The sequence below is a fragment of the Amycolatopsis sp. NPDC051045 genome (assembly GCF_040682955.1).
Taxonomy (GTDB): Bacteria; Actinomycetota; Actinomycetes; order Mycobacteriales; family Pseudonocardiaceae; genus Amycolatopsis.
This window is the reverse complement of the sequence record NZ_JBFBCC010000008.1, coordinates 211,533-269,203: the sequence shown is the minus strand read 5'-3', so window position 1 is coordinate 269,203 and position 57,671 is coordinate 211,533. Positions and strand designations below refer to the sequence as shown.

Sequence of the window (57,671 nt, the reverse complement as noted above, 5' to 3'; positions counted from 1 at the left end):
GTGACGTCCAAGGTCTCGGGGTCGACGCCGGCGCCGCAGGACTCCAGGACCACCTCCAGCCGGTTGAGCGGGGTGGGCGAGACGCCCTCGACGGTGACGTCGACGCGGCTGCCGGCGCGGGTGAGGACGACCCGGCGGTCGGGCAGCAGCGGCACCCGGTCGGTGCGGACGACACGGGACAGTTCCAGTCCGGAGATGCTGTTGGGCTGGTAGCGCACGACGGCCAGCTCGAGGAACGGGTTGTACGACGCGGCCGCCGCCGGAACGGTCAGCCCGATGTCGACGTACCAGCGATCCCCCGCGGGCACGACGTCACAGGGGATGACGGTGACGGGCGCGCCGAGTTCGGGCAGCGGCACCTGGCGCGCGGCCGCGGCACCGGCGAACCACGCCGGCAGCGGCCGGGGTGGCGTGGCCGGGGTCGCGAACAGGGGGTCGCGGCCGATGCGCGAGACGAACTCGCTCGCCGCGGCCGCGCTCGCGTCGCTCGGTGCCAGGACGACGGCAAGTTGTTCACCCGCGCCGGTGCGGAACCACGGTCGGGCCACCTCGACCCGCACCCGCTGGGCGCCTCGGACGTGCTCGATCCGGTCAGCGGTGGGCTGGCTGCGCTGCCAGCCGAAGGCGGGCACAGTGCCCACCACCACCGGCTCGACGGGCCGCACCGACGAGAGCACGGCGACCGGCGGCTGGGGCATCCGGGCCCGGAACAGCGCGTCGGGGTCGGTCTGCTTGAAGTACTCGCGGAACCGGCTGGTCGCCTCCAGCGAGTAGCTGACCACGCGGTGCCTGGTGTCGCCGAACTCGTGCCGCACCGCCACGGTGGGCAGCCCGACCGGGTCCACGGCCTGGCTGTGCAGCCGTTCGACGGTCACCCGGCGCGTCCCGATCGAGGCCTGTGCGCCGACGTCCTCGACCTCGGTCCACGTCGCCGAGACCGCGAGCCGTCCGGTGCTCGGGGTGTGGAGGCCCGGCCCGGACGCCACCGCGGTAAACGTGGGGTTGAGCACGACCGTGGTGTCGCCTGGGGCCCGGTCCAAGGGCAGCGGCAGGTTCCACACGGGGTCGGCGAGCGGGCGGCGCACCGCGTGCACCACGTGCACCAGCCGCGGTGGGGTGACGACGGGGTTGCGTCCGGCCAGGGTCTGCTCCGCCGGGACCGCGGGATTGAAGTGATCGGTGATGGCGAGGTGGCTCGACACGTCACCGGGGATCGTCGAGGACAGCTCGACGGTGGCCTGTTGGGCGCGGCTCAGGGTGACCTTGAGCGTGCCGGCCGACCAGCGGATGTTGACCGGATCCGGCTGGTCGGGCTGGGGCCTCAGCTCGATCTTCTTCAGGCCGGGGTCCGGCCAGTCGGGCGTCCACCGCTCGACGTCGCTGATCTCCTCGGCGAGCCGGCCCGGCACCACGCGGATCAGCGCGGCGACGCCCTCCGCGGCGGGATCGGCGAGTTCGGCGCCGGTGGCGTCGGCGCGGATGGCGCGCTGCGCCAGCGCGAAGGACCGTTCGTCGGTGAGGCCGTCGAGCCGCCGGTGCTGCTCCACCAACTGCAGGGAAGCGGTGGGTGGCTCCAGGATCCGGGTCTCCACCAGCGGGTAGTCGGGGTCGGCCGCGTGCAGTTGCTCCGGGGTCAGGTCCCGGTCGCTGCGGATCACCAGCCGGTCGATGGCCGCACCGGTCGCGTACCCGGTGGTGGCCTGCAGCTGTGGTGGCGGAACGGGGTCGTGCCGCCGGTAGATGATCTCGGCGGCGCCCTGGTTGCCGCTGAGGTCGCCGAGTTCCATTCCGCCACCGGTGATGTCCGCGATCCGCACCCGCATCCGGTAGAGATCGGCGAACCGCAACGCGGGCAGCCGGCCGGGCCGGGCCCGGAAGTTCCAGTCGAAGCGGTAGGGGATGGCCTCGTTCGAGGTGGTCACAGGTCCGGCGGTGTCACCGCGCAGGTTCGGCGTCGGCACAGCCAGGTTCCAGCCGTCCCAGCGCAGCACCACCTCGTCGGTGTGCAGGTCGCCCGCCGCGTCCTTCGTCGCCGTGAAGGCCTTGACGTGGCCCTCCTCGCGGATCCGGCCGTCGGCGGTGTCGGGTCGGCCGATCGGCAGATCGTTCACCGCGTAGGTGACCTCGCGTTCGCAGAGCGAGTGCCAGGGGTTGCTGCCGCGGCGGACATCGACGCGGTAGCCGAGGACCAGATCCTCCGCCCCGAACACCGTGTCGGCCATTACCGCGCGCGCCCGGCTGGTCGCCGAGTGAACCCGCGCGGCGAGCTCGGTGCCCCGCTCGGGTCGCAGCAGCGCCAGGCCGATCGACCGCACCGGCGGCATCGTCACCCGCGCCCGCGGGTCGGCGGCGGCGTCGCGGGCGTACTGCCGCAGGTTCCCGACGGCGCCGTCGACGTCGAAGGTCGCGATCGCCCAGTCGGCGGCCTCCGGCGGGGCGACGGGCGAGGTCACCGACACCGCGCCGGCCAGGTTCAGCAGTCCCTTGCCGATGCCCGCGCCCGAGCCCGGGTTCGGGGCCGGCCAGAAGCCGACGTCGGGGGGCGTGAGGTCCAGTTCGTAGCGGGTCCACGGCGAGGTGACGAGCTGCTGCAGCGACGGTGGGTCGTCGCAGCGGATCGACAGCTGCCGACCGGCCGCCGCGGCGCCGACGTTGAGGTCTGCGACGTCCACGTGCAGCTCGAACACCAGCCCCAGCTCCATCAGCACCGTCGGGTGCTCCCGCAGGCGGGACACGGTGGCGTGGAAGTCGGGGGTCGCGAAGACCGGTGCACCAGCAGCGACGGGCGGTCGCGCCGGTTCGGGTGCCGCGTAGGCCCCGAGCGCGGACCTCACTGCCGCCTGGGTGTCGTTCTCCGGCCGCGCACCCACCCGGGCAACGGTGCGGTAGGAGCTCGCGACTGCGCGGGCGTCGCGGTAGGAGCGCGCCACTCGCGGCTCCGGCTGGGTGCGGGCCTGGTACTCGTTGACCAGCCCGGCGTCGCCGCCGAAGAACCCGGTCCAGACCTCCGACCGCGGGCGCGACACCAGCCGGGGGCGGTGTGCCGCGCTCCGCACGCCCAGCGAGGTCGAGGTGAAGAGCGTGAAACCGGCCTCCTCGGTGAGCCGGGTCGGCCAGTCCCCCAGCCCGTCCTCACTGATGTCGACCCCGGTGAGACGGGGAACGACGAGGACCCGGATCGCGGCCTTCGTCGGTGGCTCGCCGGCGGGGTCGGCGATCAACCCGCTGGGTACAGCCACCCACAGCAGCTCACTCATGGCGCTCTCCGGTGTGGGGCCGCACGTAGGACGTGCGCTCCGGGGCCTCGTCGGTGGCCGCCGCGGTGGGTGCGACGCCGCCGGCGCTCTCGTTGGCGAAGGCGGCGCGATAGGCCAGCCACCGGTCCATCCGGTCGTCCTCGGGCGCAGCGTTCGCCGCTGCCAGGGCCGGCGACTCGTGGGCGGGCTCACCCGCGATGACCCACTCCCCGGAGTCGAGCTCGACCGACTCCGACCAGAGGGTCAGGTCGATCTCGATCACCAGGGTGGCTCGCCCGACGAGGGCGTTGCGGGCAGAGGTGTAGGTCAGCGTCAGGCAGAGCTCGATCGACACCGACACCAGGCCCAGCACCGAGACACTGCCGCCGATCCGCAGGTATCCGGCGACGGTAACGGCACCGCTGCTCTCCAGGACGAACCGGACGCCGCCGAGCGCGTGCACCTCGCCGTGCGCGATGAGGAAGTCGACGGCCACGAAGGCGCCGAACTCCAGGGCCGCCTCGAAACGCCTGATCCCGCTGCGGTCGAGTTCCAGCTCCAGGTAGCCGCCGCCCCCGAACATCAGCACGCCCAGCTGGAACGGGCTGTTCCGGCTGGCGAAGCCGATCCGCACCGCGACGGGACGGCCGTCGAACGGCACCTCGATGCCGGCGGTGAACGCCATGTTCCGGATGGAGAAGGCACCGGTGGAGACCGACGGAATGGGCAGCGCGTAACGCACCGTCAGCCCGGAGGGGCGGACGTCGATGAGCTTGCCGGCCGTCCCCAGGTCGATCGAGGTGGCCAGCTTCTTCACCAGCGTCAGGTCGCCCAGGAAGTCGAACTCGACCCCGGTGACCTCCAGGCGTGGCGACGCCCCGTCGCGCTGGGTGAACGTCATCGTTGCGAACGACAGCTGCAGCACCGCCTTCGACCCCGGCGGCAGCTCCAGCGTGAAGTTGCGGACCACGCAGGTGATGTCAGGCGCGCCCTGCGCGGTCGTGATCGTCAGGTCCAGTGCGGTGGTGGGGGTGGCCCGGAACGGACCCGCGGAGGTGAGCTTCACCCCGGTCCACCGCATGCGGACCTCGGGCGCAGCGCCCGGCCGCGGGGTGAACGTGATCTCCGGTGGCAGCTTGAGCTGGGTCAGCAGCGTCTTCAACGGGAACCCGAGCAGCGTGGCGGAGTCGCTCGGGAACAGCCGGGCGGGGTCGATGAACCCGGTCGCCGGATCGGGCAGGGCGAACCGGTCGATCGGACCGGTGGTGCGGGAGATCGCGTTCGTCAGATAGCTCGGGGCGAGCAGCCCGCCCGAGCGGTCGGCCGCCTTGGAGAAGTCGATGGGGACCGCGTTCGCCTGCGGCATCTCCAGCACCACGTCCTCGGCGGCGTTCTGGAGGTACTTCCTGGTGAAGGCCACCGTCGTCCGGGCGTCGTCGCCGCGCAGCGCGCGCAGGGCGGGCAACCCGATCTCCAGCTCTGTGAGCTTGGAGCGGTAGCCGTCGGCGAGGTCGAGGCCGTCGGCGATCCGGGCACCCGCAAGCTTCAGCGCGCGCACTTCGTGGATGGAGCCGGGTGCGGGCAGCGCCGGCGGGACTCCGGGCGCGAGCGGCGAGGCGGCCGCGCCCGGGGTGAGGTCGATGTTGCTCGGGGCGATCGACACCGCGGCCTCGCCGTAGTCGTCGGCCAGCCGCTGGGCCAGCACCGGGCTGGCCAGCGAGTCGACCGTGGGCCGCAGGTCGAAGACGAACAGCAGCGGCAGGTCCATCCGCACCACACCGGTGCTCACGGTGCAGGCGATGGGGAACCGCACCTTCGCCCCGGATCGGGTCGTGGGCCAGAAGTGGGTGCCCATCGAGCCCACGACCGGGAGCGTGGTGAACTGCCGCTGCGGCTCGACCAGGTCGGTGAAAACCGTGGTGGTGATCTCGATGTCGCCGAGCGGACAACCCCGCGCGACCGGGCCTGCCCCCGGGGCGTGGCGAACCGGCTCGACGACCGTGATCACGAACATGGTGCGCAGAACCGCCGCGCCGCCCGCGGTCGGGTCGTAGATGCGCTCGCTGACCTTCAGGTACTCGGCACGGTGGCCCAGCGGGTACAGCACCCCCTTGGCCAGGGTGCGCACGTGCATGTCGCGGCCCAGCGTGGCGCGGTGCTCCCACGCGAAGTTCGGCCACGTCGCGGTCGCGTCGATCGAGCCGCCGATCGCGCTCAGCTCCAGGCGGCGCAGCCGGGCGGGCTGGTTCGCCGTCTCGGTGAACAACCGCAGCCGATCCCCGCCGGCGAGCGGGATCGTGTTCCCGGCCGTGAAGACGGGGTCCGCGGCACCGGCGGTCGGCTGGTCGACGACCCGTAGCGTCAGGTCGGCGTCCAGCAACGGCGCGGCCGCGGCCGGGTCGATCAGCCGGGTCCGCCACAGTCCGCCACCGTCGACCGGCGTCGGCCGCGTGACGTGCACGGGCACCGCCTCGGCGGTCGAACGTCCGCGCGGTGCGATGACCAGCCGCCAGGGCAGCTCGATCGCGCTCTGGTCCTCGGCGGGCACGCCGGTCGAGGTGACGAGCGGCCGGTTCAGCACCGCCGCCAGCACGCCCTCGACCGTCAACGGGATCTGCGTGCCGGCCGGAAAGTCGAAGGCCAGGCGCGTGGGCCCGGACAGCACCCCACGCCAGGTCGGCACGGTCTGACCTGCGCCCGCGGGCTGAAGCGGGCCGACCGAGCCGGGCGGGGAGCTCTCCTCGCCCACGTGCTGCGGGGGCAGCAGCAGGATGAGCCTGGCCGGTGCCTGCGCGGTGAGGCGCGCCGCCGGGCCGCTGCCGGAGACGGCGAAGTCCCGCCACCGCACGCCCAGAACGAGATGATCGTCGGGCCGGATCAGCAGAACATCGGCCACGGCGGCACACCTCGGTCCCCCGTTGTTCGTGGTTGGGCGCGGAAAGCCATCAGCGGATCGAACTGCCTCGCCGACCCGGCAGATATCGCCGATCGGTCTGCCCCTGCCGTCCCCGCTGCCGTGTTTCGCATCGCGAGCCGATCGCATTCGCGTGTCAGCAGGCGGCGAGACCGTTTTCCGAATACCACTTCGCCAACAAGCAGCTTCATGACTACCCGCCCTGGGGTGCACTGCAGATCCGGTCGCGAACGCTTGATCGTGGTGTCGACGTGAACGTCGCGATGGGGTCGATCGCCGTGACGCAGCTCACCGCTGGACCACCTGTTCGGAGCAGCGGGTTCACCTGTGCGGAGTAAGAGCCGCACTGCGCAAGCCCATCAGCTCATGGGGTTGCTCCCGCGGCTGAGGGGCCCGCGGCGTTCGAGGTCCTGTGCGGTGCTTACCGGATCGAGCGCGGCCGCGTACCTCCATGCGCTGCCCGATCCCGGTGGGACCGAGCCCTATTCATGGCCGGCCTGATCTGCTCGCCGAACAGGCCACCCTCGGTGAATCAGATCGCGATGGTGAGACGTCGGATCGCGTCGTCGCCGAGTTGGAACTGGTGGCGCAGGACGACTGTGCCGCCGGGGAAATCGCCGTCCAGGCGGATCCGGACGGTGACGGTCTCCTCGTCGGTGATCTGCTGGCCGAGCCGGGTGCTGGTGAAGGTGTACTCGCTCGAGGCGTTCCGGATCCACGCGCGAATGGTGTCGATGCCCTCGTAAGTGTGGCCGTCGTCGAGCACGGTCGCGTCCGGCGCGAACGTGCCGGCCGCCTCGGCGTGGTCCTTGCGATCGCGGGCGTCCAAATAGGACAGGACCACCCGGGGCAACCGGTCGGCGTCGTAGTCGGTGAAAGTGCCGTTCATGGAGCTTCTCCGCTTCTCGTAACGGGTTGAACGCGAATGGGTGTGCCGGGTCAGAGCGTCCGGATGGTGCCGCCGTCGACGACGAGGTCGGCCCCGAGGATGCTGGCCGCCTGGTCGGAAACGAGGAACGCGACGGTGTCGGCGATCTCGGCCGGGGTGGCGAACCGGCCGAGGGGAACGCCGCCGAGCGCGGCCAGCAGGGAGCCCCAGGCGGCGTCGGTGTCGCCGTCGAACCGTTCGGTGAGGCGGTGCACGAGCTGGTCGGCGGCCTCGGTCCGGATACCGCCCGGCGAGACGGTGTTGACCCGGATGCCGTGCGGGGCGAGCTGGTTCGCGAGCCCCTTGCTGTACGTGCGGAGCGCCGCCTTGGCGGCGGCGTACGCGAGCGTGCCGTCCCACAGCGGCATTCGCGCCTGGATCGACGAGACGTGCACGATCGTGCCGCGACCGGCCTCGATCATGGCGGGGACGATGGCACGGTCGAGCCGGACCGCCGAGAGCAGGTTGAGGTCGAGCTCGCGTGCCCACTCGTCGTCCCCGAGGACGGCGAACCCGCCCGCGGGGGCGCTGGATCCCCCGGCGACGTGCACGAGAACGTCCGGGACGCCCTCGGCCAAGACGGCTCGAGCGATCTCACCCGCCGCGTGCGGATCGGTCAGGTCGGCCGCGATGAAGCGGTCGTCCGTCCGGCCGGCCGCGCCCTGACCGCGGGCGACCACGGTGACCGCCATGCCGTCGGCGCGCAGCCGATCCGCGACCGCGGCGCCCGCCCCCCGGGTGCCTCCGGTGACGACCGCGCATTTCGTGTCGATGGCGAAGGGGGCGCGACCGTCAGTAAGTTCTGTTTTAGAAGTCATGACTGCTAGATTAGCAGTGACTGCTGACGAACGCACCCGGCAGCGTGTGAGGGTGCGTGACCAGCTGGCGACACGCCTGTCGGGGCCGTCAGATCGAAGAGCGGGATCGACCCCTGCCGGCGGTTCTCTTACGACTCGACGGGCGCGACGCCGACGTCGGCGTACCGGTCGCGGAAGGCGGCGCTGGCCGCGGGGCCGGCGGCGAAGACGAACTCTTCGCCGTCCACCCGCCGCCCGGTCTTCGCGTCGACGAGGACGGGCTCGGCTTCGACACCGGTCTCGGAGTCCACGAGGATCATGCTTCGGTCGGCCGGATCGAGCCGGGAGTTCCCCCACGCGGCGAGCGCCACGATCACCGGGCGCAGGGACCGGCCGAGCTCCGTGAGGTGGTATTCGTGACGAACGGGGTTCGACTGGTAGGGCTTCTTCTCCAGCAGCCCGTTGGCGACCAGGGTTTTGAGCCTGCTGGTGAGCATGCTGCTGGAGATCTTGAGGCTCGCCTGGAACTGGTCGAAGCGGGTGTACCCGTCGAAGCAGTCGTGCAGGATCAGCAGCGTCCACCACTCGCCGACGTAGCCCAGTGCGGTGGACAGCGGGCACTCGCGATCCCGCAGGCGAATCTTGGCCGCCACGCGTTGCACTCCTCGCTGTCGATCGGCAAGCTCAGTCACTTCTAGGTTAGCAGGAGCTGATCGGCTACATTTCACGTGTCGTATAGGACGTTATACAGTCCAAGGGAGATCCTTGCCGGGCGGTGATCGGGTTCCGCGATCATCATCGCCGCCAGGCAATGTACGTACAGCTCCGATCACGACGAGCGGTCCGTACCCGCCTCACTCCCCCGCGCCGACACCACTACAAGACTTCACGAGTCAAGGAAATTGACGGCCTCGTTGACGAACTTGTCGTGATATTGGAAGATGCCGCCGTGTCCGGCATCGGGGTAGAGCGTGAGCTGGGCGTTGGGCAGGCGCCGGGCCAGGTCGGCGGAGTTGCTACTGGGCACCAGCCTGTCGTGGTCGCCGTTGGTGACGATGACCGGATGGTGGATGACGCTGAGGTCGGATGGCTTCTGGCGTCCCCAGGTGTGGATGGCTTTGAGCTGGTTGCGAAATGCGGTGACGGAAATCGCTTTGTCGCGATTTTCCGTGCGCTCCTTCAGCCGGTTCACGAACTGCCGGGCCGCGTCCTTTCCGTTGGCCGTGCGGGTGAAGAAGAGATATTCTTTCGGGTCTTTGAAGGTCAACGCGGCTTTCAGGGTGTCGAGCAGGGTGATCGGAGTGACCCTGTCGATGCCTTCGCCGCCGGCCGGGCCGGTGCCCGCGAGGATCAGCTTGCGGACCAGTCGCGGTTCCTCTTCGGCGATCACCTGGGCGACGAAACCGCCGAGTGAGAATCCGAGGAGGTCGACCCGGTGGTGGCCCAGTGCCCGGATAAAGGCGGCGGCGTCGCGTGCCATCGCCACCGAGCGCGGTGTCTTGCCTTGTGAGGCACCGACTCCCCGGTTGTCGAAGGTGATGTCGCAGGAACCACGGCTTGCCGAGCTCCCGGGCGAAGGCGGGGTCCGGTGGGCCGGAGATCGAGATGAGCTTCCCGCGGCGAGATCCGCCCGGTCCTGCAGCTGCTGTCCTACCCGATGCTGGACGACCGGACCACCACCCGCACCGACATCGACCCGCGGCGACTGCGCATATGGAGCCAGAAGAGCAACCGGTTCGGCTGGCGCGCCTACCTCGGCTCCGCCACCGCGGACGGCAACGTGCCCCCGCTGGCCGCGCCTGCCCGCTACGACGACCTCTCCGGCCTGCCGCCCGCCTGGATCGGCGTCGGCACCAACGACCTGTTCCACGACGAGGACGTCACCTACGCCCGGCGGCTGCAGCAGGCCGGCGTCGACTGCACCCTTCACGTAGTGCCCGGCGCCTACCACAACTTCGACTCCATGGAGCCGAAAACCGGCCTCTCCCAGGCCTTCGTCGAGGCCCGGACCACCGCACTGGACAAAGCACTCAACGGCGGCTGAACGGACGCACGCGGTGGGTTCAGGTCGGTGACCATCGGCGCGGCCCGCCGAGCTGGTCAGGCCGGGCCCGCAGAACCTGCCGGAGGCTCAGAAGTGGCGTCCGCGCCGACCGGGCGACGGGCGCGGCGCCGGGGTGGCGGCAGGGGCAGGGCACCCCGGTCCACTTTGCCGTTCGCGGTCGACGGCAGTTCGGGCAGCGGCACGTACCGCGCAGGCACCATGTGGTCCGGCAGGTGCGCGCCGAGGTGCGTGCGCAGCTCGGCGTCCGCGGGGGCGGAACCCGGCTCGGGAACCACGTAACCGACCAAGGCCGGCGTGGTCCCCAGATCGGCACGGAGCAGCACGACCGAGTTCGACACCGCCGGGTGCCGGTTGAGCACCGACTCGATCTCGCCGAGCTCGACGCGTTGCCCGCGCACCTTGACCTGCGTGTCCATCCGGCCGAGGTAGTCGAGGTGGCCCTCCGGTGCCCACCGCGCCACGTCGCCGGTCCGGTACACCCGTTCCCTGCTGCCCGCGACCTCGACGTAGGTGAACCGCTCACGGGTCAGGTCGGGACGATCGGCGTAGCCGCGGGCGAGGCAGTGCCCGCCCAGGACCAGCTCGCCGGGCGCACCGAGCGGGGCCAGCTCGCCGGTCTCGTCCAGGACGTACGCCAGCACGTTCGTGATGGGACGGCCGATCGGGACACCGTCGCCGGGCTCGGGGCGGCGGCATGGCCAAGCGGTCACGTCAATGGCCGCTTCGGTCGGGCCGTAGAGATTGTGCACCTCCACGTCCGGCAGGGCGGCGGTCAGCTTGTTCACCAGTTTCGGTGGGAGTGCCTCGCCGCTGCACACCACCCGCCGTACCGAGGTGCACCGCGCCACGTCGTCCTCCGCGACGAACAGCGCCAACATGGATGGTACGAAGTGGACAGTGGTGACCCGCTCGCGGACGATCAGGTCCACCAGTTCCGCCGGATCCCGGTGCGCCTCGGGCGGCGCCACCACCAGCCGGGCACCCGCGGTGAACGCCCACAGCAGCTCCCACACCGACACGTCGAAGGTGTACGGCGTCTTGTGCAGCACCACGTCGTCCGCGCCGAGCCGGTACTCGTCCTGCATCCACGCAAGACGGTTCGCCAGGCTCACGTGGGTCATCTCCACGCCCTTCGGCTGCCCGGTCGAGCCGGACGTGAAGATCACGTACGCCAGGTCGCCGCTCGGCAGGTCGTGGGCCGGGGTGCCCGCCGGATCACTCAACGGCAGTACCGGGACCGGAAAGTCCGCCGACAACGGCATGACCGAAGCACTCGCCAGAACCAGCGTGGCGCCGGCCGTGGCGAGCATGACCTCGAGCCGGGCGCGGGGGTGCGCCGGGTCGAGCGGCAAGTAGGCGGCGCCGGCGAACAGGATGCCGAGCACCGCGACCACCATGTCGGCACTGCGTTCGGTGCACAGCCCGACGACCGAGCCCTGGCCGACGCCCTCCGTGCGCAGGCGCCCGGCGACGAGCGCGGCCTCCGCCACCAGCCGCCGGTAGGTGCGATCGCCGGTGCTGTCGCGCAGGGCGACGGCGTCCGGGGTCGCGGCGGCCTGTCGCCGGATCAGCTCGTGCACCGGGAGCCGCGGCGGGTCGCCGAGCGGAAGGTTGAACCCGAGGAGCGCCTTTCGTTCCGCGGGGCCGACGACCGGGCACGCGTGCACGGGCAGCCCGGCACACAGACCGTCGAGGACCGTCGCGACTCGCTCGGTGGTGTGCTCCGCCGGCCAGGCGAAGCGAAACCCGAGCTGGTGCGGTCCGGCCGTGGCGGTGGTGACCCAGGGGGCGAAGACGACGTCCGCGGCCGCCGTGGCCGGCCGGATCCCGCGAAGCAGCTCCGCGAGGGTGGATCCGGCGCCCACATCCACGGCCACCGCGCCCTCCGGCAGCGCGACGATGACGGTGTCCAGGCGCTCGAGCCGGTGCACCAGGGCGGCCGCGGCGACGGCCGCGGTGCGCCGGTCGATCGGAGTCATGCCGAGGCCTCCGTCCTGTGGGCGGCCAGCTGCGCGGCGAGCGCACGTGGTGTCGGCGCCGCAGAGAGGTCGTCGATGGAGATCGCCACGCCGAACTGCCGCCGCACGCGCGACACCATCCTGATGAACAGCAGCGATTCCCCGCCCGCCGCGAAGAAACCGGTGTCGGCGTGGATCTCCGGGGTGCCCAGCATGGCGCGCCACAGCTCGAGGATCCGGTCGAGGACCGAATCCGGGGCACCGGTGGGCGCAGCGATCGGTGCCGGTGCTTCTTCGGCCGGTGGCGCCGCGTCGAGCCAGTGCCGGGTCCGCGCGAACGGGTAGGTGGGGAGCGTGACCCGGGCGGCGGGGCGGTCGTCCCTGGTCGACGGCCAGTCGATCTCGACGCCGAGCGACCACAGCTTGCCCGCGGCGGCCACGATGTCCCGGGTACCGGACCGACGCGGTTGCAGCGGCACCAGGGCCGCCCCCGACGCTTCCGGGATCTGCCGGGTGGTGCCGGTCAACGCGGTACCGGGACCGACTTCCACGAACACGACCGGTCCCGCCGCCGCCGCGGTGCGGACCGCGTCGAGGAACCGCACCGGACTGCGTAGCTGCGCCGGCCAGTAACCGGCGTCGCGGATCTGTCCCTGCGGCAGGACAGCGCCGGTCATGCCGCTGATCACGGCGAAGGCCCGGGCCCGGTGGCGAACCGGCACCGCCGCCAGTTCCGCGGCGACCTCCGTCATCATCCGCGAGTGGAACGCCCGCCCGGCGGGCATCGCGCGGTGGACGATCCCGTCGGCGTCCACCCGGTCCCGGAGCGCGGCCAGTGCCGGCCGCGGGCCCGCGACCACCGTGACGTCCGGGGCGTTGATCGCCGCTACGTCCAGTTCGGGCCGGGTGGCCAGGTACGCCTCGACCTCGGCGAGCCCCGCCATGACGACGAGCATCCCGCCTTCGGCCGCGCCCTGCATGAGGCGGGCGCGGGTCGCGACGAACCGCAGGGCGTCGGCGATGTCCAGTTCACCGGCGAGGCACGCGGCGGCGAACTCGCCCACCGAGTGCCCGACGAGCGTCGAAGGCCGAACTCCCCACGACATCAGCAGCCTGCCGAGCGCGTAGCAGTGCAGGAGCAGCAGCGGCTGGGTGATGTCGGTGCGGCTCACCAAGCCGTCCGGGTCCGTCCCGACCAGGACGTCCCGCGGGTCGACGCTGATCAGGTCGCGCAGGCACTGTGCGCCGTGGTCGATGTCGGCCCGGAAGGACGGATACCGCTCGTAGGGCCCCGCAGCCATCCCCGCGGCCTCCGCGCCCTGCCCCGGCAGCAGGAACACCACCTTGGGCCGGCGCAGCCGTTCCCGGCCGCGCCCGGTTTCCAGGTGGTGCGCCGCGGAGGACACGTCGGCGGCGGTCACCGCCAGGCGGTACGGGAAGGGGGTGCGATGCGACTGCAGGGTCAGCGCGACGTCGTGCAGGTCGAGATCCGGCTGCCGCCGCAGGTGGCCGGCGAGCCGGTCGGCCGCGGCCCGCACCGCCTCGGCCGTCCGGGCCGACACGGTCAGCACCACGGGGTCGGTCGACTGCGCGCGGTCCGGTCGTGGCGCACCGGCGTACTGCTCCAGCACCACGTGGGCGTTCGTGCCGCCGAGCCCGAACGAGCTGACCCCCGCCCGGCGCAACCGGTCCCCGTCCCACGTCCGGCCGACCGGGTCGACGGTGAACGGGGTCGACCGGTCGAGCAGCTCCGGCCGGGCCTGCTTGAGCCCGGCGAGGGGCGGCACCTGCCCGAAGTGGACGGCCAGCGCCGCCTTGATCAGGCCGGTGACGCCGGCGGCCGCGTCCAGGTGACCGATGTTCGCCTTCACGGAGCCGAGCGAGCACGCGCCGCCCGCGCGACCGAAGACCTCGGTGAGCGCGCCGAGTTCGATCGCGTCGCCCATCTCGGTCGCCGTGCCGTGCGCCTCGACGTAACCGACGGTCGCGGCATCCACCCCCGCCGCCGCGTACGCCCGCTCCAGCACGTCGATCTGCCCGGCCATTCCCGGCGCGGTGTAGCCGACCTTCGCGCCGCCGTCGTTGTTGATGGCCGAACCCTTGACGACGGCGTAGACCAGGTCGCCGTCGCGGCGCGCATCCTCGAGCCGTTTGAGGGCGACCATCGCGACGCCGTTGCCCGGCACGGTGCCGTTGGCGCCCGCGTCGAACGGCCGGCACACCCCGTCCGGTGAGGTGATCCCCTTGGGCTCGTAGGTGTACCCGGCCAGCTGCGGCAAGGCCACGCAGGCGCCACCGGCCAGCGCGACGTCCGAGTCACCGGCTCGCAGGCTCTGACAGGCCAGGTGCACCGCGACGAGCGAGGTGGAGCACGCGGTCTGCACGGTGACCGCCGGGCCGCCGAGGCTCAACCGGTAGGCGACCTTCGCGGCGAGGTGGTCCTTCTCGTTGCCCAGCACGACCGAAAGCAGGCCGTGCGTGTCGAGCACCTCCGGCCGCGCCAGCACGTGGTTGAGCAGGTAGTAGTTGAACCCGGCACCCGCGAACACCCCGACCCGGCCGAACGCGGCGGCGCTGGCGAGGTTCGCGGACTCCAACGTCTCCCACGCGGTCTGCAGCAGCAGCCGGTGCTGCGGGTCCATCATCGCCGCTTCCTTCGGCGGCACCCCGAAGAACTCGGCGTCGAACAGGTCCGCGCCGTCGATCGTGCCGCGGGCGGGCACGTGACAAGGGTCTTCGAGCTGTTCGGGTGGCACACCGGCGGCGGCCAGCTCGCCGCGGGTCAGTTCGGTGACCGTGACCCGGCCCGCTGCCACGTTCGACCAGAACTCGGCCACGGTCGTGGCGCCGGGCCACCGGCCCGCGAGCCCGATGATCGCGATCTCCGTCATGAGGGTGTTCCTGCCGTTCGGGTGTGCAGGTGCCGCGCGAGCGACTGCACAGTCGGGAAGCGGTACATGTCGGTGAGGGGCAGCCGCTCTCCGCCGAGCCGCCGCTGGATCAGGTTGCGGGCGATGGCGAGACTGAGGCTGTCTCCGCCGACGTCGAAGAACCCTTCGTCGAGATCGAAGTCGCCACTGCCGAGCGCCTCGGTCCACGCGTCCACGACGAGGCTCTCCACGTCGGCGAACGACGCTGCGGCCGGAGCCGCGGGCGGTGCGGGAGCTGACGTCCCCGACGCGGCGGCCAACGCACGCAGGTCGACCTTTCCGTTGCGGTCCAGCGGAAATTCCGAAACGAGGAACCACACCTGCGGACGGGCGTACACCGCGAGCCCGGTCTCCACGCTCAGCCGCGCGGCGCTCAACGGATCCGGGCCCGGCGCGGCCTTGACCGCGGCGCACAACCGTTTCGCCGTTTCCTCGCCGGCGAGAAAGACGACCACGTCGACGACGCCGGGTTGTTCCCGGATCCGCCGCTCGACGTCGGCGAGTTCGACCCGGTGGCCGGCGATCTTGACCTGCTGGTCGCGCCGGCCGACGAACCGCAGACGGCCTTCGCGATCCCAGCGCACCAGGTCGCCGGTCCGGTAGCCGCCCGCGCCGAACACGGCGGCGGTGCGCTCGGCGTCACCGAGGTAACCGTCGGCGACGCCCGCCCCCGAAGCCAGCAGCTCCCCCACCGCGCCAGGAGGCACCAGCCTCCCCGCCGGATCGATGATCCGCAGGTCCGTGCCGTGCACCGGGGAGCCGATCGGCAGCGGATCGGGGACGTCGACCGGACTGTCGACCGGGAAGGTGGTGGTGAACGTGGTGTTCTCGGTCGGGCCGTAGCCGTTGGTGATCCGCAGCCCGAGGCAGTGCGAAAGCACCCGGCTGACGTGCCGCGAGGACACCACGCCGCCGCCGGTGAACACCTGCCGCAGCCCGGCGAACGCGTCCGGGCGGTGCTCCGCGACCAGGTGGAACACCCCGGAGGTCAGCCAGAGGTGGGAGACCTGCGGGGTGGTGCCGCGGCGCAGGAAGTCCGCGAGACCGTGCGGGGTGGGCTCGGCGGGCGGATGGACGCGGACCGCGTGGCCGCTCACCAGCGGGACCAGCAGTTCCAGGGTCGAGGCGTCGAACGCCAGCGGAGCGAGCCGCAGGAAGCAGACCCCCGCGCCGACGGTGAGCATGCCGGGGTCCGCCGCGAGCCGGAGCACTGCGCGGTGGGACACCACCACACCCTTGGGCGAGCCGGTGGACCCGGAGGTGAACGAGACGTAGGCGACCCGCGCGGGATCCGGTGAATGCGCAGGGAGTTCCGCCCGTGGCCCCGGCGCAGAGCACTCCGGCAGGTGTGCCCAGGCGGGCTCCGCCGCCCGGTCGGCGATGAGGGCCTTCGGGCTCGCCGTGGTCACGAGGCGGGCGCGCTGGTCGGGTGTCGCGGTGCGGTCGAGGGCGACGTACGCCGCGCCGAGCCTGGAGACGCCGAACACGGCGACGGCCTCCGAAACCGACCGGGTCACGTCGAGCAGCACCCGATCCCCGGCGCCCACGCCCACCGCATGCAAGGCCGCGGCTTGGGCGAGGGCTCGTTCGCGCAGCTCACCGTAGCTGAGGCTTTCGTGCTCGTCGGCGATCGCCGGCGCGTGGGGGGTCGCGGCCGCGTGGCGGGCGAAGGCGCTCCAGAGGTCCTCGGTGGTGGTGAATGCACCGCCGGCGCCGAGCGCGACGAGCCGGTCCGCCTGGAGGGCGGAGACGCCGGTCACCTCGTCCAGTGCCGTCGCCGTCGCCAGCACGGTGAGGGTCGCCGCGAACGACTCCGCCAGCTCCCCCGCATCCGCCGCGGTCAGCACCGACGTGGCGTACTCCAGCGCGAACCGGGGCCGGTCCGGCCAGGACCGCAGGTACAGCAGCGCGTCGAAGACCGCGCCACCGCAGTGGCCTTCGTGGACGCGCCAGCCGCCGATGTCCGTCGGGACCAGTTCGTGGTGCGCGGCGAAACCGAACTGCGCCAACGGGTTGTGGCCGGTGTCGCCGGAATGGCCAAGCGCGGCGACGACGTCTTCGAACGGCAGGTCCGCGTCGGCGACGGCTTCGGCCACCGCATTGCCCACCCCACGCAGGTACCGCACGGGCGAGGCGTCGTCGACGATCCGGCACCGCACCGGCGCCACCCGCGTGCACAGCCCGACGACCTGGTCCATTTCCGCCTCGAACCGCCCGGCGGCGGGCATGCCGAGCACCAGGTCGGCCACCCCGGCCCGCCGGGCGACGGTGATCGCCCAGGCGGCCAGGAGCACGGTCGGGACGGTCGTGCTCGACCTGCGCGCGAGGGCTTCCGCCGCGGACGTGGCTTCCGGCGGCAGGGTGAAGACCAGCCGGGTCCCCCGGCCGTCGGCCTCGACGACCGGCGGAAGGTCGGTGGGCATGGTGATCTCGGCCGGCGCGCCCGCCAGCCGCGCTGCCGCCCTGGACAGGGCCGCGGCCTGGGCACCGGACGCGGTCGTCGCCGCGAGGCGCGCCCCGATCCACTCCGGGGACGGAGCCGTGCCGAGAACCTCGCCGGCGTACAGCCGGGCGAAGTCCCGCAGCAGCAGGCCGATGCTCCAGCCGTCGGCGAGCACGTGGTGCACCAGGACCGTCAGCAGTCCACGACCCCCCACGGTCGTGAGCACGAACACCACCGGCGGCGCGACGAACGGCCGGAGCAGGGCGGCACTGTCGCGGCCGTACCACTCGTGCACGGTCGCGACGGCCGCGTCCCCGGCCACCCCCTCCGGCAGGGTCTGCCGCAGCAGGCGCGGCTCGGACGACTCGGGCAGCACCACCCGGGCGACCCCGTGCTCGTCGTGCGTGAACAGCGTGCGCAGCGACTCGTGCCGGGCGACCAGCGCGCGCAGCGCGGCACGAGTCCGGGAGAGGTCGAACGCGGTCTCCGCGGCGAGGGTGAACATCAGGTGGTACGGCAGGTCCTGGCCGGACACGTGCGCCGCCAGCATGGCTTTCTGGCCGGGCAGCAGGGCCCGGCGTCCCGGCCCGGCTGCCGGTGGCGGCGCCGAGGCGGTGAACCCGGCCGCCGCCGCGAGCACGTCACCGAGCGACCGCTCGGACAGGACACCGGCGACGTCGGCGTCCCGGCCCAGGTCCCGTTGCCCCGCCGCGACCAGGCCGATGGCCTGCAGCGACGTGCCGCCGAGAGCGACGAACGAGTGGGTGCGGACAGCGGCCTCGGTGACCGGGACACCCAGCGCGGCCGCGACCAGGGGCAGCCACCTGTCGATGGTGGCCATCAGGCTTTCGTCACCGGCTGGTCGGCCGGCAGGTGCCGGGCCAGCTCGAGCAGGTCGGCGTACCGCGGGTTCTCCAGCACGTGCCCGAACATGACCGCGCGGTCGAGTTCCTGCCGGATCAGCGTGCTCAGGCGCAACGCGCTCAGCGAGTGGCCGCCGAGGTCGAAGAAGTCGTCGTGCTCATCGACCTCGTCGACGCCGAGCACCTCCTTCCACAACTGCTCGAATTCGCCTTCCCAAGTGGGTGCTCCGGCGTCCTGGGTCAGGTGCGGGTTCATCAGCTCGGCCTTTCTGCGGTGGTGGCGGGCGCGTCGAAGTAGTGACGCGTGGCCGCGAACGGGTAGGTGGGAACGGGTACCGAGCCGCGGCCGGCGCCGAGGGAGGAGGTCCAGCCGCCCGCAGCGCCGAGCTGCCACAGCCGGCCGACGACGGCGAGGAGCCGCTTGTGCCGGTCGGCGGGCGCGTCGGTGAGCCCGTCGCAAGGTGCGCCGGGCAGGTGCGGGGTGACGGTGGTGCCGATCTCGACCCAGGCCCCCTCCGGGGGTTCCGCGCCGAGGTCCGGCAGCTCGGCCGAGCCGCCGGTGAGCGCGTCGAGGCCTTCCTCGACGGTGAGCAGTCCCGCGGCACAGGCCGCGGCGGCACCGGGTCCCGTCACGTGCTCGGGGTGCACGCCGTGGGCCCGCAACGACTCCGCGAGACCGGCGGCCGCGAGGAACCGTTCCACCTCCTCGGTCCGCGCGGCACCGGTCAGCCGCAGGTGGGCCACGCCGGCGTCGATCACCCGGCGGTACGCCGCGTCGGCGTCGTAGTTGGGCCGGTTGCCGGTCAGCACGCCCGCCCCGGTCACCACGAACACGACGCCGGGTGCGCCGGCCGCGCGTACCGGCTCCGGCGGCGTCTCACCGGCCACGAACGCGCTCCGCCAGGGCAACGCCGCCCGCCCGACCCGCAAGGTGTGCGCGATGTCGCCGATCGAGCGGTCGTCGGCGTCCCTGACGAACGTGGCGACCCGTTCGAGGCTCTCGCGGGCCGCATGCTCGGTCTTCGCCGAGACCATGATCAGCTCCGGCGACCGCCTCGCCCGCGGGCGTGTTCGTGGCGGCGCCTCCTCCACGACCACGTGCGCGTTGGTGCCGCCGATGCCGAACGCGCTCACGCCACCGCGCCGCACGCCGCCGATCGGCTCCCACGCCTTGCCCGCGGAAGGCACCCAGAACGCCGACCCGGCCAGCTCCAGCGCCGGGTTGGGTTCGGTGAAGTGCGCGACCGGCGGAATCATCCGGTGCGACAGCGCGAGGGCCATCCTGATCAGCCCGACCACCCCGGCGGCCGTGTCGAGGTGCCCGACGTTCGACTTGAGCGCGGTCAGCGCGAGCGGCTCCCGGTCCGGCGAGCCGAAGACCTGCCGCAGGGCCGCCACCTCGACCGGGTCGCCGAGCGCGGTGCCGGTGCCGTGGGTCTCCACGACCCCGACGGTGGCCGGGTCCGCTCCGGCCACGTCCAGCGCCGCCGCGATCACCGCCGCCTGGCCGTCGGGACCCGGCGCGGTGAACCCCGCCTTGCGGGCGCCGTCGTTGTTGACCGCCGACCCGAGGATCACCGCGTGGATCGTGTCGTTGTCGCCGACGGCGTCCTCCAGCCGCTTGAGCACGACCATGCCCGCGCCGTCCGACGGAACGGTGCCGGTGGACGTGCGGTCGAAGCTGCGGCAGTGCCCGTCCTGGGAGAAGATCCCGCCCGGCTCGTGCAGGTACCCGCGGCGGGTCGGCGGAGCCACCGTGGCGCCGCCGGCGAGCGCGAGGTCCGCGTCGAAGGTGAGCAGGCTCTGCACCGCCAGGTGGACCGCGACGAGCGAGGTCGAGCACGCCGACTGGACGCTGAGCGCAGGCCCCCGCAGGTTCAGCTTGTAGCCGATGCGGGTAGCCGCGAAGTCCTTGTCGCTCGCGATGACCAGCCCCAGGCCACCAGCTGCTTGGAGGGCGTGCGCGTTGGGCCACAGGTTGTCGAGCAGGTACACGTTCATCCCGGTGCCCGCGAACACCGCGGTCCGGTTGCCGTCCCGGCCGGCCGGCGACTGCCCCGCGTGTTCCAGTGCGCTCCACGCGCACTCCAGCAGCACCCGCTGTTGCGGGTCCATGAGCGCGCTGTCCTGCGGGGAGTAGCTGAAGAGCCGATGGTCGAAGCGGTCGGCGCCGGAGATCAGCCCGCGAGCGGGCACGAAGTCCGGTGAGTGGGCCAGTTCCGGTGCCACGCCCCAGCCGGCCAGCTCTTCGCGGTCGAAGAAACTGATCGAATCGACGCCGTTGGCCATGTTGTGCCAGAACAGGTCGAGGTCGCGGTCGGCGCCGGGCACCCGGACGGCCATCCCGACGATCGCGACCCTTCCCGAGTACTCCTCAGTCATGGGTGACACCGCCGGTCGACCTCCTGCGCCCGGCCAGCTGCGCGCGGCCCGCCCGCCGTGCCGCGGCGTACGTGTCCGGCAGCGTGGGCGCGGCGGCCCCGAAGTGCGCGGCGCACGCGGCGACGGTGCCGTAGCGCAGCAGGTCGGTGACGGTGAGGTCCAGTCCCGCCGCCGCCATCCGCTCCTGCGCGGCGACGAGCGCGAAGCTGTGGCCGCCGAGGTCGAAGAAGTTGTCGTGCAGCCCGACCTCCGGGGTGGGCAGCACCTCCAGCCAGATCCGCCGGATACGTTCCTCCAGCGACGAACCGCGGGTGGGCGGCCGGGCGTGGCGGACCGCCGGGCGGTGCCTGGCGAGCAACGCCGGTGCGTCGACCTTCCCGTGCGCGGTCAGGGGAATCGCGGGGACCGCGACGATCCGTGACGGCACCAGGTAACCCGGCAGCACGGCACGCACATTCGCCCGCAGCACCCGTTCCGCGTCGGCCAGGTCACTCACGACGAACGCGGTCAGCCGGTCGTTCTCGGGGACGACCGCGCAGGCCCGCACCCCAGGACGGTCGAGGAACGCCTGCTCGACTTCGCCGCACTCGACCCGGTGACCTCGGACCTGGACCTGGTTGTCGTTGCGGCGCAGGTAGACCATGCGCCCGTCGGCCATCGACCGGACGACGTCCCCGGTCCGGTAGACGACTCCGGGGCCGAACGGGTCGAGCAGGAACCGCTCGGCGGTCAGGTCCGGCCGGCCGAGGTAGCCGTGGGCGACCAGCGCGCCGCCGATGTACAGCTCGCCGGGTACGCCGATGCCCGCGGGCTCCCGGTTCTCGTCGAGGACGTAGCAGCGGGCCGAGGGCAGCGGGACGCCGATGTCCCCCGGCCGCACCGAGCCGAGGTCCGCGGCCGGGACCCGGGCGATCGTCACGTGGACGGTGCCTTCGGTGATGCCGTACATGTTGACGAACTCGGCGCGCAGCCCGGGAGCCGTCGCCGCGATCGCGGCGACCCGCGACCAGGTGAGCGCCTCGCCGCCGGTCACGACGTAGCGCAGCGGCGCCCCGGAACCCGCCAGCTCCGCGTAGGACGGCAGCATCCGGTACAGCGAACCGGGAGTCTGGCTCAGCACGGTGACGCCCTGGGCGTGGACCAGCGCGGCGAGCCGGGCCGGGTCGACGAGATCAGCCTGGTCCGCGACGACCAGCCGGGCACCGGTGGTGAGCGCGCCCCAGAGCTCCCAGACCGAAAAGTCGAACGCGAACGAGTGCGCGCAGAGCCACACGTCGGCCGCGGTCACGTCGAGCCCGGCCGGTGTCGGCGTGCACAACGCGTCCACCCCGCCGTGGCCCACCATCACCCCCTTGGGCGTCCCGGTGGACCCGGAGGTGTAGATGACGTACGCCAGTTCCCCGGCGGTGGGAGGGGGAACCGGTTCGGCGGGATCGCTGTCGGCCACGAGCACGTCGAGCAGTACGGCGTCCCGTGCGGTCGCGAGCTCGCCGGCGAGCACCATGGTGTCCGGCTCGGCCAGCGTCACGCGGGTCGCGGCCCCGGCCGCGATCAGGTCCAGCCGCCCCCGCGGATACTCCGGGTCCAATGAGACGTAGGCGCAGCCCGCCTTCCAGACGCCCAGCATCGCCGCGGCCACGGCGGAGGACCGGTGCAGGAGCAGGCTCACCCGGTCACCACGGTTCACCTGCGCGGCGAGCAGCGCCCGCGCGATCCGGTCGGACCACCGGTCCAGCTCGCCGTAGGAGAGGTCGTGCCCCTGGTGGCGGATCGCGACCGCCCCGGCGTCGCGGCGGACGTGCTCGGCGAACCGCTCCAGCACCGACGGACACCGCGGCATCGCCTTGCCGGCGTCGGTGGTGAGCCGGGCCCGCTCGACCGGGGATACCATGTCCGATTTTTCATCCACAATGGACTCAAGCAGCGTGTGGCAGTGCGCGAGGAGCGACGTCACAGTGTCCTGCTCGAACAGTTCTGTGCTGTATTCCGCGCGCAGGAAGGGATTCTCGGCAGCGACGTCGAGGGTGAGGCCGAGGTCGAACTTCGCCGCGTCGATCTCGACGTCCACTTCGGACACGGTGAGCCCGGTCAGTCCGGGGAGCGCGAACGGGAAGTTCTGCACGGTCAGGGTGGTCTGGAACAGCGGCGCGTGGCTCAGCGCCCGCTCCGCCCCCGCGGCCTGGACGATCTGTTCGAACGGCACCGTCTGCCACGACAGAGCGCGCATGGACGCGCTCCGCACCCGGTCGAGCAGTTCGGTGAACACGGGCCTCCCGGACAGGTCGACGCGCACCGGCACGGTGTTGACGAGGCAGCCGACGAGTCCCTCGTCGTCCTCGTCGATCCGGTTGGCCACCGGCACCCCGACGACCACGTCGTCCTGGCCCGTGTAACGCGCGAGCACCAGGGCGTACGCGGCGAGCGCGACCGTGAACAGCGTGGCGCCGCGGTTCTTCGCCCAGCCGGTGAGCCGGGCGAGCAGCTCCGGCGAGACCGGCCTGCGGATCACCGCACCCCGGGAGCTCAACACACCCGGGCGGGGGAGGTCCGTGGGAAGGGCCAAGCTCGGGAGGTCGGCCAGGGTGTCGCGCCAGAACGCGAGACCGGCCTCATCCCCGCCGTACTCCGCCCGCTGCTTCGCCGCGTACCGCAGGGAGGACACCGGCTCCGCGCCGTGGACGGCGGTGGTGCCCGTGACCTCGGCGTCGTACTCGGCCGAGAGGTCGGCGAGCAGGAGGCCGACCGACCAGCCGTCGCAGGCGATGTGGTGCACCAGCACGACGAGCGCGTGCTCGTTCGTGCTCCAGCTGCGGATCCAGGCCCGCACGAGCGTCGCGTCGCCGAGCGCGAACGGCCTGGTGGCCTCGGCCACGACCAGTTCACGCAGCTGCGCCTCCTGGCCGTCGTGGTCGGTGCAGTGCGCGGACTCGACCGTGATTTCGGGTTCGGCGTCGAGGTGGACCCGCTGCTGGAGTACCCCGTCGACGACCCTGAACGTGGTGCGCAGCGCGTCGTGCCGCGCAACCACCCGCCGAAGCGCGGCCGCCAGCGCGTCGGGTTGCAGAACGCCGTCGAGGCGCAGGGCGAACGCGACGACGTAGGCGGGGTTGCCGGGTTGCAGCTCGTTGAGGAAGTACAGCCGTTCTTGGGCGAACGACGCGCGACCGGTGAGGACCATGTGGTCGAGCTTGGTCATGGCCGCTTCCCGGCAGAGGTGGGGCGCCTCCGGTCCACCCGGGAAAACCTCCCTGTTCACCGGGAGTTCACCGACGTATCCACGGCGAGCCGCCGCTCGCTGTGCCGGGCCGCCGGGGTGATGACCGTGGCGGCCACGAGCACGACCGCGACGATCACGAGCCAGCCCCACGGTCCGAGCGCCACCACGACACCCGTGAGGACCGCGGGCCCGGCGATGTTCTGGGTGATCACGTGCAGGTCGAACGCGCCGAGGTACTCGCCTTGCGCGTGCTCGGGCGCGAGGCCGAACCCGAGTCCCCACGCCGACGCGGACTGCATGATTTCGGCCGTGGACAGGAGAATCACGGCCGCGACGATCGCCGCCGTCACCACCACCACGTTGCCGGTCACCGCGGTGAGCGCGATGAGCAGGCACGCGCCGGCGAGCCAGTAGCCGGACCGGCGCGCCGTGCTGGACGCGCCGGCGACCGTCTCGGCTCCCTTGCTGACCCGGACCTGGAAGAGGATGACGAACGCCGTGTTGAAGATCAGCAGCAGCGGCACCACGAAGTGCGGTACCGAAGTCCGGCTCAACGCCCACAAGGGCAGCGTCACCAGCACGATCGTCATGTGCGAGGCCAGCACCGCCGACACCCCGATCACCCCGAGGAACGGCAGGTCCCGCACGGCCGCGAACCGCTTGAGCCCGCTCGGGATGGCTTTGCGCTCCCCCGCGGGCAACCTGGTGACGAGGACCGCGGCGACCACCATCAGCACGGCCGTGGTCAGCGGGATCGCGATGAGCAGCCCGGGCGAGAGCGCCGCCACCGCCGCACCACCGATGCCCAGGCTGAAGCCGATGTTGAACACCGTGCGCATCATCGCCTTGAGCTGAACCCGCTCCCCCGGCGGCACCAGCGTGCCCATCAGCGCGCTCATCGTGGGGCTCGTGCCGTACTCGACGAAGCCCACGCACATGACCAGCGCGAAGAACGCGGCGGCACTGTCCACAAGGGAGTAAAGACCGAACCCGGCCGCGAGGGTGAGGAACAGGACGCAGAGCAGCCGTCGCCGGCTCACCCGGTCGGCGAGCATGCCGAAGACCACCGAGGAGACCAGCCCGGAGAACCCGGCGGCCGTCAGCCCGAGGCCGACCTGTCCCGCCGACAGCCCGACGTGCAGCGTGAAGTACACGACGCTGCCGCTGATGAACACCCCCTTGCCCGCCGATTCGGCGAGCCGGATCGCGATCAGCCTCCGGCGCAGCGAATCCGGCGGAATCACCCGGGAGAGCAGGGCGGAAACGAACATGGGTACACATCCCAAGGTGTCGAGGAGGGTGAACGGGCGGAAACGCGGCTCAGTACTCGCCGCGGCCGAAGGCGGCGAGTTCGGCCGCGTGGCCCGGTTTGCTGACGTGGGTGGCCCCGATCGGCGCCGTGACCCGGCACCACGCGTCGAGCCGGTCGGCATCAAAACCACTGACCGCCGCGAGCGCGTCGCGACGTCGCAGCATCTCCGCGCGGTCGAGCCCTTCGAGCACGTAGTCGACGGCGTCGAAGCACGGGTCGCCGACGCAGGCCATCGGGTCGATCGCGACGAGCCCCTTCGCACTCGAGGTGAGGACGTTGCCGAGGTGGAGATCACCGTGCAGCAACACATCCGGGGTCGGCTCGGCCAGCAGCTCGTCGCGCAGTACACGGGAGCCGGCCAGCTCGGCACCCCGCTTGGCGGCCGAGTTGAACAGCACCTCCAGCCAATCGACGAGCTTGCGCGGCGCGCTGTCCGGGTCGCCCGCGGAGTGCAGGTCGGTGAGGAACGCCGCGTACTCCGCGGGCGTCGGCGGCACCGGCTGGTGCTCGACCAGCGCGCCGGGGTGGACGGCTTCGAGCAGGACGGCGCCCCGGTCGGCCGCGAGCACGACGGGCACCCGGCCACTGGGCGCGAACTGCCGCAGCATCTCGGTTTCCTCGCGCACCGCGTAGACATCCGGGGACAGCTTCAAGATCACCTCGCCGCTTTCGTGCTCGCAGCGGAGCACGACCGACGAATTGCCCGACTTGAACTCCGGGCCGACGACGAGGCCCCACTCGGCGGCGAGCGACGCGACCCGGTCGGGCAGCTTCGGCACCCAACGGTGCGCGCCCTTGCCGAAACGGGGCGCGAGCCGTGCCGTGATCGCCTCAAGGTCCAGCAACAAGATCACTCCTGGGGTTGCGGGGCACCGACCGCGCGGTGCCGACCGGGGAGGAGCCGGGACGGCGAGGAGGTTTCGCCGGGTCGCGGACCAGTTCCAGCGGCCCGCGGCGACCCCCCTTGGCGAGCTCGACGGCTTCCGCCCGGTTCGTGACGTGCAATTTGCCGAAGATCACGGAGATGTGGTTGGCGATCGTCTTGGGTGACAGGTGCAGTTGCCGGGCGATGGCGGTGTTGCCCATACCGGCGGCCATCAACTCCAGGACGTCCTGCTCCCGCGCGGTCAGCTCCGGGAACAGGCGCTGGAACCGGGCCGGCGGGCCGCCGATGCGGCCGACGAGCCGTTCCCCGATACCCGGACCGAGGATCGTCTCGCCCTGGGCGAGCCCGGTGACGGCCCGGACGATGCCGGCGTCGGTGCTGCTCTTGAGCAGGTAGCCACGGGCCCCCGCCCGCATCGCGGCGACCAGGGTGTCCTCGTCGTCCGCCGCGGTGAACACGAGCACCGCCGTCGCGGGTGCGGCCCGCAGCACCTCGCGCACCGTGGCGTCCACCTGACCGTCGGCCAGTTCCAGGTCGAGCACGAGCACGTCCGGCCGGTGCAGGACGACCATCCGCGCCGCCTCCCGCGAGGCGGCCGCTTCGGCCACCACGGTGACGGCGCCGGACCCGGTCAGCAACGCAGCCAACCCGCGCCGGAAAACCGGTTGCCCGTCCGCGATCACCACCGACACCCGTGCCGGCGCGGGCCAATCATCCGCCCGGCGGGCATGGTTGCGGTCATCGTTCATTTCCCCGACCCCTCAGAATTTTCGCCACGCCACTCGGCCGGGCGACCTTCCCCCTGGTGACCGGCTGCACCGGACCGCCACGGGCGGCCCGCGTCACCGGACACGCGTCCGACACTTCTGCAAGAGCGCCGCGGTTTAGCCGGGATCCACCCGCCACCCGATTGGGGTAGTGCGCCGTGTCGTCGCCGGTGAGGACAAGCTCGAAGCCGGTGTCGCGCGCGCGTGGCGCAACCCTGGTCAGTCCACGTCGTGGTTACTGCGCCGGCGCCGTCAGAGCGCCACTTCCAGCGTCACGTCGCCGATGCGGTAGCTCAACCGCCGGTCGGAGCGCGGCCCGATCGTCCGGGCACCCTTCAGGTACTTCGTGAACGCCTTGCGCTGGTCCGGGGTCGCCGACCGCCAGCGCAGCTCCAGCACCGTCCGCACCGGCGGGATGAGCTCCCGCACCCGCTCGTCGATGCCGGCGAGCCTGGTTTCGTAGTCCTCGTCGGGGCGGTAGACCAGGTCCAGGTCGATCGACGGCTCCGCGCCGCCGGCCTGGTGGTGGCAGCTCGCGACCCAGCCGGCGATCCACTCGAGCGCGATCCGCACCGAGGACGAGATCTGCTCCTGCCACTCGCCGAGGTAGGGCGCGTTCACCGCCTCCGCGGTCACTTCCTCCGGCATCACGATGAGGCCGCGGACCGCCGTCCCGAGCAGCTCGACGTGGATCCGCGGCCACAACCCGCTCGCGTCGACCCGGAAGCGCGGGAAGCGCCCGGCCATGCCGGTGCCCGTCCGCAGCTGGGCCCAGTTCATCGCGTCGACCGGTGGCCGGTCGGGCGTGTACGGCCCGGTCGTCCGGTGCCCGAGCGCGCCGGCGCGCATCATGAACACGGCCTCGAACTCGTTGCCCCGCACGGTCAGCCGCACCGGGAAGAACGCCCCGATCTCCGCCATGAACGCCTTGCCGGTGACCAGTACCTCGGTGCCGAACACCCCCGGGATCATCGCCGCCTCCACCATCCCCGCTTCGCCTCTTGCGGCCGTCTCCCCAAGGTATCCAGCTCGGCCTGGACGGCGAGGGTTTCCGGGTGCTCGGCGCCCAGGCGCAACCGCCGTTTCCTCAGCACCTCACGCAGGACCGGCTCGGCCTCGTCCGGCCGTCCGAGCAGGCGGTGCACGCGGGCGAGCCCCACCCGGGCCTCGAGCGTCCGCCCGTCGTCACGGCCGAAGTGCCGGGTGAGCCGGGGCAGCAGGTCGCCGTACGTCCGTTCCGCTTCCGCCTGCTCGCCGCGCGCCGAGAGCAGCGGCGCGAGCACCGCGGTCGCCTCCAGCGTGGCCGGGTGGTCCGGCCCCAGGTCCTGGGTGCGTTCCCCGGTCACCGCCCGGACCAGCGCCAGAGCCTCCGGCTCGCGGTGCAGGTCGGTGAGGACCGCGGCCCAGCCGAGCATTGCCGCCTGGGTTTCGAGGTGCCCGGCGTCCCACAGGTGGGAGCGGACGTCGACGACGAGCTGCCACGTCTGTTCGGCCGAGGCCAGGTCGCCCTCGCGGCGCAGGATCGGCGCGCACCGGGCGAGCGTCACGAGGTCGTCCTGGAGCTGGTCCGCGAAGTAGCCGGCCCAGAACTCTTCGCCGCGGTTCAGCTCTGCCGCGGGCCGCAGCAGCAGCACCAGCCGTTCGGCGACGCTCGGCACCTGCGTCGGCTCCCGGGTCGCCGCGTCCTCGGTGACGGCGTGCATGTACAGCCGATATCCGGTGTCGTCCCGCGCGAAGATCTTGCCCAGCTCACCGGCGAGCTCCAGGGTGCGGGTCACGGCGTTCCGCTCCCCCTCCCCGAAGCGGGCGAACGCCTCGACGAGCGCCGGACGGCTGTCTTCACGGGTCGGCAGCGGGACGGCGACCTCGGCCCGCAGCTCGTCGAACGCGGGCTCGGCTTCCGGCCCCAGGACGCCGGTCGCCGCGCCGAAGTCGTACTCCCAGTCCAGGGCCCAGGTCAGCAGGCGTCCGCTTTCGTCACCGGCCAGGAGCAGGGCGCCGTCCGGGGCCAGCGCAACGTCGGTGACCACGTCCGAGAAGCCGGTGAAGGCACGCAGCTGCCGGCCGGTCGCGAGGTCCCACAGCCGGGCCTTCCGGTCCTCCCCGCCCGAGGCCGCGAGCCGGAAGTCCGGGGTGACGGCCAGCTGCCGCACGACGGCGGCGTGCCCGGTCAAGACGTGGACGCAGCTCGCGGCCGCGACGTCCCAGAGCCGGACGGTGCCGTCCACCGAACCGGACAGCACGTGGCGCCCGTCCGGGCTCATGACGACGTCGGTCACCGCGTCCGTGTGCCCGGTGAGCACCACCTCGCACTGCCCGTCGGCCATCCGCCACACGCGCACCGCGGCGTCGGCGCCACCGGTGACGACGAACCGGGCGTCGTCGCTGAACCGGGCCGTGCCGATCCACTCGTCGTGCCCGCGCAGCACCCACCGGAGCTCGCCCGCGTCCAGGTCCCAGATCTTCACGCTGACGTCCTGGCCGAGCGAGAGCCCGTAGCGGTGGTCGGCGCTGACGGCGACGTCCTGCATCGCCTGCGAGTGCGCCTCCCAGCGCCCGATGACCCGGCCGCTGCCGACGTCCCACGCCGCGACCACGCCGTCGGCGGTTCCCGACAGCACGACCTGGCCGTCCTCGCTGACCGCGACGTAGTAGACGCGGTCGCGGGGGTTGGTGAACAGCTGGACGATCCGCCCGTCGCGCGGACGCCAGGCGACGACCCGGCCGTCCTCGCCGCCGGACACCGCGAGCCGGCCGTCGGCGGTCATCGCCGCGGCGCTGAGGTGCCCGGTGTGCAGGCTGAGCGTGTGCAGCAGCTCACCGGTCTCGACGTCGAAGACCCACGCCTCGGAGGCGTTCCCGTTGCGGGCGAGCGCGGTGGGGCTGCGGCCGCTGAACTCCAGCGCCCACGACGCACGCCCCGCGGGGTCGATCCGGCCCGCCGCCCAGGCGTCGGCCAGCTCGGTCCGGCGGCCGAGGGCGCCGAGCCGCCGCCAGAGGCGCACCGGCTCCGCGTGCCGCCGGTGCCCGGGCAGCGCACGAGCGGCGCGGATCCGGCCGGCCGCGTCGTCGAGCCGCCCGGCGCCCGCCAGCTCGGCCGCTTCCACCACCAGCTCGGCGGCCCGGGCGGCCGTGGCGGCGACGTCCGGGGCCTCGTGCGGGCGGACGTAGCTCCAGGGGGCCGGCGGCCCCGCGGGCGGCAGGTGCCACACCCGCACGGACTTCCCTTCGGCGGTCACGGCGACCCGCCCGGCCGCGCTGAGCACGACCTCCTTGGTCTCGGGCGCGGAGTCCAAGGACAGCCGGCACCGGCCGGTGTCCAGGTCCCACACCCGCGACGGCTCCGCGCGCCCGCCGCTGGAGAACCCGACGGTGCCGTCCATGTTGACGGCAAGCCGGCCGAAGCCGGTCTTGAGGTCTCGCAGGGGTTCGCCGGAGGGCAGCGCGACCAAGCGGACGTCGGTGCTGCCGAGGCCGGTCACGGCCAAGCGGCCGTCGCCGCTGAACCGCGTCTCCATCCGCGTCCGGTCGAATCGGTGCACCAGCTCCCCGGTGCGGACGTCGTACACGGAGCTGGTGTGGCGCTGGTAGTCGACGATGGAACACAGGGTGCCGTGCGCGCCCAGGACGTCCGCCTTGTGTTCGAACTGCCGGGCGGCCACGGGTTCGCCGGTCTCGAGGTCCCAGGTGACGGTTTCCCCTTCGAAGCCGCTGGTGACCGCGTGACGCTGGTCCGCGGTCAGCGCCACCAGGCCGACCCAGCTGGGGTGGCCGGGCAGCTCGAGCACGGTTTCGGCTTCGAGGTCGACCACGATCGCCCGTCCGACGCCCCCACCGATGACCACGAGCTGCCCGTCGTCACGCACCGCCAGCGCCGACGCGCTGTAGCCCTCGAGGTGCAGCTCCTGACGGCACTCCCGCGCCGCCAGGTCCCAGATCCGCAGCCCGCCGGAGCGGTCGGCCGAAACGGCGACCTGGCCGTCCGGGGTCAAAGCCAGGGCGGTGATCCAGTCTTCGTGCTCCCCCGGCAGGACCGACTGCTCGGGCGCCGGCGCGTATTCGACCGACTCGAGCTCTTCGGCGACCTGCGGATCCCCGGGCGCCCGCGCGACGGCGTCGCGCAGCAACGCGGCCGCCGCGACCGGGTCGCCGCGTTCGCGGTGCACCAGCGCGAGCAGGTGCTCCCCCACCCCGTCACCCGGCTCGCCGAACCGCAGGGACTCCAGCTCGTCGACCAGCTCCGCGTCGGTGCGCACCCCGGTCCGCCACCGGTGCAGCCCGCGGTTGTAGCGGGCGTGCGGGTGGTGCGGATCAGCCCGCAGCGCCCGCGTCCACAGCTCTTCGGCGCTGTCGCGGCGGCCGAGGTCCAGCAGGGACAGCGCGTGGTTGGACAGGCCGTCGGCGAGCAGCGTGGCCGCCGACGGCACACTTCGGGAGTACGGGCCGACTTCCCGCTCGTGCACCCGGATCAAGCGCTCCGCGAGCGGCCCGAACCGGCCGGGACGCGCGGCCGCGTCCTCGGCGAAGCACTCGCGCAGCAGGTCGGCCACCTCGCCGGGCATCGGCAGGGCCGCGCCGGGATCCCCGGAGCGGGCGAAGCCCTCGAGGACCCCACCGGCCGCGGGCCCGTTCTCGTGCGGTCGCTTGCCGAGGAACATCTCGAGGACGGTGACCGCCCAGGACCAGACGTCCGTGGCCGTGGTGAGCCCGCTCGGCGACCGCGCCTGTTCGGGCGAGCAGTATTCGGGAGTCAGGCCACCGCGCTCGTCGAGCGGATCGGCGCCCGCGGTGGCCATGCCGAAGTCGGTGACCTTCACCGTGCCGTCCAGCGCGAGCATCACGTTGGCCGGCTTGACGTCCCGGTGCACGACCCCGTTCTCGTGCGCGTGGTCGAGCCCCCACGCGGACTGGATGGCGACGTCCAGCAGCGCCCCGAGACCGCGCCCGTAGAGACTCCGGCTCCGGACGGCCTCGGCCAGGCTGCCACCGTCGACCCACTCCGCGAAGACCCGCGGCACGCCGTCGAGGGTGCGGACGTAGACGCAGTTCGCGATGTGCGGGTGCAGCCCGAGCCCGACCCACACCTCGGCTTCCCGTTCGAAGTCCCGGACGGCCTCCGGCGAGCGGAGCAAGGCCCGCCGCGGCGTCTTCACCGCCAGGTCGATGTCCCAGCCGCGGTGCCGCACCTGGTGCACGAGCCCCCGGCCGCCGGTGCGCACGACGTCCAGGACCTCGTACAGGTCGAGGATCACGTCACCGCGGCGCCAGACCTCCATCGGCGTCAGTCGACGGTGGCCACATAAAGCGGTGTCCCCAGCAGCACCGACTTGGCCGAGCCGTCCGGGCTGTCGCCGTGCAGCAGGCGCTTCGCGACGAACTCCACGTTCTGCGCCGGCCACCGCAGGCTCCCCACGGCCCCCTGGACCCGCGCGAGCGCGGCGCGGTCGGCCCGGTCGAGGTCGCTGTCCATCACGTCGGCGACGTACTCGTCCTCCAGCTCCGAGGTGACGCCGAGGCCGTCGAGCATCGACGCCATCATGGAGCGCCCCACCCCGTGCGCGGCGGCATCCGGGACGGCGTCGCACACGTGCCGGGTCGAGCCACCCAGTCCGACGATGGTGTCGTCGCTGCGCCCGCCGAAGAACACCAGCGAGGCGGTCGGATCACCGGGGAACGCGCCCCAGCGCATCGGCAGCAGCCCCCAGAAGAACTGCCCGGGCTCGTCCACCGAGCCGAGATCACCGTGGTCGCGCAGGTACTCGACAACGGTCAGCAGCCGGCTGTACCGGTTGTCGGCCGGGGACTCACCGGTGCGCTTGGCCGACAGCACCTTGAGGTCCACACCCACCTCGACCTTGCGTTTCGCCCCGGCCCTCGGATCGATCTGCGGCAACAGCATGTCGACCTTGCTGTCGCTGACGTAGACGTAGTAGTTGTACGACATCGCCGGCTCCCCTCCCAGTGTCCAGCCTAGCGACTGTCTCCTGCCTCGCACGTCAGTTCTCGAGTTTGGCCCGCTCGTTCTGATGCTGCTTTTTTGCGAGGACGAAAACTACGGGGCTGGTTTTAATCAACCTCGTCTTGCCGTATAGGGCGTTATACAGTTGGAGATCGGCCTCTGCTGAGGCCGCGGCCACGCCGTCGCCGGACAGGACCAGCCGGCCCGAGGTGCCGGGCTCGGTGATCGGGGTGCCGTCGCCGGCGATCCGCAGGCCCCTGCGAGCGCCGGGATGTCAGCGCGGCGACCGGGCCGTCAGACGGTCTCCGCCTGCGCATCCAGCTGGTGCCGGCGACGCGCCTCGGCGATGTCGCCGACGTGCTGCGACGATACCTTCGCCCGCATGAAGCAGCGGGCTGAAGAAGGATCACCATGGACCTGGAGCTGAAGGGCAAGACCGCCCTCGTCAGCGGCTCGTCGTCCGGCATGGGCCTGGCGATCGCGGAAGTCCTGGCCGAGGAGGGCGCCAACCTGGTCATGGTCGCCCGGCGCGAGGACACACTGGCCGAACACGCCGCGCGGATCGGCGCGCACGCGGTCCCGGCGGACATGAGCATGCCGGACGAGCCCGCGCGCGTGGTCGCGGAAACCGTGGCGCGGTTCGGCGGGCTGGACATCGTGCTGTGGAACAGCGGCGGTCCGCGCCCGAGCAGCGCACTCGGCTTGACGCCCGAGCACGTGGTCGAGGCCGCCGAGATGGTGCTGCTCCCCCTCGTCCGTCTCGTCCAGGCCGGCGTCGAGCACCTCCGCCGGAGTTCGAGCGGGCGGATCCTGGCGATCACGACGAACGGAGTCCGGGAGCCCACGTCTGGCATGGCCGCCTCCAACGCGGTCCGGCCCGGGATCCACGGGTACCTGAAGACGCTGGCGACCGAGTTGGGACCGGACGGCATCACCGTCAACACGCTGGCCCCGGGCCGGATCGCGACCCCGCGCCGGGACGTCGTGTACCCGGACGGGGTGCCGCCGCACCTCGCCGAGGAGATTCCGCTGGGCCGCTGGGGAACCGTCCGGGAGTTCGCCGACGTCGCCGCATTCCTGGCCTCCCCTCGGGCTTCGTATGTGACAGGCACGACCACCTACGTCGACGGTGGCCTGACGAGGAGTGCGTCGTGATGGGAGTGAGCGTCGAGGTGTGACGACCCGGCACCGCCACCCGGAACGCTGGTGTGCGCGTTCCGGGTGAACCGCCGCCGTCAGTCCCCGCAACAGGCGTGATCCGTCCACTCCGGGCGGTGCCACCACTCGTCGGCGAACCGCGTTTCCTGTCCATTTCGGACGATCCGCGCAGTGGCCGCTGCCGGGTGGTCGTACGGCGCCAGCAGCTCGTCGACCGTGTGTGGCTGCCCGCCGAGGACGACGCCGCGCACCGCAGCGGCGGCGGCGATGTCGGTGAGCGGGTCACCGTCCACGATCACCAAGTCCGCCTTCGCGCGCGGCGCGATCACGCCGATCGTGCCCTCCAAGCCCAGCCAGCGTGCCGGGTTGGCGGTGGCCGCCGTCAGCGCTTCGTACGGGGTGAAGCCGTGGCGGACCATGGCACGCATGTTGACGTGCAAGGAGATCGCGATGTTGTCGAGCGGGGCATCGGTGCCCGCCAGCACCACGCCGCCGCCACGCTGGATGCGGAGCATCATCTCGACCTGGCCCTTGAGCTGCGCGCGCTGCGGGTCGGCCGCGGGCAACCGCACGTCGTCGGCCTTCTGCACCAGCCGTTCGTACTCCCACGACGGATTCAGTACCCGGGTGCGCCGGTCGGTGACCAGCGAACGGTCGTCGGCGTACAGCACGCTGGAGTTGAACAGCGTCGTCGACACCCCCATGTCCGACCCGGTGAACAGCGCGACCACATCGCTGTACGTGCGGCCGGTCCGTGAGCAGGTGTGCGAGTAGCCGAGCCGGTTGGTGGCGCCGTAGTGCTCCATCCCGTCCATGCCGAACGCCACCGCCGGGTACAGGTAGTGCGAGGTCAGCGGCAACCCGGCGCGGTGCGCGGCCACGACGGCGGCGGCCTGGTACTCGTTCGGGAATCGCACGTAGGTCTTGACCAGGTCGTACCGCAGCTTCCGCGCGCGCTCGAACTCCTTGTCCAGCAAGGAGATCGAGCGGTTCGGGCGCATGAAGTTGTAGTAGACGCGCGAACCGTCGATCGCCTCGCCGGTGGCGAAATACCGCGGCCCGGTGAGCGCGCCGGAATCGAGCGCCTCCCTGGTCTCCACCATCTGGTACGCCGGGTCGCCCGGTGACCTGGTGGACGTGATGCCGTACGCGAGCCAGAGCCTGCCCTGCCTGGCTCCCCACTGGCGGCCGCGCAGGTGCCAGTGGACGTGCGCGTCGATGAGACCGGGCATGACCGTGCGCGTGGACGCATCGATCGAGACCGGCCCGGGACCGGCGGGCACGACACCGAGAACGCGGTCGCCGTCGACGACGATCTCGACGTTGCGCCGCAGTTCCTTCGCCTTGCCGTCCCAGAGCGCACCCGCGCGGACCACGAGTTTCTCCTGGACGACCGGCCGCTTCCAGCGCAGGTCGACCGGCACCGTGGCGGGCGGCCCACCGGCGATCGGCTGGGTTCGCAGCACACCGTTGCTCAGGTACAGCAACGAGTTCGACCCGACCCAGGCGAGTGAGTCGGTCACCTCGTGGGTGATCTGCCGCGGCTGCCCGGTGAACGTCCCGATGGCGTCGACCGGGACGATCCACGCCGTGGACTCGACGACGAACGCCAGGTATTTGCCGTCCGGCGACCAGATCGGCCCGTCGTCACCCCGGGTGGACAGCGACGCATGCGGCATCGGTTCGCTGTACTGCAGCGTGCCCGTGCGAAGGTTCACGAGCAGGATCTGGCTCGTGCCCTCGCGATAGCGCCTCGAGTACGGCTTCACCGCTGCGAGCGCGAGCGTATTGCCGTCCGGGGACCAGGTGGGCCTGCCCGGCATGAACAGCGTGGGCGCGACCTGCTTCGGCGCGCCGCCCGCGACGTCGACGACCCAGGTGGCGCCGTCGTGGTCCTGGTACGCGATCCGGGCGCCGTCCGGCGAGAATCGCGGTGTCAGCTGCGCGCCGGGCAGGCCGGTGAGCCGGATCGTCCCGCCGGTGGCGAGGTCGAGCAGCCACAGGTCGGCGTCGCCCGCCTTGTCGGAGGAGTAGACCAGCGTCTTGCCATCCGGCGAGAAGTCGGGATCCGAGTGGAAATAGCCGTCGGCCAGCAGCCTGCGCGGCTTCCGCTCGCCGAGCTGGAGCAGCCACAACGCGTTCAGCGCTCGGAAGGCGACCTGCGTGCCGTCACGGGAGACGACCGGCGACGCGATGCCCTGCGCCTGCCGCTCGCGGTGGTCGTCGAGATCGCGGACCGTCCGGCGGTACTTACGCCTGGCCACGAACGGCACGGTGGCGGTGAAACCGACGTCGACCGGCGGCGTGCCGCCGAGCTTGCGCCGCCGGATGCGGCCGTCCGCGGTGTAGAGCAGCTCGTCGGCCGAGAGCCAGCCGGCAGGGAAGGCGAACACGTCTTCGTCCCCGGTGACGACCTGGTCGCCGACGACGAGCTCCGGCTTGGCGCCGGTCAGCCGGACGTACGCGAGCTTGCCGTCCGGAGCGAACGACGGGCCGTACAGCTTCGCGCCCGCCGGCGCGGTGACCGCCCTGACGACCACGCCGGAAGCCGGTTCCAGCACGTCGATGGCCACGTCGTCGACCGTGTACGCCACCCGCTTGCCGTCCGGCGACCAGACAGGCACAGCCTCCTCGGCAGGCGTGTCGCTGAGCTTGGTGAGCTCGCCGGACGCCACCGTCAGCCGGTGCACGCCGTAGCTGCCGCCGCGGTCGGAGGCGAAGACGATCGCCGTGCCATCGGGTGAGAACCGCGGCTCGCGGTGGTCGAACGGGCCTTTCGTGTGCTGCCGGACGCCGGTTCCGTCGACCCCGATGCTCCACAGGTGGTAGTTCCCGTCGCGGTACGACTGGAACACCAGCCGCCGTCCATCGGGCGAGAACTGCGGCAACGTCGCGTCGGCGAAGTCATCGGTGATCCTGCGTGCCTTCCCTCCCGCGATCGGCACGACCCAGATGGTGGTCAGCAGGTCGAAGGCGACGAGCCCGCCGTCCGGCGAGACGGCGACGCTGATGTTCGTGCCCTCGCGAAGCGTGGTCTCCATCGAGGGCTCGTGTCCCCCTTCCGCAGCTGGGTCTGCGTACGCCGCTTCGGTACCCACGAGACCGGCCGCGACCGCCCCGGTGCCGATGAGCAGGTTCCTGCGCGTGAGTTCGGCGCTCATCCGTGTCTTCCTCCCAGTGGTTTCCCCCTGTCGGTGATTATCCGCGGATCAGGCGAGAACGGGAGTCTTGACTCGGCGACCTGAGATCGTCCTCCGCACCGAGGCTGTAACCGTTGCGAGATCAACGACGACTCACCACAGCCTGGCTTGTGGCGACCGGTCGCGGCCGCGTCCACCGATCCGAGGAGAGGCTTCCATGCCGGACCTGGCCTACGCACCCGCGGAGGACGCGGACTCGGTCCGCGAACTGACCATCGGTTCCCTCCTCCGCGACGCCGCGGAACGAGGCCCCTCCGCGCCCGCGCTGGTCGAAGGCGTTCCCGACCCCCGGGCACGGCGCCGCTGGACGTACTCGGACCTGCTGGCCGAAGCCGAAGAAGCGGCTCGGGCACTGCTCGGCCGGTTCCGGCCGGGCGAGCGGGTGGCGGTGTGGGCCAACAACATTCCCGAATGGGTGGTGCTGGAGATGGCGGCCGCCCTCGCCGGGACGACCCTGGTCACGGTGAATCCCGCTCTGCGCGCCGAGGAACTCCGGCACGTCCTGAGCCAGTCGCAGGCGGCCGGGATCTTCCTGGTGGCGGACTATCGCGGCCACCCGATGGCGGAGACGCTCGCCCAGGTGCGTCCCGGCCTCCCGCACCTGCGGGAGACGGTGCTGTTCGAGGACTGGCCGGCGTTTCGCGAATCCGGATCCCCCACCGAGGTGCTCCCGGAGGTGCGCCCGGACGATCCGGCGCAGATCCAGTACACCTCCGGCACGACCGGCACCCCCAAAGGCGCAGTCCTGCACCACCGCGGCATCACCAACAACGCGCGCCTGTCCTACGTGCGGACACTGGAGATGCAGGCCGGCGAAGCCTTCGTCAACCCGATGCCGCTGTTCCACACCGCCGGCTGCGTGCTGGCCACCCTGGCGCCGATCGCCTCGCTGGGCACCCACGTCCTGCTGCCGTGGTTCGACCCCGGGTTGCAGCTCGAGCTGATCGAAGCCGAACGCGGCACGGTGTTCGGCGGGGTCCCCACCATGCTGCTGGCCCTGCTCAGCCACCCGCGGTTCACCGGAACCGACTTCTCCTCCGTCCGCTACGCCCTCGCCGGCGGCGCAACGGTCCCGCCCGAGCTGGTCAGGCGCGTCGAGGCCGCGCTGGGCGTGCCGATGAGCATCATCTACGCACAGACCGAAGCCTCACCCGGAATCACCATGACCCGGCTCGACGACAGTCCCGAAAACCGGGCGGAAACGCTCGGAAAGCCGTTGCCCGGCTGCGCGGTCAAGATCACCGATCCCGCCACCGGCGACGTGCTGGCCCGCGGCGAGATCGGCGAGGTGTGCACCCGCGGCTACCACGTGATGAGCGGCTATTTCGACCGGCCCGACCAGACGGTCGAGGTCATCGACCCGGCGGGCTGGCTGCACACCGGTGACCTCGCCACCATGGACGACCACGGGTACCTCCGCATCGAGGGACGGGTCAAGGAGATGATCATCCGCGGTGGCGAGAACATCTACCCCCGCGAGATCGAAAACGTCCTCCTCGGCCATCCGGGCGTGCACGAGGTCGCGGTCGTCGGGGTCCCCGACCCCGAATGGGGAGAACAAGTCGCGGCTTTCATCCGGCTCATGCCGGGCGAGACCATCGGCGAAGCGGAACTCTTCGCCCATGTACGCGAGAACCTCGCGCCGCACAAGACACCCCGGATCTGGCGGTTCGTCACCGAATTCCCGTTGACCGGTTCCGGGAAGATCAAGAAGCACGTACTCCGCGACCAGGTGAACTACGGCAGCTGAACCGCGCCCTCCGCCCCCGGCCGTCACGCTGCCTTTCCAGGGAAGCTGGGTGAAATGACCGCTTCTTGGTTTCCGGCGGCATATTGGTCGAATGACCGAAACCGCATGAGCAAAGGTGGCACCATTGCCGCCGTGGCCACCTCTGCTGATTTATGCGACATTGTCGATATTTCAACACTTTCGCCATCCCCTGCTAAAATCCGGCCTGTTTGATTTCGGGGAGGCGGACAATCAATCCGCCGACGGGGAGGGAACGGAAGATAGGCGCAGGTCGGCCTGAACAGCCGCTGGATCCACTGGCCGGGCCGGTGCAGCTCTTCGCGTGGGAGCTGCGTCAGCTGCGGGAGAAGGCCGGGCGGCCCCCGTACCGGCGACTGGCTCACCAGGCGCATTACTCGGTGACGACCTTGGCGGACGCGGCCAAGGGTGACCGGCTGCCCTCGCTGGAGGTGGCGTTGGCCTACGTCACCGCCTGCGGGGGCGATCCGGTCGAGTGGGAGGCCAGGTGGCGCGCGGTGGCCGCCGAAACGGCGCCCCCGCCGCCCCTTTCCGGCGGAGAGGAGCAGGCCCCCTATCCGGGGCTGGCCGCTTTCCAGCCGGAAACCGCCGACCGGTTTTTCGGGCGGGAGCGGTTGGTCGACGAGTTGGTGACCCGGCTGACGTCCCGGCGATTCCTCGCCGTGGTCGGAGCCTCGGGCAGCGGCAAGTCGTCGCTCTTGCGCGCCGGGCTGATACCCGCTCTGCACGCCGCGGGAATGTGGCAGCCCGTCTTGCTCACCCCCGGCGCCCGCCCCTTGCCCGAATGCGCGATCCGGTTGGCCTCGCTGTCGGACTCCGCCCCCGGTGCCCTGGTGGCCGAACTGGCCGAGGATCCGTCGAGCCTGGGCCGCGCCGTGGACCGCGCACTCCTCGACCGGCCGCCGGAAGCCGAAGTCGTCTTCATCGTCGACCAGTTCGAGGAAGCCTTTACCCTCTGTGACGACGGTCAGGAACGCGATCGGTTCATCGCCGCGCTCCTGACCGCGGTCCGCCAGCGCGGTAGCCGGACCCGGGTCGTGCTCGGCGTCCGGGCGGATTTCTACGCCCGTTGTGCCGAACACCTCGACCTCGTCGCCGCTCTCCAGGACGCCGAGCTGCTCGTGGGGCCGATGACGTCCGAGGAGCTGACCAAGGCGATCACCCAGCCCGCCGCGCGTCGGGGGCTGGTCGTGGAGAAGGCGCTGACCACGGCCGTCCTCGCGGATGCCGCCGGGCAACCGGGGTCCCTGCCGCTGGTTTCGCACGCGATGCTGGAAACGTGGCGCCGCCGGCGCGGCAACGCGCTCACCCTGTCCGGCTACCTGGCCAGCGGCGGGGTCCGTGGCGCCATCGCCCAAACCGCCGACCAGGCCTATCACGCCCTCAGCGAAGACCAGCAGCAGGCGGCCAGGCAAATCCTGTTGCGGCTGATCGCCCTCGGCGAAGACACCGAGGACAGCAGAAGGCGGGTCTCGGCCGCCGAGTTCGACGCCGGCCCCCACACGGCCGCGGTGCTCGACGAGCTGGTGCGGGCCCGGCTCCTGACGGTGGGCGAGCACACGGTGGAGATCGCGCACGAAGCGCTGATCCGGAACTGGCCCACCCTCCGCACCTGGATCGACGAGGATCGGGAACTGCTGCTCGCCCAGCGGCGCCTCACCGACGCCGCGGCCGAGTGGGAGCGCAGCGGGCGGGACGTGGAGTTCCTCTACCGAAGGTCCCGGCTCACGGCGTGGGAGGACCGCGATCTCGGCCGGCTCAACGATGCGGAGCGGGTTTTCCTCGAGGCGAGCCGGCGGCGGCGCGCTCACGAGCTCGCCTCGACTCGCCGCCGCACCCGGCGGACGCTGATCGGGGCCGGCGTCATCGTCGTGGTGGTGGGTTTGCTCGCCGTGCTGGCGCTGGTGTCCGCCGGTCGGGCGAGCAGCGAGCGGGATCTGGCGTTCTCCCGGCAGCTGGTCGCCAACGCCCGAACTCAGCTGACGCTCGACCCCGAGCTCGCCCTGCTGCTCGCCAGGCAGGCGTACCGCATCAGGCCGACCGAAGAGGCCGAAGCGGCGCTCCGTCAGGCCAGCCTCGACTCGCGGGTCCTGGCCACGGTGCCCGCCGGGCAGCGCGAGGTCTACAGCGTGGCCTTCAGCCCGGATCGGGGGCACGTGGTCAGCGCCGGCACCGACGGCACCGTGCGGTTGTGGGAGCGCGCCGGCACGAGCGTGGCGCCGGGCGGCCCCGCGGCGATGCCCGGCCACCAGCGCGAGGCCGCCAAGCTGGCCTTCGCCCCGGACGGCAGCCGGCTGGCGAGCGTCGGGGAAGACGGCGTGATCCGGATCCGTCAGCTCGTCAAGGGGGAAGAACTGCTCCTGCGGGGACACCGGGGAGCCGTTCGCGGTGTCGTCTTCGACACCGCCGGGAACCACCTGGCGAGCGCCGGCGACGACGGCACTGCACGGCTCTGGGACGCGCACACCGGTCGCGAGACCGCCGTGTTCCGCGGTCACCAGGGCGCGGTCTCGAGCGTCACCTTCGGTACCGACGGGCGGCTGGTCACCGGCGGCGAGGACGGGACTGTCCGCGTCTGGAACCCGGCGAACACGCGTCAAGACGTGGTGATCCCAGCCCACGACAGCACCGTGAAACGGGTGGCGGTCAGCCGGGACGGCCGGCTGGCCACCGCGAGCGACGACGGCACGGTCAAGGTCTGGAAGGACCTGGGACAGCGCGATCCCCTCGTCCTGCGGGGGCACGACGGCACCGTGGAGACCCTGGCGTTCAGCCCGGACGGCCGGAACGTGGCCAGCGGAGGCCAGGACGGGGTGATCCGGATCTGGAGCGTGGACAGCGCCGTCGATCCGCTGACTCTGCGGGGCCACCGCGGCGTGGTCTGGGACGTGGCGTACGACCCGGACGCGCCCTCCCGGCTGGCCAGCGCGGGCTCGGACGGCACCATCCGCTTCTGGGACGTCACCGCCCCGGGGGACCCGATCGTGCTCCGCGGGCACAGCGGACGAGTCGCGCCGGTCGAATTCAGCCGTGACGGGGCACGGCGACGGGACGGCTCGCATCGCCCGATGCGAGCCGTGCGTACCCATCGACGAAGCACTGAGCATGGCCGAGAAGCGCATCACCAGAGACTTCACACCGCAGGAACGGGCGGTGTACCTCAACGAGCCTTGATCCCCGAGCTGCGGAGTTCGCGCAGGTCAGCGAGGCCGGATTGTCCGGAGGTTGTTTGTCCGGCGGTCCGGCCCTGGCACCGGACAAACGCTCCGCACTACACCTGGCCGAGACGAACCCATCGAGGAGGAACCTTGTTGAAGCGCTTTGTTTCGGTCGGCGCGGTCACGGCCGGCCTGCTGGCCCTGCTGAGCCCGGCGGCCCACGCGGACACCCCGACGGCGAACTACAACCTCGGGCTGCAGTACGGAAACGTCCACCGTGCCACCCTGACCGAGAACGCCGATGGCTCGGGCAACTGGATCCGGGTCTACGGCAGTTCACCGTGCACGTCGACGACCTCGGACCGCGACAACGCCGTCGGGGTCGTGCCGTCCGGCTGGAACGACGCCATCTCGCGGGTCTACGACTACAACTCCTGCGACACGAAGCTGTACCAGAACGGCGGCGCGAACACCGGCGACACGCAGACCGGCTGGATCGACGGTGGGTCGGCCGGCGTGTACGTCGGCCCGAACTGGAACGACCAGGCGTCGTCCTTCGCGCTCAGTTGAGGATGAGGTCGATTGCGGTCGCCGCCGTGGCGGCCGCAATCGCCCTTTCCGCCGGATGCGCGGCGCAGGAGACGGGTGAGCCCGCCTTGCCCCACCCCATAGCCGCGATCGGGAACGGCGCCCAGCTGCACCTGCCGATCGCCGAGTACGTGCCGTCCGCCCGGGAAGACGAGGTGGTCGGACGGGCCGCCCTCGCTCTCACCGAAACCTGCGCCCGGCGCTTCGGGGTGCACTACACCGTCCGCTCCGTGGAGCAGCCGGGCATCCTCGACGGCGCGGACCGCCGCTACGGCGTGGTCGACGTGGACGAAGCAGCCCGATCGGGCTATGCGCGTCCGAGCAAGAAAGCCGACGGCGCCGGGCAGTGGCGCCCTTCCGGACGCGAGTACGAGGTCGTCACGGGACGAACCCCCGCCGGCGAGCCGGCCACCGTGCGGGCGGCCGACGGCGCACCGGTCCCGGCGGGTGGTTGCGCGCAAGAGGCCTGGCAGCGGCTGCACGGCGACGACGACCGGCTCCTGCCGCTGGTCGACGAGGTGCTCAGAGAGGCTTGGACGCAAACCCTCGCCGACAGTCGCGCTCGCGCCGCCGAGACGTCCTGGATCGAGTGCATGCGGGAGGCCGGCCACGTCTTCGGCCACCGTTGGGACGCGGCGAAGTCGGTCGGAACGGCGCCGGCCGAGCAACAACGGGCGATGGCGAAGCTCGACGCCACCTGCGCTCGCCGCGTCGACTACGTGGGCATCTGGCACGCCGTGGACTCCGCCTACCAGCGGCGAGCGATCGCGCGGCTCGGGGACCGCCTGCCCAGGGCCTTGGCGGCCCGGCGCGACCTCATCGCACGCGCGACGGACATCGTGGGAAGGGGGTAGGTTCCGCGTCGGGATGCGCCTGGGCGAGCCGAGGATGCCGTCGCTGCTCGTGGCGCACCACCGGCCGGGTGGAGCACGACCCGGCCCCGCTCGAGCCCCCGGCGGCGGGCGAGGTCTGAGCCTCCGGGTCACGCCTTGAGGTCGAAACCCGTGACGTACCAAGCTCCGGCGTGTTTCTCCACCTTGAGGCTGAGACTGAACGAGCCGGTGTCCCCGGTGGCACCGATGAGTTCGAGATCGCGCAGGGTACGGCCGTCGAGCTCGACCGCCGTGTCCGGGACCGTGACCTTGTCGCCCGTCGCCGGCACGGTGGCCACCTCGACCTTTGCCCCCGGGGGCAGTTCGACGCCCGGCTTCGCCCAAGCCTCGTGCAGCGACTTGGCGCTCGCCAGGGCTGCGGGGCTCTGGCACAGGGCCTCGGCGTCTTGGCCGGCGGGCAGCAGCGGAGCACCGGACAGGCACGCCTCGGTGTACCGCTCTTCCAGGATCTGGGTGACCCACCGCTCGACGGCGGCCCCGGGCGTCTCGGCACCGGAAGCGGGCTGAGCCGGCGACGACGGGGCCGTGACGCTCGCCGCCGAGGTGGCCGGGCCGACCGCGGCCGGGCTCGCCGACCCGGCCACGCGGACCGGACCACACGCCGCTGCGAGCAGAATCATCGGCGGTACCAGCGGGAGGAACCACCGCGTCACCGGCCGCGTGGGGACGATCGTGCTACCGGTCACCGGAACTCTTCGTGGCACAGCCGGTGTTCCGGCTCCGAGCTTCATCGGCTGGATCTTGGTGCCGATGACCGGCCGCGTCAACCGACCCCGGGCAAGTCTGCCTCTTCGGCCATCTTCCGGCGCCGGCGGCTGCCCTTCCGCCGGTGGTCTTGTCGGTGGCGAAGGGCTTGCGTTACCGTGGCTTGGGAGCGCTCCCAAGCCACGCTGACCTTCCCGATCACCGAGAGGGAGTCACCATGGCTCACCGCAGGACACCGCGTCACCGTCGCATGTGGACACTGGCGGCGGTGGCACCCGTCATCGCGGGCGTGCTGGCGCCCGCGGCGTCCGGCGCCACCACGGCCTCACCGTGCACCCCGGGAGCGACCTACGGCTCGCCGTTGCCAGCCCCGGCCGTGGCGTCCCAGCTCATCCGGGGCGGGTTCAACTTCCTCGAAGGACCCACCTGGGACCAGCGAACGGGCACCCTGCTGCTGTCGCACATGCAGAACGCCGCCGGCCCACAGGCCGTGCAACCATCGGCCGTGCTCCGGTACACGCCGCCGGCCACCTTCGAGACGTTCATCGCCGACTCCGGCAGCAACGGCCTGGCGATCACCGCCGACGGCACGCGGGTGCTCGCCGCCACCCACGACAACCGCACCGTCTCCGCCTACCGCCTGACCGACCGCAGCCGGACGACCGTCGCGGCCGGCTACCTCGGCCGTGCGTTCAACTCCCCGAACGACCTGACGATCGGCCAGGACGGCACCACCTACTTCTCCGATCCCGACTACCAGCGCGGGAACCGCGCCGACGAGCAAGGCGGCCGGACCGGCGTCTTCCGCGTCCGCGACGGCGTGGTCAGCCTCGTGGACGACACAGTGCGGGAACCGAACGGCGTCGTCCTGTCGCCCGATGGCAAGACGCTCTACGTGGGGGCCACCGGCGCCAACGCGATCATGAAGTACACCGTCTTCGCCGACGGCAGCGCCGGCAACCGCACGACGTTCGCGAGCATGCGGACGCCCGACGGCGCGACCATCGACTGCGCGGGCAACCTGTACTGGGCTTCCTACGACGAGGGGCTCGTCCACGTCTTCTCCCCGTCGGGGGCGCAGCTGGGGACCATTTCCGCCGGTCGCAACACCACCAACGCGGCGTTCGGCGGACCGGACGGGCGGACCCTCTACCTCACCTCCGGTGTTTCCGGCGGCGGGTTCGGCCTCTACCAGGCGCACCTGAACGTGCCCGGCAATCCCTACTGAACGGCGGTCGGGTCGGGACCCAAGGCGCGGTCCAGCAGCTCGCCCAGCTGATCGAGCTGCGCCTCCGACAGGTCGCGGAACGAGGACTCGACGACGGCGTCCGCGAGGTCCTGGCCCTCGGCGCGCAGCCGCGCGCCTTCCTCGGTGAGCCGGTGCCGCACGGCCCGGCCCGGTCCCGGGACGCGTTCGATCAGCCCGCGCTCCGCCATCCGGGTCGCGAGCGAGCCGAAGGACTGGTCGGTCTGGAAGGTCAGCACCGCCAGCTCGTGCAGCGATGCGTCCGGCCGGCGGTGCAGGTGGCGCAGGGTGTCCCACTGCACGAGCGAAAGCCCCAGCGGTGCCAGCGCCCGGCTCAACGCCCGGTGGTGCCGGTGCTGCAGGCGCTTGACGGCCAAGGAGACATCGCCGGGGCGGTACTTCATGCGATCACCCTATCCCATCGGAGTCAGCTTGCTTATCTAAACAACCTTATATAAGGTTCCTTAGGTACGCGCTTCGAACCCGAGAAGGAACCCATGACGACGCTCCCCGCGGCCGGCTCGCTCCGGCCCACCCGCACCGAAACCCACACCCTCGGCCCGGCCGAGGTGACCGTCCAGGACCGCGACCGCACCCGCCCCTTCCTGCTCCTGCACGGCGGCGGCGGGGTCGCGACGATGACCGGGTTCGCCGACCTGCTCGCCGAACGCACCCACGCCCGGGTGCTGCTGCCCACGCACCCGGGCTTCGGCGGCACGCCGAAGGCCGAGAGCCTGACCGGCGTCGCCGAACTGGCCCGGTTGTACGTCGACCTGCTGGAGCGGCTCGACCTCACGGACGTCACGGTCGTCGGCAACTCCTTCGGGGGCTGGCTGGCCGCCGAGATCGCCCTGCAGAAGAGCCCGCGGGTCAGCGGCGCGGTGATCGTCGACGGAATCGGCATCGAGGTCGACGGGCACCCGCTGACCGACATCAGCGGCATGTCCCCCGCGGAGATCCGGGCGCTCTCCTTCCACGACCCGGCCAAGGCTCCCGTCCCGCCGGGCGGCGGCACCGGACCGAGCCCGGACGTGCGCGCCCTGATCGGCTACACCGGCCCGGCCATGGCCGACCCGACGCTCGCCGAGCGGCTCGGCGAGCTCGAACTCCCCGTGCACGTGGTCTGGGGCGAAAGCGACGGCATCGCCGGCCCGGGCTACGGGAAGGCCTACGCCGCCGCGATCCCGCTGTCGACGTTCACCCTGCTCCCCCGCACCGGTCACCTGCCGCAGGTCGAGACGCCCGAGGAGCTTCTGGGCGCGCTGCTCGACCTCGGCAACTGACCTTCCCGTCCCCCACCAGGAGAACCAGCATGCGCACTTCGTTGAGCGTGACCCGGATCGGGCACGCCTGTCAGCTGATCGAAATCGGCGGGATCCGCGTCCTGACCGACCCGTGGTTCACCCAGGCCGCGACCTACTACCAGGGTGAGCCGGTCACCTCGACCGTCGGCGCCCTCGGCCGGGTCGACGCGGTCGTGGTCAGCCACGAGCACTACGACCACTGCGACCTCGACGCCCTCGTCACCGGCGGTTTCGACCTCGGCACCCCGTTGATCGGGCCCGGCACGGTCGCGGACATCGCCCGGGACAAGGGCTTCCGCGACGTCCGCGTCGTCGAAGCGTGGGAAGCCGCGACGGTCGGCGAGCTCACCGTCACGGCGACGCCGGGCAAGCACGGCGTTCACGAAGTCACCTTCGTCATCCAGGCGGGCGGCCGCACCGTCTTCTTCGGCGGCGACTCGTTGCGGGTTCCGGAACTGGACACCATCCCGGACCGGTTCGGGCCCGTCGACCTGGCCATCCTGCCGACGAACGGCCTGTGCATCCGGCCGATGCACCTCGAGCAGGTCGTCATGGACGCCGAGGACGCGGCCGGGCTGACCGCCGCGCTCAAGCCGGCCTTGGCCGTGCCGCACCACTACGCCTTCCACAGCGGCCGGCTGGGCGACCGGATGATCACCAAGGGCGACCAGGACCCGCGCCACTACGCCGACGCGGTCGCCCGGATCGCCCCGGAGATCCCCGTCCGCCTGGCTCTGCCCGGAACGGTGGTCGTGGTCCCGTGAGCGCCGGCGACCGGCGGTTCATGCCCGAGGTCGGCGACGATCTCCCGCCCGGCGAACGGCCGATGGTGGCCGTCGTCCGGGCCGTCCCCGGCCACGAGGACCAGCTCGCCGCCGCCATCACGGCGCTCACCGCCGCCGTGCGGCGCGAGCCCGGCTGCCGGGAATTCCGGTCGTTCCGGGACCTCGCGCACCCCGGGACCTTCCACCTCTACGAGATCTACGCCGACACCGCCGCGTTCCGGGCCCACCTCGCGACCGGCCACGTGGCACAGTTCTTCACCGAACTGGCCCGGCACAGCACGGCGGATGCGGGCGCGGTGACCCAGCTCGCCGAGCTGCCCGCGCCCGTGTCCGGCGCATCGACCTGACGACACCGAACCGGGAACGACAGCGCGCCTGCTCCGTCCGCCGTGCGACGTCCCGGTCGGTCACCGACGGGCCGCTGTCGAATTTCCACCGGTTCGCGGTGCAGTTCATGAATCGTTCTTGGCTACTCTCCGGGCTCGGATCATGGCTCCGAGCTGCACCGTTACGACCCGCTCCACATCGAGACCGGACCGTGACCCGGGCCGGTGGCCCCGGGTGAAACGTCCGAGCCGGGTGCGGCGACTAGTACAGCGGGTGACCATCCCGCTACGCGAAACGGAGCAGCCGGCTGGGCCACCCGCACGAGAACTGGTCCCCCGGTTCGCGCTGGGGGGCCGGGCCATTTCTGGCGGACGGGGAGAAGATGCGCCGGACATTCGTCGTCGCCGACTTCGTTCGTCCCGCGGGGTACGAAGACCGGCTCAAACGGGTGCTCAACGACCTGCACGACGGACTCGGCCCCACGCTCACCGCCGCGGTGCTCGGGCTGCGCGCCGCCCGGGACCTGATCGGCCGGGACCGGGCGGGCACCGAGCACCTCCTGGCCCGGCTCGAAGACGAGCTCTACGGCGCGATCACCGATCTGCGTCGCATCGTGGCCGACGCGCGGCCCCCGGCGCTCGACCACGCCGGGCTCGTGCTGGCCGTGCGCCGGTACGCCGCCACGCTCACCGGACGGGTGCCCGCCGAACACGGGCCGCTGCGCGTCGAGGTCGAGGTCCGCGGCGAGCTGCCGCCATTGTCGGCGGAGGTCGAGGTCACCGCGTACCGGATCATCCGCGAAGCGCTGGTGAACGTCGCCCGCCACTCCGGGGCCCGGGAATGCACCGTCCACCTCTGGCCGCTGGACGGCGATCTGCACGTGGAGATCGTCGACGACGGGGTCGGCACCGACGCCGAGGCGCTGCCCGCGGTGGGCGGGACCGGGCTGCGTTCGATGCGGGAACGCGCCGGCGACCTCGGCGGCGGCTGCCGGATCGAGCCGGTTTCCTCCGGCGGCACGCGGATCGCCGCCTGGCTGCCGCTCGCCGCGGGGAAGTGAGGCGATGTTCGGCGCCCTGCGCGTCCTCGTGGTGGACGACCACCCCGTCTTCCGGGCGGCGCTGCGCGCGATGCTCGACGCCACCGAGGGCGTGGAGGTCGCCGGCGAGGCGGCCGACGGCCTGACCGCGGTCGCCGACGCGGGCCGGCTGGAACCCGACGTCGTCCTGATGGACCTGAACCTGCCCGGCCTCGACGGCGTCGAGGCGACGCGGCGGATCGTGAACGCGAGCCCCCACACCGGCGTGCTCATGCTGACCATGTTCGAGAACGAAGCCGCGGTGTTCGCCGCCATGCGCGCCGGCGCCCGCGGCTACCTGCTCAAGGGGGCGCGCAACGAGCAGATCATCCGCGCGGTCCGGGTGATCGGCGACGGCGAGGCCATCTTCAGCCCGGCGATCGCCACCCGGGTGCTGTCCCTGCTGGGCACGGCGACCCCGCGCGACGAGTCGTTCCCGCGGCTCACCCTGCGCGAGAAGGAGATCATGCTGCTCATCGCCCGGGGCATGGGCAACGCGTCGATCGCCGAGGAGCTGGTGCTGAGCCAGAAGACCGTGCGCAACCACGTGTCCCACATCTTCCGCAAACTCCGGGTCACCGACCGCACCCAGGCCATCGCCAAGGCCAAAGAGGCCGGCATTGCCCGATCGGAGTAGCAAAAGCGGGACATATCGGGACTCCATGTCCCTGTTCGGTGAGCGCCCGCACCACGATCCTTGGGGGTGGAGCGAACCGATGTCGCTCGAGGGAGGGCTTCGCCGATGATCACCGACCAGGTTCCGGTACTGCTGCACGCCACCGACACCATCACCCACGCGGGCGTCACCGCCGCGTTGCGGTCACGCCCGGAAATCCGCTTCGCCGACGAGGACTCCGGCGAGCCGGCCGTGGTGCTGGTCATCGTGGAGCGGCTGAACGAACAGGCCCGGCAGCTGCTGCGCAGCCTCCAGTGCGCCGGCCACGCGGGCGTCGTCCTGGTGGCCGGGGAGGTGGAGGACTCGGAGCTGCTCGACGTCGTGGGCGACGGGGTGTCGGCGATCATCCGCCGGGCCGACGCCACCCCGGACACCCTGGTGCGGCTCGTCAAGGCCGCGGCCGTCGGCGAAGGCGCGCTGCCGCCCGACCTGCTGGGCCGCCTGCTGTCCCGGGTGTCCCGGTTGCAACGGGACGTGCTGCACCCGAACGGGTGGGACCTCGCCGGGATGTCGCAGCGGGAAACCCGGGTGCTGCGGCTGGTCGCCGACGGGTTCGAGACCAGGGAGATCGCCGACCAGCTGAGCTATTCCGAGCGGACGGTGAAGTCGATCCTGCACGACATCACCAACCGCTTCCAGCTCCGCAACCGCGCCCACGCCGTCGCGTTCGCCATGCGTGAAGGGCTGATTTAGCACGGTCACTCGACCCGGCCGGAGAAGGAGACCGACGGGGTGCAGCGGCCGCGATCCCCCGGGTTCTGGCAGCTGACCGCGAGCACGATCTTGTCCCCCGGCTGGAACCGCCAGGCCTGCAGCCAGTGGTGGTCGAGGTCGCGGAAGTTCGAGAGGCCGACCTCCAGCAGGACGCTCTTGGTGCCACCGGAATCCCGCAGCAGCCGCAGGGTTCCGGTGTCCCCGCGCGGGTTCTGCAGGATCAGGTCGGTGATCACCAGCGTCTTGTCCGCGTCCGGCATGGTGTAGGGGAACTCGGCGAACCGGTTGACGTTCGAGTCGATCTTCGCGTCCGCGGCCACCCGGAAGTCCGTCGGCGTCCCGTCGGCGCCGGCGTTGGCGGCCCGGGTGGGCGTGGCCCCGGGACCGGGCGCGTCGCCCGGCGGGGTCAGGCCGACGGCCTTCATCGCCTGCTCGGAATTCTGCTTGGCCTGGTCGGCGTTCTTCTTCGCCTGATCAGCTCCGGTGCCGGCGTCCTGCGCGGCCTTCACGATCTCCTGGTTCTGCTCCTGGGCGGCCTCGCGGGCGGCCGATTTCACCGCGGGCCGCAGCACGGTGAACCACAGCGTGACGAGGGCGAGCAGGAGGACGAGCAGCGCGACGAGCGCGGGCAGCAGCCACTTCGGCAGCAGCTGCCGCTGCACCATGGTGCCTTCGGTCTTGAGCGGTTCGGCGCCCTCGGCGACGACGAACACCTGGAAGCGGTGCCGGACGGGTTGCCCGCGCAGGAACCGCTTCCGCGGCCGGGTGCGCATCCGCACGAACGCGGCCGTGCCCGGCGCCAGGTCGGCGCGGTCGCGCTCGAGCCGGAAGTCCAGCTCGTCCTCCGGGTCGAGCGGGCTCAGCTCTACCGCCACCGGCCGGTTGCCGCGGTTGTCGACGGCGACCTCGAAGTCGGCCTTGGAACTGCCCTCGACCTTCGCCGGCACCAATTCGGCGGTCACCTCGGTGAAGGCGCCCAGTTCGACGGTGCCCTCCTCGACGACCGAGCCGGCGGGGTCCTCGCTCGAGAACACCCGGACCCCGAACGGGATCGTCCCGGCGGGGACGTCGGAGGTCCGCGGCGGCGCGAACCGCACGGTGACCGACCCCGTCTCCCCCGGCATGAGGTTGATCGTCGCCGGTTCCGCGGTGGCCCAGCCGCTCGCGTCACCCACCACGTCGACCGTGAACTGGTCGACGACCTGCCCGGCGTTCCGGATGGTCACCGAGCAGCTCGTCTCCTGGCCCGGTTCCGCGACCAGGCCGGCCTCGGACAGCGTCGCCGTTGCTCCCATGCCCGGAAGTCTCCGCCCCCGGCCGCGGGTCCGGCACCAACGGACGGGTGTGCGGCCGTGCGCCGGTGGTTGCCCGTACGGGCAGCGGTTCCGGCCGAGGCTCAGCCGCGGCTGATGAACGGGGGTTGTTCCGTGCGCAGGACCACCAGGATCGGGTTCGACCGGGCCGTGCCGAACTTCGGTCCGCTCACGGACGTCGCCGACAGCGTGCGCGGGCCGATCAGGTCGTGGTGGAAGATCAGGAACTGCGCCTCGAACTTCCCGTCCACGCCCACGGTGACCAGGCCCGGTGTCGCCGAGATGCCGGCCGACCAGGCCAGCCGGACCGTCGCGCCCGGCGGGAAGTCCGTCCCCGTCACGCGCGGGACGAAGCCCAGCGGGCCGACGCCCGGATCGACCGTCACCACCGGCAAGCGGATCACCACGCGCGCACTCGCCGTGTTGTCCCCGGCGTCGGTGTCCGGTCCGGTCGTGCCGACCGTGCCGGACACCGGTGCGTCCGCCGCCGCCCTGGCCGCCAGCGAGATCCGGGTCTCGACGGTCTGACCGGGCGCCAGCGTCCCGAGCGCGCACCGGCCGCCGCCCGGCGCGCACCCCGGTGGCACCGACGTCACGGGCAGCTGCGGCGGCAGCTGGGTGACCAGGCGGACGTCCGGCATCGGGGCGCCGGAACCGTTGTGCACCAGGAAGGTCAGCACGACGTCGTCCCCGCCGACGAACAGCGGTACCGCCGAGACCGCCAGCCCCACCGACAACGATCCCTGCGTGATCGGGGGCAGCGGCTTCTCGGCGACGGTGACGACCGCCGTGGCGGAGTTGTCCCGCGCGTCGGCGTCCTGGCCGGCCGTGGTGACCGTTCCGGTCGCGGCCTGCGGCCCGGCCGCCACGCCGGCGGCGCTGAACCGCACCCGCGCCTGGCCACCGGGTGCGAGCGCGCCGAAGGCGCAGACCAGGTCCGGCGTGCACGTGCCCACGGTGGTGATGGGCGCTTGCGGCCGCAGCCCGGCCGTGAGCCGGACGAACAGCCCGGCCGCGGCCGAGGCGGCGACGCCGTGGTTGGTGACGACGAACTCGAACGTCGTCAACCCGCCGAAGGGGATCGCGGCCGGGACGGCGGTGGCGGTCACCCCGACGTCCGCGATCCGCTGGAACGCCGGTTGCGCGGCGCCGCCCGGTCCGTCGATCAGAACCACGGGCGTGCCCCCGGCCGCGGGCACGATCCGGATACCCGGCCGGGATTCACCGGGCGTGCTGTCGAAGGCGACCAGCGTGCCGTCCGGCGACCAGGCCGGGTGGTCCACGGATCCGGCGTCCTGCACCAGCACCCGCCCCGGCCCGCCGTCGGCGGGCGCCACGCAGATCTGCCGGTCGTCGTTCCGGAACGCGAGCGCGGCGCCGTCCGGTGAAACGTCCGCCGAGCCCTGCCTGCCGGTACCGCACGGCGTACCGAACGACGGCGAGAGGTCCCGCTGGATCCCCGCGACGACGCTGTCCGGCCCCGTGGCCAGCGAGACCTGCCACAGCTCCTGCCGGAACTCCCCACCCGGGTCGACCGCCATGACGGCGGTCTCGGTGGCGGTGCCGCCCCGCCCGGTCGCCGTGCACGTCACGGTGGTGGCGCCGACCGGGAACAGGCTGCCGGACGACGGGGTGCACAACGGCGTGATCGGCGTTTCGAAATCGGAGTCGATCGCGGTCGCCGGGTATTCGACCACCGTCGGCGCGGTCCCGGTCACGGTCTTGTCGTGCACGGTGATCAGCGGCAGCCGGGGATCCTTGACCCGCACGGTGATGTCCTCGGTGTAGCCGGGCCGCGCGGTGGGCTCGCCGTCCAGGCGGAAGTCCACCCGGCAGTGCAGGACCGAACCGATCGGCGCGGCCGGGGAAACCGTGGCCGTTTCGGCGAAGTGCGCCTCGGTCCCGCCGGGTACCTGCTGCGCCCCCTCGGGGCTGAACGTCACAGTCAGCCCCGTGTCGCAGTAGGGCACCGGCAGCACCTTCACCGACAGGTCGCCGATGGCCTTGGTGATCGCGGCACTGATCCGGTCCGGTGCCGAGTTCGCCAGGACACCGTCGGTCGCGTTGACCACCTGGGTCGCCTGGTGGTCCGGGCTGTTGTCCAGGCCACCGCCACCGCCCGCGGCGGACACGGCGACGACCCGGATGCCCTTGTCCTTCAGAGTCTTGATCGCGCCGGCGAGCGTGACACCCTTCGTGTGGTCCTCGTGGTTCCCGCTCGGGTCGTGGCTGGGCGCGTCGCCGACCAGCACGATGATCTTGCTGCTGTCCGGCCGGAAACCGATGGCTCCGGTGGCGACGCGGTCCAGGGCGTAGATCCAGTCCTCCGGGGTGTCGATACCGCCGGAGGGCGTGATCTTCGTGAAGGCCTTCGTGATCTCGGCCGGGTCCTTCGTGAGGTCCTGCTGCACCTGGAACAGGCGGCCGGCGGGGTTGTCGGTGTCGGCCGGGTCGTCGCGGTCGCCGAAGGCCGCCGCGGCGAACTGCGCCAGTGGCTGCTGCGTGGTGATCGTGCCCATGACCTCGGTCAGGTTCTTCTGCATGTCACCCAGCGCCTTGCCCATGGAGCTGGTCTGGTCCATCAGCAGCACGATGTCGGGCTTGGCCGGGACCTTGTCCGTCTGCACCGTCTTGGCGACCGAGCCGGAAGTGCCCTGCCCGACCGGGATGTCCACCACGGCCGGGTCCACTCTGGACGGTCCGGGCGGCGCGGCCCGGGAGGCGGCCCTGGTCAGCGTGATCTTCGTGCCGTCGGCCGACCACACCGGCTGCGAGTCGCGGCCGCGCAGGTAGGGCGGGATCGGGATTTCGCCGATGATCCGGCCGTCGGCGACGCGCGCGATCCGCACGGTGTCGACGCGGCTTTCGTTGCGGACGGCGGAATCGGTGAACGCGATCATCGTGGCGTCCGGCGACCACGCCGGGTGCTGCTGGCGCTTGTTCTTCGCGACACCGGTCAGCGCGCGAGGGGCGCTGCCGTCGGCGTTCGCCACGAAGATCTCGCTGTCCGGGGACCTGCCGGTCCCGGCCTGGGTGTACGCGAGCTGGGCGCCGTCGGCGGAGAAGGCGGGATCGAACTCGTCGGCGCCCGGACGGTTCGTGATGTCCCGGCGGTCGCCGCCGGTCGCGTCGGCGCTCCAGACGTCGGTGGTGCCGCCCGGGCGCAGTTCGGTGAACACCGCCCGGCCGCCCGCACGGAACGTCGGCTCCGTCTCGCCGGTGCCGGGCAACGCCGAGATGATCGAGACGCCGCGGCCGTCGATCTGCACGACGTCGCCGAGCGGGTCCTGCGCGTGCGTGGTGAACGCCAGCCGGGCACCGTCCGCCGACCACGCGGGCTCGGACGAGTCCCCGGGGCCGGGCACCGCGCGGGTGACCGCGCCCCCGGTTTCGGCCGTCAGCACCACGTCGCCGGCCGGCCGGAAGCGGGTCGTGGTGAACGCGATCCGCGCCGGCCCCCACGCGGGCTGGGTGTCGGCGGCCGGGTCGGCGGTCAGGCGCGCCGGCGCCCCGCCGGCGACCGGGACGGTGTAGATGTCCCCGGCGGGGTCGTCGCGGGTGCTGCTGAACGCCAGGCGGGTGCCGTCGGGCGACCAGCTCGGCGAGTCGTCGGCGGCCGGGCCGGACGTCACCTGCCGCAGGCCGCGGCCGTCCACGCCGATCACGAAGAGCTTCCTGCTGCCGGTGCGTTCCGAGGCGAACGCGACCGAACGGCCGTCCGGGGACAGCGCCGGATGGGTGTCGACGGTGTCGTCGTCGGTCAGCTGCACCGGTGTCTTGGCGTCGTCACGGAGGGCGAAGAGCTCGCCGTCACGCTCGGCACCACCGGCGGAAGCGGCGCGGTGGCTCACCCACACGATGCCTCCGGTGCCCGCGGACGCGTCGGAGTCGACGCTCCCGAGGCCGCCCGGGAGCGCCGCCTCGGCGCCTTCCCCGGTCGCCTCGAACAGGCCGGTGGTGGCCTCGCTGACGTACCCGACGCGGTACGGCGCCGTCACCGGTGCGGGCGCCTGCGCCGCGGTCGGCGAGAACGCTCCGCCGATCGCCCAGCCGCCGAGCAACGCGACGACCGCGATGCCCGCCACCGCTCGGTTAGCGCGCATGGTCGGTCCTCCCCAAGCTGTTCGGTGTCTCAGCCGGCCTCGAACAGCTCGATCTCGGAGATCGCGAGGTCCGTGCCGTTGAGCGAGCGGTGCAGCCCGACCACGTGCAGCTCGACGCTGGTCGCGCCCGCGCTGTTTTCGATCGGGACTTCCTGGGCGTCCGGCGTGTCGGCCAGCACCACGTCGTAGGTCTTGCCGGTGGAGAACACCAGGTGCAGCTTCTGCGGCCGGTGCTCGGCCTGGAAGTTCGCCGCGTCGCCGGAGTGGACGATCGCCTTCCGCAGGTCCGCCGGGTGGTCGAAGGTGAACACCAGCGCGGGTTCGGCGTCGGTCGGAGCCGCCCAGAACGTGTTCTTCGCGTTGTCGGTGACCAGCGGCGCCGCGTGCCCGGTGGTCTGCGCGGTGGCGGTCACCTCGACCGGGTGGACCGGGTTCAGCTTGGCCTCGAAGATGCCGGTGACCTGGCTCCACAGCCCGGTCGCCGCCGTGTTGATCGCGCCGCGGAACGGCTGGTACAACGCGTAGACCAGCGCCGAGAGCACCAGCGCCACGGCGATCACCCGGCGGATCATCTTGCCGGCGGTCCGGCGCGCGGCCCCGGCCCGCCCGGTCCGGCGGCGGACGCCGTCCTGGCCCGGTCGCGCCCCCGCCTTGTGCTCCTTCGGCTTGCGGCCGAGCAGCCGGCGCCACCACGACGTCTTGACGACCTCGGACTCCGCCAGCGACGCGCCGCAGCGGCTGCAGAAGTTCCGGGTGGACGCGTTGCCCTTGCCGCACCGGCCGCAGATCAGGTCGCCGGGGTTGAGGACCTGCTCCTCGACGGTCTGCTGCACCGGTTGCCGGACCGGCGCGAGCGGCTCGGCGGGCTGCACGACCTGCTGCTGCTGCTGCTGGACCGCCGGCTGTGCCCGGACGGCGACCGGTCCGTCGTCGTCCCACTTCAGGTACCGGCCGCATTCGCCGCAGAACTCGACGTCGGCGGGCCCCTGGTGCCCGCACTCCGTGTAAACGACCATCCGCTACCCCTCCAGCACTTCCACCGTGACCCGCACGTGCGCGGGCACCGCGTCCACCACCGTCGCCGTCAGCCGCCGTTGATCCACCCGGGCCGGGTCGGCCACCCGCACGCGCACCTGCACCCAGGGCGGTCCCGGGTCCGGCAGCGGCGCGCCGGGCCGCGGCGCGGCGACGACACCGCCGCTGTCGGTCACCTCGACCGCCCCGCCGGTCAGCAGCCGCACGTGCTCGGCGAGGCCGCGCTGCGTCCCGCGCCACCGGTGCAGCTCGACCGAGCGCGTCACCAGCTGCCGCAGCCGGTCCGGGCTCCAGCTCTCGTCGACGCGCAGCGCGACCCAGTGCGCCAGCCAGCCGACGAAGTCCTCCGGCGCCACCCCCGGGTCGAGGTACCCCGAGAAGTTGTCCAAGGTGGACAGCACCGGGGCGAGGACCTGGTCGAGCGCGCCGGTGAAGCCCTGCACGAACCGGTCCTCGGCGTAGACCGCGGGCAGTTGCTCGCCGATCGGGTGCGGGCTCGGCAGCCCGGGGATCCCGCTCCTCATGCGCCCGCCTCCCGGACCCGGATCTGGTGCCCGAACGAGAACGCGAGCGCGTTCGGCGGCAGGTCGAGCCGGTCGACCTGGTCGCCGCGTTCGCGCGTGATCGGATTCGCGGCGAACAGGCGGACGTCCTCGACCAGCTCGACGCCGGGAAGCCGTTGCAGCACCGCGAAGACCTCGCCCGACTGCACCGGCCGCCCGAACGGCCAGCCGTCGCCGTCCGGGCCGCCGCTGATCGGGTTGAAGTAGTCGTACAGGGCCTGGGTCGCCCGGGCGCCGAGCGTGCCCGCCGTCGTCCGGCGCCGGGCACGCAGCCGCGCGACCACCGTGACGCCTTGGTAGAACGGCGGTTCCACGGACACGAGCGCGCCCACGCAACGTCGTTCGTCGAGGTAGCGCTCGATCCGGGCGCGCATGCCGGGATCGAGCGTCAGGGTCGCGA

Annotated in this window: 39 protein-coding genes (2 of these 39 cut by a window edge); 13 read left to right on the top strand and 26 right to left on the bottom strand. The window is 72.2% G+C overall.

Annotated elements, in window-relative coordinates; translation table 11 throughout:
- The 6 genes from AB0M80_RS21245 to AB0M80_RS21220 form a co-directional block, all read right to left on the bottom strand.
- Positions 1-3,257, bottom strand: partial view of a hypothetical protein gene (locus tag AB0M80_RS21245; protein ID WP_364567300.1) — the 5' portion only. It extends 238 nt beyond the left edge of the window; only the first 3,257 of its 3,495 coding nucleotides appear in the window; it begins with the start codon at positions 3,255-3,257; its stop codon lies beyond the left edge, outside the window.
- Positions 3,250-6,132 (bottom strand): hypothetical protein, encoded by a 2,883-nt coding sequence (locus AB0M80_RS21240; RefSeq protein WP_364567297.1) that lies wholly within the window; start codon positions 6,130-6,132, stop codon positions 3,250-3,252. The genes AB0M80_RS21245 and AB0M80_RS21240 overlap by 8 nt, the downstream gene beginning before the upstream one ends.
- Positions 6,133-6,682: 550 nt before the next feature.
- The gene (locus tag AB0M80_RS21235; RefSeq protein WP_364567294.1) at positions 6,683-7,039 is read right to left on the bottom strand and encodes a nuclear transport factor 2 family protein; all 357 of its coding nucleotides are present in this window, start codon (positions 7,037-7,039) and stop codon (positions 6,683-6,685) included.
- Positions 7,040-7,089: 50 nt separating this feature from the next.
- Complete coding sequence (locus tag AB0M80_RS21230; RefSeq protein ID WP_364567291.1) at positions 7,090-7,896, bottom strand: SDR family oxidoreductase; 807 nt, start codon at positions 7,894-7,896, stop codon at positions 7,090-7,092.
- A gap of 128 nt (positions 7,897-8,024) precedes the next feature.
- Positions 8,025-8,528: a helix-turn-helix domain-containing protein gene (locus AB0M80_RS21225; RefSeq protein WP_364567289.1), complete on the bottom strand. Its 504-nt coding sequence runs from the start codon at positions 8,526-8,528 to the stop codon at positions 8,025-8,027.
- A gap of 233 nt (positions 8,529-8,761) precedes the next feature.
- Positions 8,762-9,415, bottom strand: coding sequence for an alpha/beta hydrolase (locus AB0M80_RS21220; RefSeq protein WP_364567638.1), 654 nt, complete (start codon positions 9,413-9,415; stop codon positions 8,762-8,764).
- A 117-nt stretch (positions 9,416-9,532) separates the two neighbouring features.
- Between AB0M80_RS21220 and AB0M80_RS21215 the strand changes: the two genes are divergently transcribed.
- Entirely contained in the window at positions 9,533-9,919 is a 387-nt protein-coding gene (locus AB0M80_RS21215) for an alpha/beta hydrolase fold domain-containing protein (protein ID WP_364567286.1), read from the top strand.
- A 56-nt stretch (positions 9,920-9,975) separates the two neighbouring features.
- Here the strand turns inward: AB0M80_RS21215 and AB0M80_RS21210 are convergent, their stop codons facing one another.
- The 12 genes from AB0M80_RS21210 to AB0M80_RS21155 all read right to left on the bottom strand — a co-directional run bounded on the left by AB0M80_RS21210 (position 9,976) and on the right by AB0M80_RS21155 (position 32,642).
- Positions 9,976-11,919 (bottom strand): amino acid adenylation domain-containing protein, encoded by a 1,944-nt coding sequence (locus AB0M80_RS21210; protein WP_364567283.1) that lies wholly within the window; start codon positions 11,917-11,919, stop codon positions 9,976-9,978.
- Positions 11,916-14,789 (bottom strand): beta-ketoacyl synthase N-terminal-like domain-containing protein, encoded by a 2,874-nt coding sequence (locus tag AB0M80_RS21205; protein WP_364567280.1) that lies wholly within the window; start codon positions 14,787-14,789, stop codon positions 11,916-11,918. Before AB0M80_RS21205 ends, AB0M80_RS21210 begins: the two co-directional genes overlap by 4 nt.
- Positions 14,786-18,112 carry an amino acid adenylation domain-containing protein gene (locus AB0M80_RS21200; protein WP_364567277.1) on the bottom strand — a complete coding sequence of 1,109 codons (3,327 nt, stop codon included), beginning with the start codon at positions 18,110-18,112 and terminating at the stop codon, positions 14,786-14,788. Before AB0M80_RS21200 ends, AB0M80_RS21205 begins: the two co-directional genes overlap by 4 nt.
- The gene (locus AB0M80_RS21195) at positions 18,112-18,390 is read right to left on the bottom strand and encodes a phosphopantetheine-binding protein (protein WP_364567274.1); all 279 of its coding nucleotides are present in this window, start codon (positions 18,388-18,390) and stop codon (positions 18,112-18,114) included. Before AB0M80_RS21195 ends, AB0M80_RS21200 begins: the two co-directional genes overlap by 1 nt.
- A complete protein-coding gene (locus AB0M80_RS21190; RefSeq protein WP_364567271.1) occupies positions 18,390-20,516 on the bottom strand; it encodes a beta-ketoacyl synthase N-terminal-like domain-containing protein in 2,127 nt (708 codons plus the stop codon). The genes AB0M80_RS21195 and AB0M80_RS21190 overlap by 1 nt, the downstream gene beginning before the upstream one ends.
- Positions 20,509-23,712, bottom strand: a complete 3,204-nt coding sequence (locus AB0M80_RS21185; protein ID WP_364567268.1) for an amino acid adenylation domain-containing protein — start codon at positions 23,710-23,712, stop codon at positions 20,509-20,511. The genes AB0M80_RS21190 and AB0M80_RS21185 overlap by 8 nt, the downstream gene beginning before the upstream one ends.
- Positions 23,713-23,768: 56 nt before the next feature.
- Positions 23,769-25,004, bottom strand: coding sequence for an MFS transporter (locus AB0M80_RS21180; protein ID WP_364567265.1), 1,236 nt, complete (start codon positions 25,002-25,004; stop codon positions 23,769-23,771).
- A gap of 49 nt (positions 25,005-25,053) precedes the next feature.
- A complete protein-coding gene (locus AB0M80_RS21175) occupies positions 25,054-25,893 on the bottom strand; it encodes an aminoglycoside phosphotransferase family protein (protein WP_364567262.1) in 840 nt (279 codons plus the stop codon).
- The gene (locus AB0M80_RS21170) at positions 25,877-26,680 is read right to left on the bottom strand and encodes a response regulator transcription factor (protein WP_364567259.1); all 804 of its coding nucleotides are present in this window, start codon (positions 26,678-26,680) and stop codon (positions 25,877-25,879) included. The genes AB0M80_RS21175 and AB0M80_RS21170 overlap by 17 nt, the downstream gene beginning before the upstream one ends.
- A 270-nt stretch (positions 26,681-26,950) precedes the next feature.
- Entirely contained in the window at positions 26,951-27,670 is a 720-nt protein-coding gene (locus tag AB0M80_RS21165) for a hypothetical protein (RefSeq protein ID WP_364567256.1), read from the bottom strand.
- Entirely contained in the window at positions 27,667-31,974 is a 4,308-nt protein-coding gene (locus AB0M80_RS21160) for a protein kinase (RefSeq protein ID WP_364567253.1), read from the bottom strand. Before AB0M80_RS21160 ends, AB0M80_RS21165 begins: the two co-directional genes overlap by 4 nt.
- Before the next feature lie 5 nt (positions 31,975-31,979).
- Entirely contained in the window at positions 31,980-32,642 is a 663-nt protein-coding gene (locus tag AB0M80_RS21155; protein WP_364567251.1) for an SAVMC3_10250 family protein, read from the bottom strand.
- Positions 32,643-33,068: 426 nt separating this feature from the next.
- Between AB0M80_RS21155 and AB0M80_RS21150 the strand changes: the two genes are divergently transcribed.
- Positions 33,069-33,812, top strand: coding sequence for an SDR family oxidoreductase (locus tag AB0M80_RS21150; protein WP_364567248.1), 744 nt, complete (start codon positions 33,069-33,071; stop codon positions 33,810-33,812).
- An 80-nt stretch (positions 33,813-33,892) separates the two neighbouring features.
- Here the strand turns inward: AB0M80_RS21150 and AB0M80_RS21145 are convergent, their stop codons facing one another.
- On the bottom strand, positions 33,893-36,976 hold the full coding sequence (locus AB0M80_RS21145; RefSeq protein WP_364567245.1) for an amidohydrolase family protein: 3,084 nt from the start codon (positions 36,974-36,976) through the stop codon (positions 33,893-33,895).
- A 196-nt stretch (positions 36,977-37,172) separates the two neighbouring features.
- Between AB0M80_RS21145 and AB0M80_RS21140 the strand changes: the two genes are divergently transcribed.
- The 4 genes from AB0M80_RS21140 (at position 37,173) to AB0M80_RS21125 (ending at position 43,383) form a co-directional block, all read left to right on the top strand.
- The gene (locus AB0M80_RS21140) at positions 37,173-38,765 is read left to right on the top strand and encodes an AMP-binding protein (RefSeq protein WP_364567242.1); all 1,593 of its coding nucleotides are present in this window, start codon (positions 37,173-37,175) and stop codon (positions 38,763-38,765) included.
- 54 nt (positions 38,766-38,819) lie between these two features.
- Positions 38,820-38,978 carry a hypothetical protein gene (locus tag AB0M80_RS21135; protein WP_364567239.1) on the top strand — a complete coding sequence of 53 codons (159 nt, stop codon included), beginning with the start codon at positions 38,820-38,822 and terminating at the stop codon, positions 38,976-38,978.
- A 95-nt stretch (positions 38,979-39,073) separates the two neighbouring features.
- Entirely contained in the window at positions 39,074-42,511 is a 3,438-nt protein-coding gene (locus AB0M80_RS21130) for a hypothetical protein (RefSeq protein WP_364567236.1), read from the top strand.
- Positions 42,512-42,597: 86 nt separating this feature from the next.
- The gene (locus AB0M80_RS21125) at positions 42,598-43,383 is read left to right on the top strand and encodes a hypothetical protein (protein WP_364567233.1); all 786 of its coding nucleotides are present in this window, start codon (positions 42,598-42,600) and stop codon (positions 43,381-43,383) included.
- 128 nt (positions 43,384-43,511) lie between these two features.
- Here AB0M80_RS21125 and AB0M80_RS21120 read toward each other — a convergent pair whose 3' ends face one another.
- Entirely contained in the window at positions 43,512-44,108 is a 597-nt protein-coding gene (locus AB0M80_RS21120) for a hypothetical protein (protein ID WP_364567230.1), read from the bottom strand.
- Between the two features lie 287 nt (positions 44,109-44,395).
- Between AB0M80_RS21120 and AB0M80_RS21115 the strand changes: the two genes are divergently transcribed.
- The gene (locus AB0M80_RS21115; protein ID WP_364567227.1) at positions 44,396-45,355 is read left to right on the top strand and encodes an SMP-30/gluconolactonase/LRE family protein; all 960 of its coding nucleotides are present in this window, start codon (positions 44,396-44,398) and stop codon (positions 45,353-45,355) included.
- On the opposite strand, the gene AB0M80_RS21110 is transcribed toward AB0M80_RS21115, so the two are convergent.
- Positions 45,349-45,777, bottom strand: coding sequence for a MarR family winged helix-turn-helix transcriptional regulator (locus AB0M80_RS21110; RefSeq protein WP_364567225.1), 429 nt, complete (start codon positions 45,775-45,777; stop codon positions 45,349-45,351). The genes AB0M80_RS21115 and AB0M80_RS21110 overlap by 7 nt on opposite strands.
- 93 nt (positions 45,778-45,870) lie before the next feature.
- On the opposite strand from AB0M80_RS21110, the gene AB0M80_RS21105 reads away from it, so the two are divergent.
- From AB0M80_RS21105 to AB0M80_RS21080, 6 genes are all read left to right on the top strand, one after another.
- Positions 45,871-46,656 (top strand): alpha/beta hydrolase, encoded by a 786-nt coding sequence (locus tag AB0M80_RS21105; RefSeq protein ID WP_364567222.1) that lies wholly within the window; start codon positions 45,871-45,873, stop codon positions 46,654-46,656.
- Between the two features lie 29 nt (positions 46,657-46,685).
- Positions 46,686-47,441 (top strand): MBL fold metallo-hydrolase, encoded by a 756-nt coding sequence (locus tag AB0M80_RS21100; RefSeq protein WP_364567220.1) that lies wholly within the window; start codon positions 46,686-46,688, stop codon positions 47,439-47,441.
- Positions 47,438-47,809, top strand: coding sequence for a putative quinol monooxygenase (locus AB0M80_RS21095; protein WP_364567217.1), 372 nt, complete (start codon positions 47,438-47,440; stop codon positions 47,807-47,809). The genes AB0M80_RS21100 and AB0M80_RS21095 overlap by 4 nt, the downstream gene beginning before the upstream one ends.
- Positions 47,810-48,171: 362 nt before the next feature.
- Positions 48,172-48,849, top strand: a complete 678-nt coding sequence (locus AB0M80_RS21090; RefSeq protein WP_364567214.1) for a sensor histidine kinase — start codon at positions 48,172-48,174, stop codon at positions 48,847-48,849.
- Positions 48,850-48,853: 4 nt separating this feature from the next.
- On the top strand, positions 48,854-49,504 hold the full coding sequence (locus AB0M80_RS21085; protein WP_364567211.1) for a response regulator transcription factor: 651 nt from the start codon (positions 48,854-48,856) through the stop codon (positions 49,502-49,504).
- Between the two features lie 105 nt (positions 49,505-49,609).
- The gene (locus AB0M80_RS21080) at positions 49,610-50,236 is read left to right on the top strand and encodes a response regulator transcription factor (protein ID WP_364567208.1); all 627 of its coding nucleotides are present in this window, start codon (positions 49,610-49,612) and stop codon (positions 50,234-50,236) included.
- Positions 50,237-50,241: 5 nt separating this feature from the next.
- On the opposite strand, the gene AB0M80_RS21075 is transcribed toward AB0M80_RS21080, so the two are convergent.
- The 5 genes from AB0M80_RS21075 to AB0M80_RS21055 form a co-directional block, all read right to left on the bottom strand.
- Positions 50,242-51,552, bottom strand: coding sequence for a hypothetical protein (locus AB0M80_RS21075; RefSeq protein WP_364567205.1), 1,311 nt, complete (start codon positions 51,550-51,552; stop codon positions 50,242-50,244).
- A 101-nt stretch (positions 51,553-51,653) separates the two neighbouring features.
- On the bottom strand, positions 51,654-55,673 hold the full coding sequence (locus AB0M80_RS21070; RefSeq protein WP_364567202.1) for a VWA domain-containing protein: 4,020 nt from the start codon (positions 55,671-55,673) through the stop codon (positions 51,654-51,656).
- 29 nt (positions 55,674-55,702) lie between these two features.
- Positions 55,703-56,689 carry a zinc ribbon domain-containing protein gene (locus tag AB0M80_RS21065; protein WP_364567199.1) on the bottom strand — a complete coding sequence of 329 codons (987 nt, stop codon included), beginning with the start codon at positions 56,687-56,689 and terminating at the stop codon, positions 55,703-55,705.
- A gap of 3 nt (positions 56,690-56,692) precedes the next feature.
- A complete protein-coding gene (locus tag AB0M80_RS21060) occupies positions 56,693-57,232 on the bottom strand; it encodes a phage tail protein (protein WP_364567196.1) in 540 nt (179 codons plus the stop codon).
- Positions 57,229-57,671: the final stretch of a putative baseplate assembly protein gene (locus AB0M80_RS21055; protein WP_364567193.1), read on the bottom strand. The gene runs 1,519 nt beyond the window's last position; the window shows 443 of its 1,962 coding nt (coding positions 1,520-1,962); its start codon lies off the right edge, out of view; the stop codon is at positions 57,229-57,231. The genes AB0M80_RS21060 and AB0M80_RS21055 overlap by 4 nt, the downstream gene beginning before the upstream one ends.

Excerpts from the sequence above, each read along its gene's own strand:
- AB0M80_RS21235 (WP_364567294.1), bottom strand. The coding sequence starts at position 7,039 with ATGAACGGCACTTTCACCGACTACGACGCCGACCGGTTGCCCCGGGTG.
- AB0M80_RS21230 (WP_364567291.1), bottom strand. The coding sequence starts at position 7,896 with ATGACTTCTAAAACAGAACTTACTGACGGTCGCGCCCCCTTCGCCATC.
- AB0M80_RS21215 (WP_364567286.1), top strand. The coding sequence starts at position 9,533 with ATGCTGGACGACCGGACCACCACCCGCACCGACATCGACCCGCGGCGA.
- AB0M80_RS21210 (WP_364567283.1), bottom strand. The coding sequence starts at position 11,919 with ATGACTCCGATCGACCGGCGCACCGCGGCCGTCGCCGCGGCCGCCCTG.
- AB0M80_RS21205 (WP_364567280.1), bottom strand. The coding sequence starts at position 14,789 with ATGACGGAGATCGCGATCATCGGGCTCGCGGGCCGGTGGCCCGGCGCC.
- AB0M80_RS21200 (WP_364567277.1), bottom strand. The coding sequence starts at position 18,112 with ATGGCCACCATCGACAGGTGGCTGCCCCTGGTCGCGGCCGCGCTGGGT.
- AB0M80_RS21195 (WP_364567274.1), bottom strand. The coding sequence starts at position 18,390 with ATGAACCCGCACCTGACCCAGGACGCCGGAGCACCCACTTGGGAAGGC.
- AB0M80_RS21190 (WP_364567271.1), bottom strand. The coding sequence starts at position 20,516 with ATGACTGAGGAGTACTCGGGAAGGGTCGCGATCGTCGGGATGGCCGTC.
- AB0M80_RS21185 (WP_364567268.1), bottom strand. The coding sequence starts at position 23,712 with ATGACCAAGCTCGACCACATGGTCCTCACCGGTCGCGCGTCGTTCGCC.
- AB0M80_RS21180 (WP_364567265.1), bottom strand. The coding sequence starts at position 25,004 with ATGTTCGTTTCCGCCCTGCTCTCCCGGGTGATTCCGCCGGATTCGCTG.
- AB0M80_RS21170 (WP_364567259.1), bottom strand. The coding sequence starts at position 26,680 with ATGAACGATGACCGCAACCATGCCCGCCGGGCGGATGATTGGCCCGCG.
- AB0M80_RS21165 (WP_364567256.1), bottom strand. The coding sequence starts at position 27,670 with ATGATCCCGGGGGTGTTCGGCACCGAGGTACTGGTCACCGGCAAGGCG.
- AB0M80_RS21160 (WP_364567253.1), bottom strand. The coding sequence starts at position 31,974 with ATGGAGGTCTGGCGCCGCGGTGACGTGATCCTCGACCTGTACGAGGTC.
- AB0M80_RS21155 (WP_364567251.1), bottom strand. The coding sequence starts at position 32,642 with ATGTCGTACAACTACTACGTCTACGTCAGCGACAGCAAGGTCGACATG.
- AB0M80_RS21150 (WP_364567248.1), top strand. The coding sequence starts at position 33,069 with ATGGACCTGGAGCTGAAGGGCAAGACCGCCCTCGTCAGCGGCTCGTCG.
- AB0M80_RS21145 (WP_364567245.1), bottom strand. The coding sequence starts at position 36,976 with ATGAGCGCCGAACTCACGCGCAGGAACCTGCTCATCGGCACCGGGGCG.
- AB0M80_RS21140 (WP_364567242.1), top strand. The coding sequence starts at position 37,173 with ATGCCGGACCTGGCCTACGCACCCGCGGAGGACGCGGACTCGGTCCGC.
- AB0M80_RS21135 (WP_364567239.1), top strand. The coding sequence starts at position 38,820 with ATGACCGCTTCTTGGTTTCCGGCGGCATATTGGTCGAATGACCGAAAC.
- AB0M80_RS21110 (WP_364567225.1), bottom strand. The coding sequence starts at position 45,777 with ATGAAGTACCGCCCCGGCGATGTCTCCTTGGCCGTCAAGCGCCTGCAG.
- AB0M80_RS21105 (WP_364567222.1), top strand. The coding sequence starts at position 45,871 with ATGACGACGCTCCCCGCGGCCGGCTCGCTCCGGCCCACCCGCACCGAA.
- AB0M80_RS21100 (WP_364567220.1), top strand. The coding sequence starts at position 46,686 with ATGCGCACTTCGTTGAGCGTGACCCGGATCGGGCACGCCTGTCAGCTG.
- AB0M80_RS21090 (WP_364567214.1), top strand. The coding sequence starts at position 48,172 with ATGCGCCGGACATTCGTCGTCGCCGACTTCGTTCGTCCCGCGGGGTAC.
- AB0M80_RS21085 (WP_364567211.1), top strand. The coding sequence starts at position 48,854 with ATGTTCGGCGCCCTGCGCGTCCTCGTGGTGGACGACCACCCCGTCTTC.
- AB0M80_RS21080 (WP_364567208.1), top strand. The coding sequence starts at position 49,610 with ATGATCACCGACCAGGTTCCGGTACTGCTGCACGCCACCGACACCATC.
- AB0M80_RS21075 (WP_364567205.1), bottom strand. The coding sequence starts at position 51,552 with ATGGGAGCAACGGCGACGCTGTCCGAGGCCGGCCTGGTCGCGGAACCG.
- AB0M80_RS21070 (WP_364567202.1), bottom strand. The coding sequence starts at position 55,673 with ATGCGCGCTAACCGAGCGGTGGCGGGCATCGCGGTCGTCGCGTTGCTC.
- AB0M80_RS21065 (WP_364567199.1), bottom strand. The coding sequence starts at position 56,689 with ATGGTCGTTTACACGGAGTGCGGGCACCAGGGGCCCGCCGACGTCGAG.
- AB0M80_RS21060 (WP_364567196.1), bottom strand. The coding sequence starts at position 57,232 with ATGAGGAGCGGGATCCCCGGGCTGCCGAGCCCGCACCCGATCGGCGAG.